This window comes from Agrobacterium sp. 16-2014-1-2a (assembly GCF_053522705.1).
Genome location: NZ_JBNWBX010000001.1, coordinates 1,623,277 through 1,679,047, shown reverse-complemented (window position 1 = coordinate 1,679,047; position 55,771 = coordinate 1,623,277). Strand labels below are relative to the sequence as shown.

56 protein-coding genes (2 of these 56 running past the window's edge) are annotated in these 55,771 nt (G+C 58.8%); 26 read left to right on the top strand and 30 right to left on the bottom strand.

From position 1 onward, the window contains the following. Window positions 1-245, bottom strand: the 5' end (the start) of a protein-coding gene (locus ACQZ45_RS08405; protein WP_019564535.1) for a YoaK family protein. It extends 466 nt beyond the left edge of the window; 245 of the gene's 711 nt are visible here — the first part of the coding sequence; the start codon lies at window positions 243-245; its stop codon lies beyond the left edge, outside the window. Between the two features lie 205 nt (window positions 246-450). On the opposite strand from ACQZ45_RS08405, the gene ACQZ45_RS08400 reads away from it, so the two are divergent. The 8 genes from ACQZ45_RS08400 (at window position 451) to ACQZ45_RS08365 (ending at window position 7,807) form a co-directional block, all read left to right on the top strand. Next, the gene (locus ACQZ45_RS08400) at window positions 451-1,392 is read left to right on the top strand and encodes an ABC transporter substrate-binding protein (protein WP_113291277.1); all 942 of its coding nucleotides are present in this window, start codon (window positions 451-453) and stop codon (window positions 1,390-1,392) included. A gap of 141 nt (window positions 1,393-1,533) precedes the next feature. Further along, a complete protein-coding gene (locus ACQZ45_RS08395; RefSeq protein WP_003514452.1) occupies window positions 1,534-2,307 on the top strand; it encodes an ABC transporter permease in 774 nt (257 codons plus the stop codon). Further along, window positions 2,307-3,092 carry an ABC transporter ATP-binding protein gene (locus ACQZ45_RS08390; protein ID WP_013635262.1) on the top strand — a complete coding sequence of 262 codons (786 nt, stop codon included), beginning with the start codon at window positions 2,307-2,309 and terminating at the stop codon, window positions 3,090-3,092. Before ACQZ45_RS08395 ends, ACQZ45_RS08390 begins: the two co-directional genes overlap by 1 nt. Before the next feature lie 35 nt (window positions 3,093-3,127). After that, window positions 3,128-3,865, top strand: a complete 738-nt coding sequence (gene hutC / locus ACQZ45_RS08385) for a histidine utilization repressor (protein ID WP_019564534.1) — start codon at window positions 3,128-3,130, stop codon at window positions 3,863-3,865. A gap of 193 nt (window positions 3,866-4,058) precedes the next feature. Further along, on the top strand, window positions 4,059-5,219 hold the full coding sequence (gene exbB, locus ACQZ45_RS08380) for a tonB-system energizer ExbB (RefSeq protein WP_065688435.1): 1,161 nt from the start codon (window positions 4,059-4,061) through the stop codon (window positions 5,217-5,219). A gap of 6 nt (window positions 5,220-5,225) precedes the next feature. Continuing rightward, window positions 5,226-5,711, top strand: coding sequence for a TonB system transport protein ExbD (gene exbD, locus ACQZ45_RS08375; RefSeq protein ID WP_113291276.1), 486 nt, complete (start codon window positions 5,226-5,228; stop codon window positions 5,709-5,711). Further along, the gene (locus ACQZ45_RS08370; protein WP_113291275.1) at window positions 5,708-6,631 is read left to right on the top strand and encodes a TonB family protein; all 924 of its coding nucleotides are present in this window, start codon (window positions 5,708-5,710) and stop codon (window positions 6,629-6,631) included. The genes exbD and ACQZ45_RS08370 overlap by 4 nt, the downstream gene beginning before the upstream one ends. A 186-nt stretch (window positions 6,632-6,817) precedes the next feature. After that, window positions 6,818-7,807, top strand: a complete 990-nt coding sequence (locus ACQZ45_RS08365) for an Ldh family oxidoreductase (RefSeq protein WP_113291274.1) — start codon at window positions 6,818-6,820, stop codon at window positions 7,805-7,807. A gap of 223 nt (window positions 7,808-8,030) precedes the next feature. Here ACQZ45_RS08365 and ACQZ45_RS08360 read toward each other — a convergent pair whose 3' ends face one another. The 16 genes from ACQZ45_RS08360 to phnG all read right to left on the bottom strand — a co-directional run bounded on the left by ACQZ45_RS08360 (window position 8,031) and on the right by phnG (window position 22,305). Continuing rightward, window positions 8,031-8,276, bottom strand: coding sequence for a helix-turn-helix domain-containing protein (locus tag ACQZ45_RS08360; protein ID WP_003514469.1), 246 nt, complete (start codon window positions 8,274-8,276; stop codon window positions 8,031-8,033). Between the two features lie 383 nt (window positions 8,277-8,659). Continuing rightward, window positions 8,660-9,700, bottom strand: coding sequence for an AraC family transcriptional regulator (locus tag ACQZ45_RS08355; protein WP_013635267.1), 1,041 nt, complete (start codon window positions 9,698-9,700; stop codon window positions 8,660-8,662). 87 nt (window positions 9,701-9,787) lie between these two features. Next, window positions 9,788-10,402, bottom strand: coding sequence for a phosphonate metabolism protein/1,5-bisphosphokinase (PRPP-forming) PhnN (gene phnN / locus ACQZ45_RS08350; RefSeq protein ID WP_162633658.1), 615 nt, complete (start codon window positions 10,400-10,402; stop codon window positions 9,788-9,790). Beyond that, window positions 10,399-11,535, bottom strand: a complete 1,137-nt coding sequence (locus ACQZ45_RS08345; RefSeq protein WP_003514474.1) for an alpha-D-ribose 1-methylphosphonate 5-triphosphate diphosphatase — start codon at window positions 11,533-11,535, stop codon at window positions 10,399-10,401. The genes phnN and ACQZ45_RS08345 overlap by 4 nt, the downstream gene beginning before the upstream one ends. Beyond that, on the bottom strand, window positions 11,532-12,230 hold the full coding sequence (locus ACQZ45_RS08340; protein ID WP_162719889.1) for a DUF1045 domain-containing protein: 699 nt from the start codon (window positions 12,228-12,230) through the stop codon (window positions 11,532-11,534). Before ACQZ45_RS08340 ends, ACQZ45_RS08345 begins: the two co-directional genes overlap by 4 nt. A gap of 266 nt (window positions 12,231-12,496) precedes the next feature. After that, window positions 12,497-13,846 (bottom strand): phosphonate ABC transporter, permease protein PhnE, encoded by a 1,350-nt coding sequence (gene phnE / locus ACQZ45_RS08335; protein WP_003514476.1) that lies wholly within the window; start codon window positions 13,844-13,846, stop codon window positions 12,497-12,499. Beyond that, complete coding sequence (gene phnE, locus ACQZ45_RS08330; protein WP_013635271.1) at window positions 13,846-14,832, bottom strand: phosphonate ABC transporter, permease protein PhnE; 987 nt, start codon at window positions 14,830-14,832, stop codon at window positions 13,846-13,848. The genes phnE (ACQZ45_RS08335) and phnE (ACQZ45_RS08330) overlap by 1 nt, the downstream gene beginning before the upstream one ends. A gap of 69 nt (window positions 14,833-14,901) precedes the next feature. Further along, window positions 14,902-15,807, bottom strand: a complete 906-nt coding sequence (gene phnD / locus ACQZ45_RS08325; RefSeq protein ID WP_003514479.1) for a phosphonate ABC transporter substrate-binding protein — start codon at window positions 15,805-15,807, stop codon at window positions 14,902-14,904. A gap of 85 nt (window positions 15,808-15,892) precedes the next feature. Further along, the gene (phnC, locus tag ACQZ45_RS08320; RefSeq protein ID WP_003514481.1) at window positions 15,893-16,753 is read right to left on the bottom strand and encodes a phosphonate ABC transporter ATP-binding protein; all 861 of its coding nucleotides are present in this window, start codon (window positions 16,751-16,753) and stop codon (window positions 15,893-15,895) included. A 236-nt stretch (window positions 16,754-16,989) separates the two neighbouring features. Next, complete coding sequence (locus ACQZ45_RS08315; RefSeq protein ID WP_003514484.1) at window positions 16,990-17,607, bottom strand: transferase hexapeptide repeat family protein; 618 nt, start codon at window positions 17,605-17,607, stop codon at window positions 16,990-16,992. After that, on the bottom strand, window positions 17,604-18,311 hold the full coding sequence (gene phnL, locus ACQZ45_RS08310; protein ID WP_003514486.1) for a phosphonate C-P lyase system protein PhnL: 708 nt from the start codon (window positions 18,309-18,311) through the stop codon (window positions 17,604-17,606). The genes ACQZ45_RS08315 and phnL overlap by 4 nt, the downstream gene beginning before the upstream one ends. 4 nt (window positions 18,312-18,315) lie before the next feature. Next, complete coding sequence (gene phnK, locus ACQZ45_RS08305) at window positions 18,316-19,092, bottom strand: phosphonate C-P lyase system protein PhnK (protein ID WP_003514488.1); 777 nt, start codon at window positions 19,090-19,092, stop codon at window positions 18,316-18,318. Further along, entirely contained in the window at window positions 19,089-19,991 is a 903-nt protein-coding gene (locus ACQZ45_RS08300; protein WP_003514490.1) for an alpha-D-ribose 1-methylphosphonate 5-phosphate C-P-lyase PhnJ, read from the bottom strand. The genes phnK and ACQZ45_RS08300 overlap by 4 nt, the downstream gene beginning before the upstream one ends. 133 nt (window positions 19,992-20,124) lie before the next feature. Further along, window positions 20,125-21,234, bottom strand: a complete 1,110-nt coding sequence (locus ACQZ45_RS08295; protein ID WP_065659762.1) for a carbon-phosphorus lyase complex subunit PhnI — start codon at window positions 21,232-21,234, stop codon at window positions 20,125-20,127. Between the two features lies 1 nt (window position 21,235). After that, complete coding sequence (gene phnH, locus ACQZ45_RS08290) at window positions 21,236-21,844, bottom strand: phosphonate C-P lyase system protein PhnH (RefSeq protein ID WP_065659763.1); 609 nt, start codon at window positions 21,842-21,844, stop codon at window positions 21,236-21,238. Continuing rightward, entirely contained in the window at window positions 21,844-22,305 is a 462-nt protein-coding gene (gene phnG, locus ACQZ45_RS08285; protein WP_003514497.1) for a phosphonate C-P lyase system protein PhnG, read from the bottom strand. The genes phnH and phnG overlap by 1 nt, the downstream gene beginning before the upstream one ends. Window positions 22,306-22,387: 82 nt before the next feature. Between phnG and phnF the strand changes: the two genes are divergently transcribed. Further along, window positions 22,388-23,125: a phosphonate metabolism transcriptional regulator PhnF gene (gene phnF / locus ACQZ45_RS08280; protein ID WP_003514498.1), complete on the top strand. Its 738-nt coding sequence runs from the start codon at window positions 22,388-22,390 to the stop codon at window positions 23,123-23,125. 22 nt (window positions 23,126-23,147) lie between these two features. Here the strand turns inward: phnF and dapB are convergent, their stop codons facing one another. The 4 genes from dapB to mepA form a co-directional block, all read right to left on the bottom strand. Then, a complete protein-coding gene (gene dapB, locus ACQZ45_RS08275) occupies window positions 23,148-23,975 on the bottom strand; it encodes a 4-hydroxy-tetrahydrodipicolinate reductase (RefSeq protein ID WP_113291273.1) in 828 nt (275 codons plus the stop codon). Window positions 23,976-24,090: 115 nt separating this feature from the next. After that, window positions 24,091-25,113, bottom strand: a complete 1,023-nt coding sequence (locus ACQZ45_RS08270; protein WP_019564516.1) for a glucokinase — start codon at window positions 25,111-25,113, stop codon at window positions 24,091-24,093. Between the two features lie 21 nt (window positions 25,114-25,134). Continuing rightward, a complete protein-coding gene (locus ACQZ45_RS08265) occupies window positions 25,135-25,518 on the bottom strand; it encodes a methylglyoxal synthase (protein WP_013635278.1) in 384 nt (127 codons plus the stop codon). Window positions 25,519-25,619: 101 nt separating this feature from the next. After that, a complete protein-coding gene (gene mepA, locus ACQZ45_RS08260; protein ID WP_013635279.1) occupies window positions 25,620-26,669 on the bottom strand; it encodes a penicillin-insensitive murein endopeptidase in 1,050 nt (349 codons plus the stop codon). A gap of 206 nt (window positions 26,670-26,875) precedes the next feature. Between mepA and ACQZ45_RS08255 the strand changes: the two genes are divergently transcribed. The 7 genes from ACQZ45_RS08255 (at window position 26,876) to ACQZ45_RS08225 (ending at window position 36,998) form a co-directional block, all read left to right on the top strand. Continuing rightward, window positions 26,876-28,720 carry an extracellular solute-binding protein gene (locus ACQZ45_RS08255; protein ID WP_113291272.1) on the top strand — a complete coding sequence of 615 codons (1,845 nt, stop codon included), beginning with the start codon at window positions 26,876-26,878 and terminating at the stop codon, window positions 28,718-28,720. Between the two features lie 142 nt (window positions 28,721-28,862). Further along, a complete protein-coding gene (locus tag ACQZ45_RS08250; RefSeq protein ID WP_003514512.1) occupies window positions 28,863-29,957 on the top strand; it encodes a microcin C ABC transporter permease YejB in 1,095 nt (364 codons plus the stop codon). Further along, window positions 29,957-31,102 (top strand): ABC transporter permease, encoded by a 1,146-nt coding sequence (locus ACQZ45_RS08245; RefSeq protein WP_003514514.1) that lies wholly within the window; start codon window positions 29,957-29,959, stop codon window positions 31,100-31,102. The genes ACQZ45_RS08250 and ACQZ45_RS08245 overlap by 1 nt, the downstream gene beginning before the upstream one ends. Window positions 31,103-31,107: 5 nt before the next feature. After that, window positions 31,108-32,748 (top strand): ABC transporter ATP-binding protein, encoded by a 1,641-nt coding sequence (locus ACQZ45_RS08240; protein ID WP_080580947.1) that lies wholly within the window; start codon window positions 31,108-31,110, stop codon window positions 32,746-32,748. Window positions 32,749-32,850: 102 nt separating this feature from the next. Beyond that, complete coding sequence (locus ACQZ45_RS08235) at window positions 32,851-34,098, top strand: NAD(P)/FAD-dependent oxidoreductase (RefSeq protein ID WP_025592115.1); 1,248 nt, start codon at window positions 32,851-32,853, stop codon at window positions 34,096-34,098. A gap of 235 nt (window positions 34,099-34,333) precedes the next feature. Further along, a complete protein-coding gene (locus ACQZ45_RS08230) occupies window positions 34,334-35,695 on the top strand; it encodes a glutamine synthetase family protein (RefSeq protein ID WP_025592116.1) in 1,362 nt (453 codons plus the stop codon). A gap of 1 nt (window position 35,696) precedes the next feature. After that, complete coding sequence (locus ACQZ45_RS08225; protein ID WP_035197691.1) at window positions 35,697-36,998, top strand: NAD(P)/FAD-dependent oxidoreductase; 1,302 nt, start codon at window positions 35,697-35,699, stop codon at window positions 36,996-36,998. On the opposite strand, the gene ACQZ45_RS08220 is transcribed toward ACQZ45_RS08225, so the two are convergent. The 7 genes from ACQZ45_RS08220 to rirA all read right to left on the bottom strand — a co-directional run bounded on the left by ACQZ45_RS08220 (window position 36,995) and on the right by rirA (window position 43,256). Beyond that, window positions 36,995-37,483, bottom strand: a complete 489-nt coding sequence (locus tag ACQZ45_RS08220) for a gluconokinase (RefSeq protein ID WP_003514519.1) — start codon at window positions 37,481-37,483, stop codon at window positions 36,995-36,997. The two genes, ACQZ45_RS08225 and ACQZ45_RS08220, sit on opposite strands and share 4 nt — an antisense overlap. A 108-nt stretch (window positions 37,484-37,591) precedes the next feature. Further along, window positions 37,592-38,332, bottom strand: coding sequence for an ABC transporter permease (locus ACQZ45_RS08215; RefSeq protein ID WP_035197694.1), 741 nt, complete (start codon window positions 38,330-38,332; stop codon window positions 37,592-37,594). Next, window positions 38,329-39,267, bottom strand: a complete 939-nt coding sequence (locus tag ACQZ45_RS08210; protein ID WP_025592120.1) for an ABC transporter ATP-binding protein — start codon at window positions 39,265-39,267, stop codon at window positions 38,329-38,331. The genes ACQZ45_RS08215 and ACQZ45_RS08210 overlap by 4 nt, the downstream gene beginning before the upstream one ends. Beyond that, the gene (locus ACQZ45_RS08205; protein WP_025592122.1) at window positions 39,264-40,430 is read right to left on the bottom strand and encodes an ABC transporter permease; all 1,167 of its coding nucleotides are present in this window, start codon (window positions 40,428-40,430) and stop codon (window positions 39,264-39,266) included. The genes ACQZ45_RS08210 and ACQZ45_RS08205 overlap by 4 nt, the downstream gene beginning before the upstream one ends. Before the next feature lie 85 nt (window positions 40,431-40,515). Then, complete coding sequence (osmF, locus tag ACQZ45_RS08200) at window positions 40,516-41,427, bottom strand: glycine betaine ABC transporter substrate-binding protein OsmF (RefSeq protein ID WP_013635286.1); 912 nt, start codon at window positions 41,425-41,427, stop codon at window positions 40,516-40,518. Window positions 41,428-41,568: 141 nt separating this feature from the next. Next, window positions 41,569-42,615 (bottom strand): AbrB family transcriptional regulator, encoded by a 1,047-nt coding sequence (locus ACQZ45_RS08195; protein ID WP_025592123.1) that lies wholly within the window; start codon window positions 42,613-42,615, stop codon window positions 41,569-41,571. 170 nt (window positions 42,616-42,785) lie between these two features. Beyond that, window positions 42,786-43,256 carry an iron-responsive transcriptional regulator RirA gene (rirA, locus tag ACQZ45_RS08190; RefSeq protein ID WP_003514531.1) on the bottom strand — a complete coding sequence of 157 codons (471 nt, stop codon included), beginning with the start codon at window positions 43,254-43,256 and terminating at the stop codon, window positions 42,786-42,788. A gap of 173 nt (window positions 43,257-43,429) precedes the next feature. Between rirA and ACQZ45_RS08185 the strand changes: the two genes are divergently transcribed. After that, a complete protein-coding gene (locus ACQZ45_RS08185) occupies window positions 43,430-44,479 on the top strand; it encodes a Fe(3+) ABC transporter substrate-binding protein (protein WP_019564505.1) in 1,050 nt (349 codons plus the stop codon). Between the two features lie 78 nt (window positions 44,480-44,557). Here ACQZ45_RS08185 and ACQZ45_RS08180 read toward each other — a convergent pair whose 3' ends face one another. Beyond that, window positions 44,558-46,054: a CoA-acylating methylmalonate-semialdehyde dehydrogenase gene (locus ACQZ45_RS08180; RefSeq protein WP_003514535.1), complete on the bottom strand. Its 1,497-nt coding sequence runs from the start codon at window positions 46,052-46,054 to the stop codon at window positions 44,558-44,560. A gap of 175 nt (window positions 46,055-46,229) precedes the next feature. Between ACQZ45_RS08180 and ACQZ45_RS08175 the strand changes: the two genes are divergently transcribed. The 8 genes from ACQZ45_RS08175 to pncB all read left to right on the top strand — a co-directional run bounded on the left by ACQZ45_RS08175 (window position 46,230) and on the right by pncB (window position 53,372). Further along, a complete protein-coding gene (locus tag ACQZ45_RS08175; protein WP_003514538.1) occupies window positions 46,230-46,544 on the top strand; it encodes a putative quinol monooxygenase in 315 nt (104 codons plus the stop codon). Beyond that, on the top strand, window positions 46,541-47,422 hold the full coding sequence (locus ACQZ45_RS08170; RefSeq protein ID WP_113291271.1) for a LysR family transcriptional regulator: 882 nt from the start codon (window positions 46,541-46,543) through the stop codon (window positions 47,420-47,422). Before ACQZ45_RS08175 ends, ACQZ45_RS08170 begins: the two co-directional genes overlap by 4 nt. Before the next feature lie 116 nt (window positions 47,423-47,538). Continuing rightward, window positions 47,539-48,459, top strand: a complete 921-nt coding sequence (locus ACQZ45_RS08165) for a DMT family transporter (protein ID WP_003514540.1) — start codon at window positions 47,539-47,541, stop codon at window positions 48,457-48,459. Window positions 48,460-48,766: 307 nt separating this feature from the next. Continuing rightward, the gene (locus tag ACQZ45_RS08160) at window positions 48,767-49,873 is read left to right on the top strand and encodes a DUF475 domain-containing protein (protein ID WP_003514542.1); all 1,107 of its coding nucleotides are present in this window, start codon (window positions 48,767-48,769) and stop codon (window positions 49,871-49,873) included. A 368-nt stretch (window positions 49,874-50,241) separates the two neighbouring features. Then, complete coding sequence (locus ACQZ45_RS08155; protein ID WP_003514544.1) at window positions 50,242-50,586, top strand: MarR family winged helix-turn-helix transcriptional regulator; 345 nt, start codon at window positions 50,242-50,244, stop codon at window positions 50,584-50,586. 17 nt (window positions 50,587-50,603) lie between these two features. Then, a complete protein-coding gene (locus ACQZ45_RS08150; protein ID WP_003514546.1) occupies window positions 50,604-51,455 on the top strand; it encodes a C40 family peptidase in 852 nt (283 codons plus the stop codon). Between the two features lie 94 nt (window positions 51,456-51,549). Next, entirely contained in the window at window positions 51,550-51,909 is a 360-nt protein-coding gene (locus ACQZ45_RS08145) for a hypothetical protein (protein ID WP_035251992.1), read from the top strand. Between the two features lie 158 nt (window positions 51,910-52,067). Then, entirely contained in the window at window positions 52,068-53,372 is a 1,305-nt protein-coding gene (pncB, locus tag ACQZ45_RS08140; RefSeq protein ID WP_003514549.1) for a nicotinate phosphoribosyltransferase, read from the top strand. Between the two features lie 64 nt (window positions 53,373-53,436). On the opposite strand, the gene ACQZ45_RS08135 is transcribed toward pncB, so the two are convergent. Next, the gene (locus ACQZ45_RS08135) at window positions 53,437-54,831 is read right to left on the bottom strand and encodes a leucyl aminopeptidase (RefSeq protein ID WP_003514553.1); all 1,395 of its coding nucleotides are present in this window, start codon (window positions 54,829-54,831) and stop codon (window positions 53,437-53,439) included. A gap of 142 nt (window positions 54,832-54,973) precedes the next feature. Here ACQZ45_RS08135 and ACQZ45_RS08130 point away from each other — a divergent pair, with 142 nt between their 5' ends. After that, on the top strand, window positions 54,974-55,771 hold the 5' portion of the coding sequence (locus ACQZ45_RS08130) for a tetratricopeptide repeat protein (protein WP_035251994.1). Its footprint extends 27 nt past the window's final position; the window shows 798 of its 825 coding nt (coding positions 1-798); it begins with the start codon at window positions 54,974-54,976; its stop codon lies beyond the right edge, outside the window.

Genomic DNA, 55,771 nt, shown 5'->3' with positions numbered 1-55,771 from the left:
CCAGCATTGCCCGCCACGAAAGCGATGATCGCGAAGAGTAGTTTCGCCGCATGGGAATAAACGCCAGCTTCCACCGAAATGGCCGCGCGGGTGGTGTTGCCGGTCATGAAGGAAACGAAATCGCCGGAAAGATGAAGACCCACCGCATCTGTCATTCCGGCGATGAATGAAATGGCGGCGACGAGCGCAATGCCGGTGCCGGTGCGCCTTGCCCTGATGATGTTACGGCGTCTCTGTCTGGTCATGGAAAAGCTCGATATGGAAAACAGCGGGCCGATGCGCCGGGCTGTGCTATCCTATGTCTAGAATGCCGGGCGGCTTGTTTGCAATCTTTCTGGAAGCGTTTGAGCGCCTCTATTTTGTCTAGACAAATGTAAAATCCCTGCCTAGCATGCCTCAAATAAAGCGAAAAAAATATCGCACAAAAATAAATCAAAAGGGGTTCCGATCATGAAAAAGACATGGGTTATCGCCGCAATCGCGACGCTTGTTTCATCTGCTTCCGCCTATGCCGAAACATCGGTTACAATAGGCATGTCCGGCTGGACCGGCTTTGCGCCACTGACGCTTGCCAAGCAGGCCGGCATTTTCGAAAAGAATGGCCTAAAGGTCGATATCAAGAAGATTCCGCAGGCAAGCCGGCATCTGGCGCTTGCTTCCGGTGACATCCAGTGCGCCGCCACCACGGTCGAAACATGGATCGCGTGGAATACCAACGGCGTGAAGTCCACCCAGATTTTCCAGATGGACAAATCGCACGGAGCCGACGGCATTGCGGTGCGCAGTGATGTTGCAAAGGTGTCGGACCTCAAAGGCAAGACGGTTGCCGCTTCTGCACCGGGCACATCCCCCTATTTCTTCCTTGCCTGGATACTGAAGGAAAACGGCCTGACCCTGAAGGACGTGAAGGTCGTCAACCTTGAGCCGGGACCGGCCGCGCAGGCATTCGTCGCCGGCCAGAATGAAGCCGCCATGACCTATGAGCCTTATCTGTCCACAGTGCGCGCCGCACCGGACAAGGGGAAAATCCTTGCGACGACGCTGGATTATCCCGCCGTCATGGACACGTTCGGCTGCACGCCGGATTTCTTGAAGGCCAATCCGCAGGCGGCAAAAGCCCTTGCGGACAGCTATTTCCAGGCGCTCGAGCTCATCAAGACGGACCCTGCAAAATCCTATGAGACCATGGGAGCGGACGTAAAACAGACGGGCGAGGCATTCGCAGCTTCGGCGAAATTCCTGGAATGGCAGGACAAGGCCGCCAACCAGAAGTTCTTCGACGGTGAATTCAAGACATTCTCCGAAAAATCGGCTGATCTGCTTCTGGAAATCGGCGTGATAAAATCGAAACCCGATCTTTCGACACTCGCGGACACGTCCTTCATCAAGTAACAGAAGCAAACTGCTGCTTTTCCTTCGGGGATTATTGCAGCCAGTGAGAAGCCTTACAGCGCCTGTGCGTCACGGATGACGTACGGCGCCTAGATGGTGCGGCGATAGAGTGCCGCGCCCGTTTTCCGGACAGGCGACAGAATGCAACCTCTTCAACCCATAAAGAACAGCACGCGGATTTTTCTCGGCATTCTGTTCTTCGTGCTTTTTTTCTCCGCCTGGGGCTTTGCCACGCTCGGCGGTTTCGTATCGCCGACCTTTCTGGCTGACCCGATCACCATGCTGAAGGACGGCATCTATCTGCTGACCGATCAGGGATTTGCCAGCGATATCGGCATGACGATCTGGCGTGTTGTCGGCGGCTTCGTGCTGGCCTCGCTCGTTGCCGTACCGGTCGGCATCGCCATGGGCGCTTACAAGCCGGTCGAGGCGCTGCTTGAACCCTTCGTCTCCTTCGCGCGCTATCTTCCGGCTTCCGCCTTCGTGCCGCTGCTTATTCTCTGGGCCGGCATCGGCGAGATGCAGAAACTGCTGGTGATCTTCATCGGCGCAGTTTTCCAGATCATTCTCATGGTTGCCGTGGCGGTTGCCGGCACAAGACGCGATCTGGTGGAGGCTGCCTATACACTTGGCGCAAAAGACCGGGGCGTGGTCCGCCGCGTTCTCATTCCCGCCAATGCGCCCGATATTGCGGAAATTCTCCGTCTCGTCCTCGGCTGGGCCTGGACCTATGTCATTGTTGCCGAGTTGATCGGCGCGTCGTCGGGCATCGGCTATATGATAATCAACAGCCAGGCGCTGATGGCGACCGGGCAGATCATCTTCGGCATCATCGTCATCGGTGTCATCGGACTTATTTCTGACTTCGCGTTCAAATCGCTGAACCGGAAGCTTTTCGCCTGGAGGCTTGCCTGATGAGCGAACTCGTTATCAAAGGCGTCAGCCGCACTTTCCCCGGCGTTCAGGGCGGCCAGCCAACGCTGGCCTTGCAGCCCACGGATCTGGAAATCTCCCGCAACGATTTCGTCACCATTCTCGGCCCGTCCGGATGCGGAAAGTCGACCTTGCTGCGCATCATCGCCGGTCTTGACCGTCCAACGACGGGTGAAGTCCTTTTGTCCGGCCGGGCAGTGACAGGGCCGGGGGCGGATCGCGGCATGGTGTTCCAGTCCTACACGCTGTTTCCGTGGCTAACGATCCGGGAAAATGTCGCCTTCGGTCTGCGCGAGCGTGGTGTGGCCGAGAAGGAAAAATGGGAGATCGTCGACAGCTATATCGACAAGGTTGGCCTGCGCGGCTTCGAGAACCATTGGCCGAAACAGCTGTCCGGCGGCATGCAGCAGAGAACAGCCATCGCTCGCGCTCTGGCAAACGGCCCGAAGATCCTGCTGCTCGACGAGCCTTTCGGCGCACTCGACAACCAGACGCGCGGGCTGATGCAGGAATTGCTGCTCGGCATATGGGAGCGCGAGCAGAAGACCGTCATTTTTGTGACGCATGACATCGAGGAGGCGGTGTTCATGGCGTCGCGGGTTGTGACGATGTCAGCGCGGCCGGGGCGCATCAAGTCGATCATGCCGGTCGACCTGCCGCATCCGCGTCACTACACCGTCAAGGCCAGCCCGGAGTTTTCGCAGCTACGCGCCAAGTTGACGGAGGAAATTCGCAGCGAGGCGATTGCCGCCGCTGCCCATGGATAGTTGATCCATAGAACCGGGAGGAAGGAAGCATCGGTATGAGGAGTACAGGCGCCGATCTTCAGGAAAAATCACTGCACGAGCGCATCCGCAACGATGTCGAGCGCCACATCATGTCGGGCGAGTGGCCGCCGGGGTACCGTATTCCCTACGAACACGAGATGACCCGGCAATATGCCTGCTCGCGCATGACGGTGAACAAGGCGCTCGGCGAACTGGTGCAGCGCGGCCTTATCGAGCGCCGCCGGCGTCTCGGCACTTTCGTTCGCCAGCCCCATGCGCAATCGGCCGTGCTGGAAATCCACGATATCGAGCGGGAGGTGCAGGCCCTCGGCCTCGTTTACGGTTACCGTCTCGACAGACGGCGACTGCGCCCTGCGGGGGAAGAAGACGGCGCGGCCATGGCGCTTGCCGCGGATGCCTCAGTTCTGGAACTCACCTGCACGCATTTTGCCGGCGGCGTTCCCTTTTGCCTCGAGGAACGCATCATCAATGTCACCGCCGTTCCGGAGGCTGAGGCAGCGGATTTTTCACAGATCGGGCCGGGCACTTGGCTGCTGAAAATGGTTCCCTGGAGTGCCGCGGAACATCGCATCAGCGCAGTTTCCGCTGATCGCAAAAATGCGACCGCGCTCGGCATTGCTTCCGGTGCGGCGTGTCTGGTCATCCACCGCCGCACCTGGCACGGAGCGGATTATGTCACCAGTGTTCGGGTCACCTATCCCGGCGACCGACACGCGCTGGTGGCGCAGTTTTCGCCTTCGCAAAACACCTGAAGACCGCAGGTCGGTCAATTTTTTGTAAAGAAGAGTTTACGGGTCGTCTTTTGGCAATATAATAGTTGTCAAAAGAACTCAGGTTTATTATCGGAACGTCAAGCTTTCACGACGGCATCCGTTCATGGCCCCGGTTTTAATGAACCGGTCAATCTGCGGATGAGTTCATCGACGGAAATCCGGGATAAAAATTATGTCAGCTGAGACCTCAACTTCTTCCGCGTGCTTCACCAGGGCAAACAAAACACGGCATATCTCACTTGCCATGACGGTCACTTTGCTGGCCGGCTTGAGTGCCGGAGCGGTTTTTGCTCAGTCGGCATCCGAGACCCCGATCCAACCAGCACCTGCACCGGCAACGGAAACGATGCAGCCCGCGCAGTCGCCGGCTGAGACGCCGAGCGCTCCGGCAGTCCAGCCTGTGCCGCCTTCCGCTGCCGCGCCCACACAGCCCGCGCCGGCCCAGCCTGCGCCCGCCGCAAGTAATCCCACGCCGGCAGCCGAAGGTGTTTCACCGCAGCCGACACAGACGGAGCAACCCGCTCCGACGAACGGTACGGCAGCGCCGAACGAGGTCTCCACCCCGGTTGAACCGGTAGTCGCCGAACCCGCAAGTGCCGGACATCGTGCGGACATTCCGCACAACCTGTCTCCCTGGGGCATGTTCATGGCGGCAGACTGGGTCGTGAAGGGCGTGATGATCGGTCTTGCCTTCGCATCGCTCGTCACCTGGACGGTCTGGGTGGCGAAGTCTATCGAGCTTGCCGGTGCACGGGTGCGCGCCGGTGCGACACTCAAGGTTATTCGCAGGGCGAAAACCCTGAACGAGGCGACTGAGGCCGTCGAAAAGAAGGGCGGGCCGGCAGCGCTGATGTTGCGCATGGCAACTCACGAAATGCAGCTTTCCGACGCGGTGGTCGAACACACCGACGGCGGCGGCATCAAGGAGCGTGTATCCTCGGCCCTGTCACGCATTGAAACCCACGCCGGTCGCCGCATGTCGCGCGGAACTGGCGCCTTGGCGACCATCGGCTCCACCGCTCCCTTTGTCGGTCTGTTCGGTACCGTCTGGGGCATCATGAATTCCTTCATCAGCATCTCGGAATCGCAGACCACCAATCTTGCCGTCGTGGCACCCGGCATTGCCGAGGCGCTGCTTGCCACGGCAATCGGCCTTGTTGCTGCTATTCCAGCGGTGGTGATCTACAACGTCTTCGCCCGCTCGATCACGGGATACCGGCATTTGCTGGCGGATGCCGCAGCCGGCGTGGAACGCCTCGTCAGCCGTGACCTCGATTTCCGCCGCATTCCGCCGGGCAGCAGCAAGCCCGCAGTGTCGTTGGTTGGGCGGTGATCGGTCATGGCTGGCGGTATTCGCGAAAATAGCGGAGACGATCTCTCCGAAAACCACGAAATCAACGTCACGCCTTTCATCGACGTGATGCTGGTTCTGCTCATCATCTTCATGGTGGCCGCACCGCTGGCGACCGTGGATGTGAATGTCGATCTGCCCGCATCCACCGCCAAGCCGGCGGAGCGCCCGGAAGAGCCGCTTTATCTGACCGTCAAGGACGATCTGTCGCTCAATCTCGGCAATGATGCGGTTGCCCGCGAAGCCCTGGCAGCGGCGATCGACCGGCAGACGGGCGGCAAGAAAGATACGCGAATTTTCCTGCGCGCCGACAAAGCCGTCGACTATGGCCACTTCATGGAAATCATGAACCTGCTTCGCGACGCCGGATATCTGAAAATCGCTCTGGTAGGGCTGGAAAATGCCGCTGCGGCAACGCAGCCAGCCAGTGCCGTTCCGCCCACCGCGCCTGCAGTGCCAGGAACCGCGCCATGACTGAAAACGGCTACCCGCAGTCCCGACATTCCCGCCTCGGGGAAGCGGCGTTGTGGTCCGCCGCAGCACTGCTCATGCTGGGCGTTCATGCGGGTTTTGCCTATTACCTGATGCAGGAACCAGAAGAACTGGATGCCGGCGGGCCGCCGCCTGCCGCGATCATGATCGAAATGGCAGCCATACCGGAAGCCGTCAATACCGAGGAAACGACGCCTGCGCAGGACGTTGAAGATGCCGAAGAGGTAAAGAGCGACAACAGCCAGCCGGTGGAGGAAGTCACCCCGGAGGAGCCGCCGCCTGAGCCGGTTGTGGAAACGCCGCCGCCGGAACCCGTGCAGCCGCCGGAACCGCCGGTCGAGGAGATCGTCGAGCCGCAGGAAATTCCCGAACCGGTGGAGCCGATCGATCCCGTGCAGGAACAGATGATGGCGGAACTCGAAAATGTCGAGGTTCCCTTGCCCGTCATCCGGCCACCGCCGCCGCCGGTCGAAAAGAAGGTGGAGAAGAAAGAACCGGACGACAAGAAGAAGGTAGAGCGCCAGCGCCCCAAACCGCAACAGGCATCGGAACTGCGCGAAACGGCCAAGGCCGAGACACAGCAATCCGACCGGACGGCGGCATCGCGCAACAATGCCGGTTTCTTCTCTTCATCCTCCGCCTCGCCGGCAAAATGGGGATCGAAGGTTCGCTCGCATATCCAGAGGCGTAAGCCCCGCTCGCTTCGCAGCGATGCGATGACAGCGACCGTGCGGTTCCGGGTTAACGATACAGGCGCCATCAGCGGTGTCAGTGTGGTGCAGTCCACTGGTGATTCCTCCATCGACCAGCAGATTGCGGCCTGGATCCAGAGCGCGTCACCCGTGCCCGCGCCGCCACCGGACGCAAACAAGACAATCACCTTGCCGATCAGCATCCGCTAGATCGATTTCAAGGCCACGTCGCGGTTCTGCTGGAATAAGCTCTTGCCTGGTATGACGCCCTCCCGAAGGGCGAATGCGTGCCCGACCGGTATTCTCGATAAGATATCCATTTGGGCCTGAATTGCATTTCGCGAATGTTTTCGATGGTGTAGGTCTTGTCGACTTAACACGCAGAGGCATTCCGGAATGAAATTCTCAATCGCAGAGGCGGAGGATCTCGTATCCTCTATCTTTGAGCGTAACGGCGTTCTGCCGCAAAACGCCCGCTCCGTGGCGAAGGCGCTCGTGGCATCCGAGGCTGCGGGCCAGGGCGGCCACGGTTTTCGGCGTATCCCCGTTTATGTCCGTCAGGCGCGGGTTGGCAAGGTCGATGGCAATGCGCGGCCGGTGGCAAGTCGTGTCAAACCGGGTGTGCTTTCAATCGACGCTAACAACGGTTACGCCTATCCCGCGATCGACTGCGCCGTAGACGAGTTGCCGGACATGGCCCGGCAGCAGGGCATCGCGCTCGCCGCGATCCATCGCTCCCATCATGCAGGCGTCATGGCACTTACAGTCGAGCGTTTCGCGGAAATGGGCCTCGTGGCGCTGATGTTCGCCAATGCGCCTGCATCCATGGCGCCTTGGGGTGGCACCAAACCGCTCTATGGCACCAATCCGATTGCGTTCGCCAGCCCTGTTGGCGAGGCAGATCCGCTGGTGATCGATCTGGCGCTTTCCAAGGTTGCGCGCGGAAAGATCATGGCAGCCCGCCAGAAGGGCGAAACCATTCCGGGCGACTGGGCGCTTGATACGAATGGCCGGCCCACGACCGATCCCGAAGAAGCCCTAGCCGGAACGATGGTGCCTGCGGGCGAGGCCAAGGGGGCTGCCCTGGCGCTGATGGTGGAGATCATGGCCGCCGCGCTCACCGGTGGAAGCTTCGCCTTCGAGGCCTCTTCCCTCCTGGACGACAAGGGTGCGCCACCCTCTCTCGGCCACACGATCATCGCCATAGACCCTGTATCGTCGGGCGGTGCGGCCTTTACCGAGCGACTGGCGCTTATCGCCGGAGAGATAGAGAAGCAGGACAACGTGCGTTTGCCCGGTCGGCGAAGCCAGGGCATTCGAAGGCAGGCGCTGGAAAGCGGTATCATCGTCGAAAGCGATATTCTTGCCGAGATTCAGTCGCTGTGAGGAACTGAAAATGAAAACCCGGCGGACCGGAAAGTCCGCCGGGTAAACCGTGTATGGCTTCCTTGCATTTGCGCCGATAGGCCGGAAATCATTTCCGACCCGCCTTTTGGTCCGCCGTCCCGCCATCGAAATGGTGGGTTTTTGGCGCAGAAAGCAACACATCCGGTTTTGGCTTACGGGAAGGGGACGATTTCGCGTAAGCTTTTGGAGCGAGAGGGAAGCTCTAAATATCCTGTTCGATCAGTCCACGCAGCAGGGCGATGCTGACGGCATTCAGCAGATTGGCCGCACCCAGCCTTAGGCGGACCCGTTCCAGAGTATCTTTAACATCCGCTTCGTCCGCTCCCGTTATCAAGGCAATGTGAGAAGGATGTCGGCCCCGCGCAACGAGCCCCAGATATTGCCGCTCACGATCCGAAAGGACGATTTCACGCGCCTGGTGACGTTCATGCTGCGTTTTTGACGACATAGTCTTTCAGCCTCAAAAGAGATTGACCTTCCCAAAGCCGGATGTGGCCTCAGGATCCAGGCAATAAGCGGCTGATCTCGCAGCCAGCCGGTCCCGGCATGGGCATATCCTCGGCGATGAAAGAATGACTGCACCGTCCTTCCCAAAAACCTGAAATCGGTTCTTGTCCAGAACAATGTAAAATTCAAAGCTTTGGAATATTTTCCGTCATGCCCGAAGGCATATTGCGGCGTTCTATTAGGCGGTCTGCCATCTCAAGAGAATAACATCTCACGCCAAGTTTTGCGTTTTTATTGTTATGTTTCGATACATAATCCAATGAACGCCGACATATTTCCCAATTTTATTTTGGATATATGGAATATTGATGCTGGGAATGCGCCCTATACGGCGGAATGATGCGCGTGTTTCTTGCGAATATCCGTGGGCGTTGCCCCGAACCAGCGGGAAACGGAACGCGAAAACGCACCCGGCGTGGAATAGCCGAGCCTGTAGCTGATATCGGAAACCGGAAGATCGCTTTCCACAAGGAGCTTGAAGCCGGCATTCTTGCGAATGGCGTCCTTTATCTCGTTGAGATTAGTCCCAAGCTCGGCAAGCCGTCTTTGAAAACTGCGTTCCGACAGGTTGAAATAGGGGGCGATCTCGCTCAGCGAAAGCTCGGCATCCGACAGCCGCACCTGCATGTAACGCTTCACCTGATCGATGAAATGCGTGGCGTCTGCCGATGTCTCCGGCCGCAGCATCCGGCATTGCAAGTTCATCAGCTCGAACAGCCGCTCATCTGCATTTGGGTTGACCACGTCCAGAAGTGATGTGGGAAGACGCATGGTATGGATGGGTTGCGAAAAGCTGACGCGCTTGGTCATTCTTTCTTTAAATAGCTGAATATTAACCGGTTTCGGCCTTTCCAGACCGATCTCGATCAGGTTGACGCGCTCCCCCAGAATATCGCGAAGGCGCTGGATCAGAGCTGTCAGCGACAAATCCACATATTGATCGCGTTTCGCGATGACAGGCGCAAAGGACCACGACAGGGTTACGTGCGCGGCATCCGTGACCATGGTGAAATTGCTGTTATTGGTCGCGTAATAAACGTGATCCTGAAGAAAACGCAGGAAAGCCCGCACTGTCGGCGCGCTCATCAGGCCATATCCGAACGCGCCGGATGCGCCGGCGGGAAAGGTGGACGCGCATTGCAGACCAAAGGCGTCGTCGCCGGAAATCAACGCACATGTCTCGAGCAGGCGGCAAAATCGGTCGAGGCTGATGCGCTCCGTCACGCTGCCAAAAGTGGCGGGATCGATATCGAGAGCCTTGCAGATGGGGGCGATATCGATGCCCCGCGACCGTGCATAATTGGCGACGCCGGCGGCCAGACCGGCCACCACTGTTATCTCGTCGCTGACCCTCTTTTCAGGCATCCCTCGCCTTGGCGTACCATGTTTGGAAATTGTCGCCTGATGGTAAGCGTTGGGAAGCCATTTGTCGAGCAGTTCGGCCTATGGAGTTTAAATGTGGCGACGGCAGGCGCTCTGCTCCAGCACCTGCATGATGGTTTTGCCCGCATCTTCCATGGCGCCGCTATTGTCCACGGTCGTCACGTCAAAATCCCCGACGACCGTGAGCGAACTGCGTTCCAGCCGCCGGAGAATATCCTCCCGGCTTTCCCGCCCGCGCTGCTCCAGCCGCTTCGCCAGCACGTCCGGCCGTGCAACGATGTTCACGACCTTGAGGCGCGCAAAGGCGGTGCCGAACTGGGGCAGGGCCGAGCGGGAGCCGTTGGCGATAACCACGTCTCCCGCATTAAGATGACGATAGACGGCGGCCGGAATGCCATATTTCAGCCCGTGCGCCTGCCAGGAAACGGCAAAAGCACCTTCGTCTTCCAGCCGGTTGAACTCGTGCATGGAAACCGCATCGTGATTTTCGCCGCCGGCATCGCCGCTGCGGGTAATGACCCGGCGGGTGAAATGGAAGCCCGGCCGCCCGGACAGCTGCGCTGCCGCATAATCCATCAGCGTATCCTTGCCGGCCCCACTCGGGCCGACAATTACGATCATCGTTCCGGGCACCGTACCCAGCGTCTGGCCGTCAAGCCGGCTATCCTGTCCGTTGCCGGTCATGCCACACGTTTGCCCTGACGCCAGACCGAGCGGGCGACGGGAACGCCGTCCTCGCGGTGAACTCGGACCAGATCGGCCCGCAATCCCGTTGCGATGCTGCCGCGATCGCGAAGGCCCACCGTTCGTGCCGGCGTGGAGGTAACCATGCGCAACGCTTCCGGCAGAGTGATGGCTTCCACCTGGTCGGCGAGCAGGAACGGCGCGTAAAGCAGGCTGAACGGCACATAGTCGGAAGAGAGAACATCCAGCACGCCAAGTTCGGCAAGATCACGGGCGGCGATGTTGCCGGAATGGGACTTGCCGCGAACGATGTTCGGTGCGCCCATCAGTACGCTCATGCCGGCGCTGTGCGAAGCCTTTGCCGCCTCGACGCTGGTGGGGAACTCCGCGAGTTTCACGCCGTGCCCGATCGCTTCGCCCACATGCGCTTCTGTAGCGTCGTCATGGCTTGCAACGGTTATGCCGCGCTCGGCGCAACGGGCCGCCAGGTAATCCCGGTGCTTGGCGGAAAACTCCGCCGATGCCGTCTGCCGGCGTCTGACGAACTCGGCGAAAGCCTCGTCGCTCAGTCCGCGCTTCTTCTGGTAATAGAAGATATATTGGTCCATCGACTGAAACTGGCGCTGCCCCGGGGAGTGGTCCATCATCGAAATCAGCCGCACACGCGGATCGGTCTCGAAATCTTCGAAATGCTCGAGCACATCGGCGGAGGCGACTTCACAGCGCAGGTGCAGCAGGTGATCTGCCCGCAGGCGGTTCTGATCGGCAGCGGTTTCAATGGCATCCGCCATTTCCCGCATCTCGCCCTTCTTGAACCCGCCATCTTCGTCGGAGCCCAGCCGCAGGCAGTCGAAAACAGTGGTAATGCCTGATGACGCGACCTGCGCATCGTGAGCCTGAATGGCGGCAATCTTATCCCAGATAACCCCGGGACGCGGCGAATAGTGCTGTTCCAGATGGTCGGTGTGCAGTTCCACCAGACCCGGGATGAGGAAATCGCCTTCGAGATCCTCGCCGGTCTTGGAGGCGCCTTCGCTGATATCGGCGATCTTGCCGTCACGGATCAGAACGGATCCCAGAATAATATCGTCTTCCAGAACGATACGGGCGTTGGAAAGGGCATGCTCGGTCATGGGTCAGCATCTTTCTTTGGCGGCTGGCCAAGCGGGTGCCAGCGATGAACGGTAAATGGTGCGCCGCGCGTTTCCTCAACGAACAAAGCGAGGCCGGAAATGGTGAGAGGCCGGTCGACGAACTCGGAAAACTTGGTCGAAAGCACATCCTGGATAGCGGGCGCGTCGCTTTCGTCGATGCGGCCCGTCAGCGTCATATGAAAGCGGAAGTCGTCCATGACATGCGGATAACCCCAGAGCGACAGATTTTGCCGCTGGCTTTCGGTCAGGTTTTGCGGGCGGCGGCGGGCAATGTCGGTCTCGGACAGGGGCGCGCGAAACCGGTCGAAATGGTCGACGATCTCAGCGGCAAAATCCTGCAGCCGCTGGTAGGTGCGATCCGGAACGAGCGCGAAAAACGGCCCGAGTGCGCCGATGACAACACGCGGAATATCGAAGACGGAGTGGCTGGCCGCAAACTGTTCGAGGGCGGCGACGAGATCCGCTTCGCTGTATTTTTCGGAAAGCTCGAAGGGGGCTTTCAGCGTCGCGTGGAAACCGTAACGGCGCGGCTCCTCGGTCATCTCCGCATAAGCGGCATGGTCATCATGTTGGGCGCCGGAAAAGGCATTGCGTCCCAGCCAGCGCGACGCCGCTTCAGTCAGCGGATGATCTTTAGCCGGAGAAAAATAGATGGCGTAGCGCACGGCAAGCACTCTTCGGTGTCATGGAAAACCTGGATGAAAAGCTATTTGGCGTGACTCGCCCGCTTCCCGCAAGGTCAGGAGTGCGAGGTAATCGCTTTCCGTGACAGAATGATGATGCCCCAGGAAAAAAAGCGCTTGAAACGCCGCGTGTCTCTCGAATGTCCGCAAGACGGATGCTGGCGCATTGAGGGGATGTATCTGACTTTGCAAAGAGGTTCCGGTTTTGCGCACGTCTCGGGAAGCGGGATAGCCAAACCCCGCTCCTGCTTTATGAATTAATGCTGGGTTTTCCCGATCAGGCGCGACCGCAGGGAATTCGAGATGTGGTCGAACAGGAAAACCACGAAGAGAATGAGCAGCACCATATAAGCGACCTTGTCCCAGTCGGCATTGGTACCCATTGCTTCCAGCAGTTTCAAACCGATGCCGCCAGCGCCAACCGCACCGATGATCGTGGCTGAACGGGTGTTGCTTTCCCAGAAATAAAGCGACTGGGAAATGAAGACCGGCAGGACCTGCGGAAGCACGCCGAAACGATTGACGGCAATGGGAGAAGCGCCAACCGATTTGACGCCCTCGCGCTGCTTGTCGTCAACATTCTCCAGCGCCTCGGCATAGACCTTGCCGAGCGCGCCGGTATCGGTGAAGAAGATCGCGGCAATGCCGGGGATCGGCCCCGGACCGAAGCTGCGGGTGAAAAACAGCGCCCAGATCAGCATGTCGATCGAGCGCAGGAAGTCGAATAGACGCTTCATGCCCCAGTTGGCGGCCCTGTTGGCGGTGATATTGCGTGCGGCGAGAAAAGCGAGCGGCAGGGCAACGAGCGTGCCGAACAACGTGCCCACAAAGGCCATCACCAGCGTCTGCATCAGCTTGGAAAGAATATCGGCGTGCTGCCAGACACCATTGTCGAGGAAATCATCGACCATGTGGCTGATATTGGAGCGCGTGGGATCGAGCCTTTCCCCCCACAGCGCCAGTGCGGCAAGGTCGCCATAGCTCTTGCCCCAGAATTCCGATTTGGTATCGAACAGGAAGTTCGCCCATCCGAGGAACCGCCGCTGCACGTAAACCTGGCTGGTGCGGATTTCCGCCTGTCCGGCAAAACCGTAATGCACGAGAACCTTGTTGCCGTCCTGCGTGATCTCTTGCGGCAGGACCTCAGGCGCCAGAGCCTTGTCGCCATTGATGATGACGGGATAGTTCTTGCCGTCCACATAGACGTCCACCCGGGTCGGCGTTACGTCGAGACGGTTTTGCGTGCCCGCGTAAACGACGCTGTAGCCGCCATCCGGCAAGGGTTGCAGCCAGTCGATCGGCGCATCGGCGGGATATTGCATCCGGCTTGACCACTGCGGGTTCACCTTGCCGTCTTCGAAACGAAGGCGTGGCTGGGCCCGCCAGGAATACCAGTCCTGAATGTAGCTCGAAGCGCGATCCCATCGGCCCTGCATGAAAGCGGGGCCGACATTGAAGAAGAAAAAGCAGGCGGTGAGATAGACGAGGACGGCGACAATACCGGTCAGCAAGCCGAATCGCTGCATGAAGCCGCGATTGAAAATTGCGGGATGTGCGGCCGTCAGCCTCTCGCGGTCTGCGGTATTGAGAATGAAGCTGGACGACATCAGGCCGCTCCCCGTCCGAATTCGAAGGATTGATGGCCGATCAGCCTGCGGCGCAACCAGCTTGAAAACTGGTCTACGGCGATGATGGTGATCAGCAGCAGGATGATGATGGCATAGGTCTTGGAGGCGTGATCGTTACCGATCGACAGCCGGAAGACCTCGCCAATGCCGCCACCACCAACGGCGCCGATGATGGTCGAGGCGCGTACGTTGATTTCGGCACGCAGCAATGCATAGGACACGAAATTGGGCAGGACCTGCGGCACGATGGCAAAGCGAACCCGCTCCAGCCAGTTGGCACCCGCGGCACGCAGGCCTTCATCCGCCTTCATGTCGGCATTTTCCACGACTTCGAAGAATAGCTTCCCCAGAGCCCCGATGGTGTGCACGGAAATCGCGATGATCGCCGCGATCGGCCCGATCGATAAGATGGCAGTCAGCAATCCCGCGACGACGATCTCCGGAAAGGCGCGCAGGATCTCCATTACCCGGCGTACCACCCAGCGCACGAGGCCGGCACCGATAAGGTTTGTGGAGGCAAAAAAGCACAGCACAAATGCGAAGGTCGTGCCTATTATCGTCGAGACCAGCGCGATGTTGAGCGTGATGATCAGCTGATAGATGAAATGCGGTATGTAGAAACCGTTGGTGATGTAAACGCGATCCGCGACATAGTTGTATTTCAGCGAACCGTTGTCATAGGGCGACGGCAGGTCGAACATCGCCCGGAAGACCTCGAGCGGGCTATCCGGCACGAATGTTTTCATGAAGTCGAAAAAATATGGCAGGCGCTCGAAGAACTTGCCCGAATTGGCCTCATTGGCGAAATTCAGTGAGGCGGCAAGGACGATGAGGAAGATAACGAGCGACATAACGGTATAAATCCGCCGTGTCCTAAGCTGCTGTTGATAATGACGCATCACCGTTCGGGACGATGCGCTCAATCCCTCGGGCGTGAGGGTACCATGTTGCAGTGTGGTCGCCATGCCGCTTTCCTTTATTGGCAAAAGCGGCGATGCCGCAAGGCACCGCCGCTTCCGGATATGATCTGAGGATCAGCCGCCGATAACGGACTTACGGGCGTCGATGATCGTCTGGTAGAAAGCCGGGTCGACCTTGATGTAGGCAGTGTTCTTGCCCTGGGTGTAACCCTGGAAGCAGGCGAGATCCTTCTTCGGAAGTTCCATGAAGAAGTCTTCGACCTTCTGCTTCATGCTGTCACCGATCTTGTTGGCAACGAGAAGCGGACCGTTCGGGATCAGCGGGGACTTCCAGACCTGAACGATATCGTCCATGTCGAGGTTGCCCTTCTTGACCATCTGGTGAAGGTTGCCGCCGGAGTAGCCTTCTTCCCACTTGCCGACGCCAGAACCGAATGTCGTGCCGACGTCGAACTTTTTGTCGAGAACGGCGAGAACGAGGTTCTCATGGCCGCCGCCGAAGCCGGTTTCGGAGAAATATTCCTTGACCGGAACGCCGGTTTCCTTCGGGATCGATACGTTCGGGACGAGGAAGCCGGAAGTGGAGTCAGGGTCGGCGAAGCCGATCTTCTTGCCCTTGGCGTCAGCCAGAGACTTGATGCCGCTGTCCTTGCGGGCAACCATGATCGTGTAGTAGCCGCTCGAACCGTCAGAGCCGGTATAGGTCAGGATCGGATCGACGGCCTTGGGATCGGCAATAGCGATCTTGGCGTAGGAAGAAGCGCCCATGGATGCAATGTCGATGGTGCCGCCGAGCAGGCCCTGGATAACGCCGTTATAGTCCGGCGACGGGAAAACCTGAACTTCGGAAACGCCGGTTGCAGCCTTGAGGCCATCCGCAACGCACTTCGTGTTGCGGATCTGGTCGGCTTCATTTTCCGAACCGTCGAGACCGATACGCAGGACCTTGACGTCCTGAGCCATGGCCGAACCGGCCAGAACGCCAAGGGCGACTGCCGAAAGAAGGATTTTCTTCAACATGGACTTTCTCCTGTTTTCCGGCGAGCCGGAGTTTGTTGTGAAGTATCGGCCCTTGACGCGGGCGCAAACGATGCTGAGCGGTTCCTCAGAGCCCGGCGAGAGCCAGCGGTTCGGGACCGGCAGATTGCTGAACCGGACGCGCGGCAAGCTGCGCGCCGGGAATATTGATGCTGGTCGAGGTCATGGTCTCGTCGATGCCGGCGCCGTGTGAATCCGTGCCGTAAATCTCGGTGACCGCCGCCGCCGTCAGTTCGGCGGGTGTTCCGTCGAAAACGACTCGACCCTGCGACATGCCGATAATGCGTTCGCAATAATTGCGCGCCGTATCCAGCGTATGCAGATTCGTTATGACGGTGATGCCTTCACGCTCGTTGATGTCGCGCAGGGCGTCCATGACGATCTTGGCGTTCAGGGGATCGAGAGAGGCGATCGGCTCGTCGGCGAGAACCATCTTCGGAGACTGCATTAGTGCCCGGGCGATAGCGACGCGCTGCTGCTGGCCGCCGGAAAGCGTGCCCGCCGCCTGCATGGCTACGTGCTCGATGCCGAGCCGCTCGAGGGCGGCAATCGCCATCAGGCGCTCTTCATCCGTGAAGATGTTGAACAGGCTGAGCACGGTCGAACGGTGGTTCAGGCGGCCGAGCATGACATTGGTGAGCACGTCGAGACGCGGCACCAGATTGAACTGCTGGAAGATCATCGCGCAGTCGCGCTGCCAGTTGCGCAGGGCGGCACCCTTCAGCGAAGAGACTTCCGTGTCGTTGAAGTGAATGGAACCCGAGGAGGGATCGACGAGGCGGTTGATCATGCGCAGCAGCGTTGACTTTCCTGCGCCAGAACGTCCAATCACGCCAACCATCTGGCCTTGCGGAATTTCCACATTCACGGAATCGACCGCAGTGTGGTTGCCGAAACGGCGCGTGACTTGCTTCAGGTGAAAGCTCATTTCCCCGTCCAATCTTCTTCTGATGGGGTTCGACCTAACAGCGGTGCGTGAAGCGTGAATGTCAGTTTGATGAAGAAAATATTACAGAATGCGCAGATAAGGCGTGCGCGTGGTCGCCTGCGAACCTTTTAGTAGTCGTGCCACCGGATTGAGGCCGGCGGGTGTCTCGCAGACATTGTTAGGGAGACCCCGGAGCATGACCCCGGAATCTGCAGTTTCTTCGGTGTGGGGCGATTTTACCCGGCGTATTTCGCCACGAAATCCTCGGCGGCGAGGGTGCGGAAATCGTCCAGTGCGCCGCGCAGCGTTGCGTGGTCCCAGTCCCACCATTTGAGATCGTCCATGCGCTGGCCAAGGTCCGCCGGGAAGCGGTTCCTGATCAGCCGGGCGGGTACGCCGCCGACGATGGTATAGGGCGCAACGTCTTTCGACACGACCGCACCGGCCCCGATTACCGCACCGTTTCCGATTGTGACGCCAGGCAGGATGGTCGCGCCATGGCCGATCCAGACATCGTGGCCGATCACCACGCGCTTGGCGCGGCGGGCGGCGAAGAAGTCATTTTCATCATCGGCGTCGTCCCAATAATTGCGGGCACGGTAGGTGAAATGGTGAAGTGTGGCGCGCGACATCGGATGATTGGTCGCGTTGATGCGGACGGATGCGGCGATGTTGACGAATTTGCCGATGGTGGCGCACCAGATCGCACCGTCCTGCATGACATAGGAATAGTCGCCCATCTCCACTTCCTCGATGCGGCAGCGTTCCGAAATTTCGGTATAGCGGCCGATCGATGAATTGGTGACACGGGCACTTTCGTGGACAACAGGTTCGAGACCGACCTTCACACTCATGCCGCTGCCTTCCGGGGGGAGAATTGCGAGACATCCAGAACGCGATCGGCCACGGCTTCCCGCACTTCCTCGTCATGGAAAATACCGAGCAAGGCGGTCCCCTTGCGTTTCTTTTCCGCGATCATCTCCACGACCACCCGTCGGTTGGCGGCATCCAGGGATGCGGTGGGTTCATCGAGAAGCAGGATCGCGTGATCGGTGATGAAACCGCGTGCGATGTTGACGCGCTGCTGCTCGCCGCCGGAAAAGGTTGCTGGCGGCAGCGACCACAGTTCCCGCGGCAGGTTGAGTTTCGAAAGCAGAACGGCTGCCTGCTCGCGGGCCTCTTCTGCGGCAACCTTGCGCGCAAAAAGCGGCTCGGCGACGACGTCGATCGCCGGAACGCGCGGCACGGTGCGCAGAAACTGGCTGACATACCCGATGGTGCGATGGCGAATCTCGAGGATGGTGCGCGGCGAGGCGCTGCCCATGTCAATGACCTGATCCTCGTGGCGGATGAGGATCTGGCCGCTGTCGATGGCATAATTGCCATAGAGCATTTTCAGGATCGAGCTTTTGCCGATGCCGGACGGGCCGCCGAGCACGACACATTCTCCGCCGGACACGGAGAAACTGACATCGCGGACAACAGGCAGTTCGATGCCATCGCGAAGATGCATGGTGAAGCTTTTGAAGACTTCCGAAACGATAAGGGGTGTCGGCATGGCGTCAAACCTGCAAAATGGAGGAAACAAGCAATTGCGTGTAGGGTTCGCGCGGATCATCCAGCACCCGATCTGTCAGACCGTGTTCGATGACGTCACCACCCTTCATCACCATCATGCGATGGGAAAGCAGCCGCGCGACCGCCAGATCATGGGTGACGACGATAACGGCGAGGCCGAGATCGTTGACGAGACCACGCACGAGATCGAGCAGGCGTGCCTGCACCGAGACATCGAGGCCGCCGGTCGGTTCGTCCATGAAGACGAGGCGCGGTGAGGTCACCAGGTTGCGGGCAATCTGCAGACGCTGACGCATGCCGCCGGAAAAGGCGCGAGGCTGGTCGTCAATGCGGTCTGTGCCGATTTCCACCCGTTCCAGCCACTCGCTGGCCGATTGCCGGATATTGCCGTAATGCCGGTTACCGACAGCCATAAGCCGCTCGCCGACATTGGCGCCCGCCGAAACCGCCATGCGCAGCCCATCCGCTGGGTTCTGGTGCACGAAACCCCAGTCTGTCCGCATCAGGAAACGCCGTTCGGCTTCGCCCATATGATAGAGGTCTCGCACCGAGCCATCGCGCATGCGATATTCCACGCTGCCAGCCGTCGGCACGAGCCGTGTGGAAATGCAGTTGAGAAGCGTGGTCTTGCCGGAGCCGGATTCACCGACGATTGCCAGAACCTCGCCCGGATAAAGCTCGAAGGAGACGTTGCGGCAACCGGCGCGGTCGCCGTAATATTTCGAAACGTCCCTGACTTTCAGAAGCGGTGCGTCGCTCATTCTGCGGCCTCCTTCACATCCGCCAGCAAATGGCCCTTGTGGCCATGGGCGCGGCGGTCTTCGCAATGGTCGGTATCGGAGCAGACGAACATCCGCCCGCCCTTGTCGTCCAGCACCACCTCGTCCAGATAGACATTCTCCCCGCCGCACAGCGCGCATGGCTTGTCGAAGCTCTGGATTTCAAACGGATGGTCCTCGAAATCCAGGCTGACGACATCCGTGTAGGGTGGCACGGCATAGATGCGCTTTTCGCGACCGGCCCCGAACAATTGCAGGGCGTCCGACAGGTGCATTTTCGGATTGTCGAACTTCGGGGTTGGCGAGGGGTCCATCACATAGCGCCCTGCAACCTTCACCGGATAGGCATAGGTGGTGGAGATACGGCCGTTGCGGGCGATGTCCTCATAAAGCTTGACGTGCATCAGGCCGTATTCCTCCAGCGCATGCATGACGCGGGTTTCGGTCTCACGCGGCTCGAGGAACCGCAAGGGTTCAGGAATGGGAACCTGATAGACAAGGACCTGCCCCGAATGCAGTTCTTCTTCGGGAATGCGGTGCCGCGTCTGGATGATGGTTGCATCCTTGGTGCGGGTGGTGACGGCGACATCAGCGACCTTCTGGAAGAAGGCGCGGATGGAAACGGCGTTGGTGGTGTCGTCGGCGCCCTGGTCGATAACCTTCAGGACATCGTCTGGACCGAGGATGGCGGCGGTCACCTGCACGCCGCCGGTGCCCCAGCCGTAAGGCATGGGCATTTCACGGGAAGCGAAGGGAACCTGATAACCGGGAATGGCAATTGCCTTCAGGATCGCCCGGCGGATCATCCGCTTGGTCTGTTCGTCCAGATAGGCGAAGTTGTAGGCAGCCAGCCCGTCGTCGAATGAAACTTCTTTAAGCATTGCGCGTTAACCTTGCGAAAAAAGGAGTACAAGCTCATGGAGATTGGAATTCTTGCAGCCGTGTTTTTTGCCGCTTTCGCAGCATTGACCGTCTTTTGCGCCTATTGGTTCGGCGAGCAGCACAGTCGCTGATTTATTCGGCGGCATCGCTCATCCATTCCCCGGCATCGGTGTCGGTCGCGTCGAAATCTGCGCGCATTTTGCGCACCAGGCCCAGTTCGGCCTGAAAATCCACGTAGTGCGGCAATTTCAGATGTTCGACAAAGCCCGTCGCCTGCACATTGTCGGCGTGCGAGATGACGAATTCCTCGTCCTGCGCCGGGGCAACCACATCCTCACCGAATTCAGCGGCGCGTAGCGCACGGTCCACAAGTGACATGGCCATCGCCTTGCGCTCGCTCTGGCCGAACACCAGACCGTAACCGCGGGTGAATTGCGGAGGTGCCTTGGCAGAACCCTTGAACTGGTTGACCATCTGGCATTCGGTGACCTTGATGTCGCCGACCGAGACAGCAAAACCGAGCTCCGGCACATCCAGTTCGACCTCCACCTCGCCGATGCGGATTTCACCGACGAACGGGTGTGTGCGTCCGTAACCGCGCTGCGTCGAATAGGCGAGCGCCAGAAGAAAGCCCTCGTCGCCGCGTGCAAGCGATTGAAGGCGCAGGTCACGCGCCATCGGAAACTCTATTGGTTCGCGTGTCAGATCGCCCGCAACGTGGTCGTCCGGCATGTCGCCGTCACTTTCGATCAAGCCTTCTTCGGCGAGAATGTCGGATACGCGCATGACGTATTCTGTCTCGCCTTCACGGATGGCAGGGATCTCGACAGCTCCGTCCTCCAGCAGCGAGGGATCGAGCAGGCGGTGGGTGTAATCGAAGGTCGGTCCCAGCAATTGCCCGCCCGGCAAATCCTTGTAGGTTGCCGAAACGCGCCGTTGGACCGTCATCTTCGCAGTATCCACGGGAACAGAATAGCCGAAACGGGGCAGGGTCGTGCGGTAGGCGCGCAGCAGGAAAATCGCTTCTATCATGTCGCCGCGAGACTGCTTGACGGCAAGGGCGGCCAGCGACTGGTCGTAAAGCGAAGCCTCCGCCATGACCCGGTCAACGGCGAGCGAAAGCTGCGAAACGATCTGCGCCACCGTCATGGCGGGCAGGTCGCGGTCTCCGCGCCGCTTGTCGGCCAGAAGCCGGTGGGCGTTGGCGATGGCGGTTTCCCCGCCTTTGACAGCAACATACATCTTATGCCTCCACGGGTTGAATGCGCGTCGTGCGTGGCAGGCAGACGAATTTGTCGCCAGCCGTCAGGATGATGTCGATGCCGCGCGGGAAGATGGCGTTGTTTTCCGCCCATAGCCTCGGGAATATGTCCGGCAGGCCGGATGGGCTAATGATGTTGATATGGCGGATGCCGGGGCCGGACAGCAGCAGTTCCCGTCCGCCGTCAAGATCGGGCAATTCGATGATGACCGTCGTGGAACGGTCGGGGTATTCCTGACTGCCCTGGGCAAAGAGACCGAAGGAGGCAATTGCGCTTCCCGCCTCAATGACGGCGAAATGCGCCGCGCTTTTTTCCTCTGTTGTAACCGCCCCGGTGTGAAATCCGATCCATCCCGGCACCGTGGTTTTGCGTAGCGTGCCGCTCAGCCAGACCGGCGTGTCATGGTCGCAAAGTGCAAGAAGAACGGCGCCGCTGGCCGCGCCAAGCGGCAGCGGCGGGGCAACTGTTGTTTCAATGGTTTGCGCTGTGCCTGGCCGGGCCATGCCGTCCATGAGCTTCTTGAAGATTCGCTGTGAATCGAAAACGGCGTCGGAAAAACCGCCCGTCAATGCTTCCGCTTTCACGCCCATCAATCCTCTCCTCGAACCATGGTGAAGAAATCCACACGAGTTGCGGCTGTTTCTTTCGTTTTCCGGTCTTTCTCCTCGGCCAGTCTTTTTTCGACCGGTGAAAGAAGCTCGGTCTCGATGAAGCCGCGTGTCGGGTTTTCCTGCCAGAGCGCATCGAAAACCGCAGCGTACCAGGCCTTCTTGCGACCGGTGCCGAGCACATGCGCATGGCCGACGGTGCCGGATGCAAGCTTCACGGTTGCCCGGGTCACGGTGGTTTCGCCCAGATTAAAGGGCGCACCGCCGCCGCCGATACGGCCTTTGACCATCACGAGGCCGGTTTCAGGCCCCCGCACGTTTTCCGTCTGCGGGCTGGCATCCTGCCGGCTCCAGACCGCCTCAAGTTCCTGAACGGTGGCGCGGGCAAGAAGTGCTGCCACCCGTTTCCTTTCCGCATGTGAATTCGCAGCTTCGTTATTCATCGCTTGACCTCTAATGTCTATTGATATAGACAACTATACAATATAAGTTACAATTAACGTCGATGAATGACAAGCGTGTGACATGAGCCCTTCGGCAGCGATGAAAAGAAAGAACGGCGTGGCGCTCTGGCGACAGATCGCAGACAGGATCAGGGGCGAGATCGCAGCGGGCGATCACGACGAAACCGGCATGTTGCCGCCAGAAATGACGCTGGCCGAAAAATTCGGCGTCAACCGCCATACCGTCAGGAGCGCCATTGCCGCGCTGGCAAGCGAAGGCATTCTCGAGGCGAGGCAGGGGCGCGGCACGATGATTGCGCGCAAGGAACGACTGAGCTTTCCGATTTCACTGCGCACACGGTTCACGGCCGGTATCAGCGATCAGGTGAAGGATATGCAGGCGCTGCTTCTTTCCCACACCACCGAACCGGCAAATGCCGACCTGGCGGCACGGCTGCAATTGCAGCCGGGTGCGCCGCTTGTGCGTCTGGAAACCCTGCGAAAGGCCGACAGCCGACCGGTTTCCCGCTCGACCACGTGGTTTCCGGCGGACCGTTTTTCAGGGATAGGGGAAGCCTATCAAAAAAGTGGGTCGATCACCGCCGCCTTCGAAATGCTGGGCGTCGCGGATTATGTGCGCATCTCTACCGTTATTTCCGCGAGCCACGCTGATACGCAGGATCTGGCCGATCTCGAATTGTCGCCGGGCGCAATACTGCTCGTCACTCAGGCGCTGAACGCGGATATGGACGGCATTCCCGTGCAATATGCCATCAGCCGGTTCTCGGCCGATACGGTTGAGTTTACCGTGGAAAATTAAGGCGCAGACATAGACTGAAGCGTTATTCTGCCTGCGAAAGGCCGAGAACATCCAGCATCGAATAGAAGCCCGGCTTCTTGTCGAAGGCCCAGACCGCCGCCGCAATCGCGCCGCGTGCGAAGATGGAGCGGTCGCCGGCGTAGTGGGAAAGCTCGACGCGCTCTCCCTCGCCAGCGAAGATCACCGAATGTTCGCCGATCACCGAGCCGCCGCGCAGGGTCGCAAAACCGATTGTGCCCGCTTCGCGCGCACCCGTATGCCCGTCACGCACGCGAACGGAGGAGTTGGCGAGATCGACCTTGCGGCCCGCTGCCGCCGCTTCGCCGAGCAGCAACGCTGTTCCGGAGGGCGCGTCCACCTTGTGTTTGTGGTGCATTTCCAGGATTTCGATATCCCAGTTCTGCGCATCCAGTGCCTTGGCGGCCTGCTGCGTCAAAACGCTGAGCAGATTGACGCCGAGGCTCATATTGCCTGATTTGACGATGCGGGCATGGCGTGACGCTGCCTTGAATTTTTCCTCGTCGCCCAGTGAGCAACCGGTGGTGCCAATGACGTGCACGATGCGGGCCTGCGCGGCGAGACCGGCGAAAGTGACGCTGGTTGCAGGCGAGGTGAAGTCGATCACCCCTTCCGCATGCAGGAATGCCTGCAAGGGATCGCTGGTGATCTCGATGCCGATTGGTCCGAGACCGGCAATCTCGCCGGCATCGCGGCCAACAAAAGCAGACCCTTCGCGTGCGACAGCGGCATGCAGCGTTACACCCGGTGTCTGGTGAATAAGGCGGATCAGCGCCTGTCCCATGCGGCCCGCCGCACCAACCACCACCAGTTTCATATCGCTGCCGCTCATGCCTTCACTCACTTTTCACGTCCTGCCGTTCAAGGTCGCCATTCAACAGACTGACCCATACCTCACCGACGTTAAAGACCGCCCGCCCGCTTCGCAAGCCTGTCCCAAGCGCAGATCAGGCTCTCCAGCGCCGCCCGTCGAGTGAAAGGCCGAAATCCGAAGGGGTGCGCGCGTAGGTGGCGAGACCGGAAAGGGCCGCCTGTGGATGGGTAACGACGAAGGTGGGAATGCTGCGCATCAGGGCACTGTGCGGCGCCTTGTCTTCGAACGCCGCCCGGAATTCAGGGCTTTTCAGCGCGGGAACGATTTTCTGCGAAATGCCACCTGCGAGATAGACACCGCCCTTGGCCATGAAGATCAGGGCAAGGTCACCCGCCACACGGCCGAGATAGGTGCTGAAAAGCGAAAGCGTCTCTTTCGCCTGCGGGTTCTGGCCCGAAAGCCCCTGCGAGGTTATGTCGGCCGGATCGGAAAAGATCGGCTCGATGCCATCGGCGGTGCAGATGGCCCGGTAAAGATTGACCAGCCCGCGCCCGCAAAGGATCTGTTCGCCGGCGATACGGCCCTCGATGGTCTCGATATGCGGAAAGACCGCATAGTCACGCGCGCTTCTGGGGCCGATATCGATGTGGCCGCCTTCGCCGGGTACGGGAAACCACATATGTCGGGCGTAAACCAGACCGGCAACGCCAAGGCCTGTGCCTGGTCCGAGAACGACGCGCGATGCCAGCATGTCTTTTTTGCCGGAGCCGATAGAATCGCGGTTGTCGTCGTCGAGCGCGGCAATAGCCAGTGCCTGCGCCTCGAAATCGTTTATGACGATGACGTCCTTCAGGCCGAGTTTGGCCAGCATATCCTTCGGCTTAACGACCCAATGGCAGTTGGTCAGCGGAATTTCGTCGCCTTCGATGGGGCCAGCAATCGCAAGGATGGTCGACACGGGCTGAAGCGAGGTCTTGTCCAGAACCGCCTGCTGGATGGCGTCGTCAATTGTCGGATATTCCGCTGTTTTCACGGTGGTGAGGTGCACCGGTTCCGCAAAGGAATCGATCAGAATGGAAAAGCGGGCATTGGTGCCGCCGATGTCGCCAAGAAGGATCGGAAAGGAAAGATATTCGGTATCGGACGTCTTCGGCATTACCTGTTCCATGTTGGCGCGTCATTCGGCGAGGTTGAAGTCGATCAGGTTTTCTGCGGTGGCGCGATTGAGCGCCATGGGAATGTCGTAAACCGTGGCAAGCCGCGTAAGCGCCTTCACATCCACATCATGCGGCATCGCCGTCAGCGGGTCGGTGAAGAAGATAAGCATATCGACCTCACCGGTGGCGATCATCGCACCGATCTGCTGGTCACCGCCAAGTGGGCCGCTTTTGAGGCGAATGACGCTGAGGCCGGGGCATGCTTCCTGAACGCGCCCGCCGGTGGTGCCGGTGGCGACGATCTTGAAGCCGGAAAGCGCCTTTTGGTGATGACGCGCAAAATCCGCCATATCGTCTTTTTTCTCGTCGTGAGCGATGAGTGCGATACAGCGTTGTCCTGCCATGTCCCCAGCCTGTTCCCATAAAGAATTAAATCGATTTGAAGCCTTCTATAACAGCTTGTCCCCATTTGAAAAGGGAAGCTGTTTAATGCCGCATTTCTGTTTCAGTTCAATGTCGGGCGCTGGGTCGGAAGCGGAATATCCGCAGGTGGCTGAATGGCCGGAGCGTTCTGGATGATCTGTTCCACGCCTTGCTGGCGCACGGCCTGCGCCGGGGAATATGCCTGGGCAGCAAAACCTTCCGTATTGGCGGATGGGGCGGCGGCCACGGCGGCACAGGCTGCGGGCAGATCGGAGACCATGACCTGACGGGGTTTCACCGGCTTGGCATTGGGGTCTTTCTTCGGCGGCGCCCATGGTTCCTTGGTGAACCACCAGGCCAGCGACTTGTCGCAACCATCACCTTTGCCAACTTCTGCCTGAGGTTTGCAGTTGGGCGCGCCGGGCGGGCATTCCAGCCGGATGTGGAAATGTTCGTCGTGACCGTAGATTGGCCTGATCTTGCCCATGAAGGTGCGGTCGCCGGTCCATGTCTGGCAGAGTTTCTGCTTGATTGCCGGGTTCACGAAGACCCGCTCCACCTGCGGATAGCTCGCTGCCATCATTACCAGCCGTGCATTGAGCGGCGACCATTTGCGGTCATCGACCGTGAGGAACTTGGACTTATCAAGCATGGAAATGAAAGGCAGCGTCTCGCGCTGCTGCACCGTCAGCCTCGGATTCGGCATGGGCCGCCACCACACATCGACATCGAGGCCGATCTGGTGCGAGGCATGGCCTGTCAGCATCGGTCCACCGCGCGGCTGTGAGATATCGCCAAGCAACAGGCCCGGCCAGCCGATTTTCTGTGCATCCTGCGAAAACCGTTCGAGGAAGGAAATGAGCTGCGGTTGGCCCCAGTTGCGATTGCGGGAAAGGCGCATGGCTTGCCACGTCGGGCCATCTGCGGGCATGGCGATGGCGCCGGACTGACATCCCTTTGCATAGGAGCCGATCGGCTGGGAGCTATTCGCAGATGGCAGGTCGATGTGGCCGAATACCTCTTTCGCGGGCCTGTCCTCGGCCGATGCGATTTGCGTCTGCAACTGGAGCGCCGAAACGACCGAAATCGCCAGCATGGCCGCTTTGAAAACTCTGGATGATCCCGCCGTCATATATTCGTGCCCGTTCCGACTAAATGATTCTCTCGCCCCTCAGGATAAACTGGATCGGGATTTTGTTGAAACCATGTTTCAAGCCGCCCGCACCAAGGCATGCGAATAAAGGCCTCAATAAAGAGCTTGTGAGCCGGAGCATCTGTTTTTTGCCAATGTTTGTTTTATGCTCTCTTCAACAAACACGAAAACAGGGAACGTCCCGAATGAAATTGGCACCGCTGAAATCCCGGCTCCTCGTCGCTCTTGCGGCCTCCGCCATGCTGATGCCGGCGGCCGCCTCCGCACAGTCTGCGGATGTGTGGCGAAAGGGAATCTCGACGGTCGGTGAATTGAAGCATCCCGATGGTTTTGATCATTTTGACTATGTGAACACCAAGGCGCCGAAAGGCGGCACGCTACGCCTGTCGACGTCGGGAACCTTCGACACGCTCAATCCGCTGCTCGCCAAGGGTGAGGCGGCCACAGGTCTTTCACTGGTTTTCGACACTCTGATGAAATCGACGGAAGAGGAACTCTCGGCCTCCTACGGTCTCCTGGCAGAGGGCGTGAGCTATCCCGACGATATCTCCAAAGCCACCTTCCGGCTGCGCGCGGAAGCGAAATGGGCCGACGGCAAGCCGGTGACGCCGGAAGATGTCGTCTTCAGCTTTGAAAAGGCCAAAGACCTCAGCCCGCAGCTTGCGACCTATTACACCCATGTCACCAAGGCAGAGGTGAGCGGCGAAAAGGACATCACCTTCACTTTCGATGAAAAGAACAATCGCGAATTGCCGCAGATCGTCGGCCAATTGCTGATCGTTCCCAAGCACTGGTGGGAAGCCGCCGGCCCAGACGCCAAGCCGCGCGACATCTCGCGCGGCACGCTGGAGCCGGTCATGGGCTCGGGCCCCTACAAGATTGCGTCAGTCTCTCCCGGCTCCACAATCACCTATGAACGCCGCGACGACTACTGGGGCAAGGACGTCAATGTGAATGTCGGCCAGCACAATTTCAAAACAATCACCTATACCTTCTTTGCCGATCAGGACGTCGAGTTCCAGGCTTTCAAATCAGGCACAGTCGATTTCCGGCAGGAAGCTTCTTCCAGCCGCTGGGTCACTGGTTATGATTTTCCGGCCGCCAAGGAAGGCCGCGTCACAAAGGAAGAATTGCCGAACATCTATCGCGCCGTCGGCATCATGCAGGCCTTCGTGCCGAACATGCGGCGGGAGAAGTTCCAGAACCCGAAACTGCGCAAGGCGCTTAACTATGCTTTCGACTTCGAAGAGCTGAACAGGACGCTGGCTTACGGTCAGTTTCAGCGCATCAACAGCTTTTTCATGGGCAGCGAGCTCGCCTCTTCCGGCCTGCCGACCGGTCGTGAACTCGAAATTCTTCAGGAGTTGAAGGATCAGGTGCCGCCGGAGGTCTTCACCACCGAATATAGCAATCCCGTCGCGGGTGAACCCGCCAAACAGCGTGACAATCTGCGCGAGGCGGTCAAGCTGATGAAGGAGGCCGGTTATGAGCTTCGCGGCAACCGCATGGTCAATGCGGCGAGCGGGCAGCCGCTGGATATGGAGTTTCTGATCGATTCCTCCGGCATGGAAAGAACCATCCTGCCCTATGTCCAGAACCTGAAGAAGATCGGCGTCAATGCGACCATCCGCACCGTCGATGCCTCGCAATATACCAACCGTACCCGCAGCTTCGATTTCGACGTTGCGGTCAAGCTCTGGGCGACGTCGGCAAATCCCGGAAACGAACAGGCGGATTTCTGGGGTTCGGCGGCGGCCGACCGGCAGGGCTCCAACAATCTCGCCGGCATCAAGAACCCTGCCGTCGACGCTTTGGTCAGGAAGGTCATATTTGCGCCCAACCGGGATGAGCAGGTGGCCGCCGCGCGGGCGCTTGACCGGGTGCTTCTGGCAAACAGCTACGTCATACCGCAATTTTATCGCGGTGAGATGTTCGTCGCTTACTGGAACACGCTCATCCGTCCGGAAAACCTGCCGCAATATGGCATCGGTTTTCCAGAAGCATGGTGGTCCAGCCAGGCCGCGAACTGACGACGCGCTTGCTTTCGCGCCGAAGGCTTGATTCACATAGGGCGAGACGAATCGCTTGGATCGCGCAAGGCAGCGCTTTCAGGAAAGGACCGGGTTTGACAGAAACGAAAACCGCTGACGTATCAGCCGGGAGCAAAGGCTGATGGGCGCCTATATTCTCAGACGTCTGGCGCTGATGATCCCGACCATTATCGGCATTATGGGCATTTCGTTTCTTGTCATCCAGTTCGCGCCGGGCGGGCCGGTGGAACAGGTCGTCGCGCAACTGACTGGGCAGGGCGACAGCGCCTCCGACCGCCTCTCCGGCGGCGGCGATCTTATGGGCCAGTCCGGCGGTTTCGATGAAAGCGGCTCGAAATATCGCGGTGCGCAGGGCCTTGATCCGGAGCTGATCGCCAAGCTTGAGAAACAGTTCGGTTTCGACAAGCCGCCGCTCACCCGTTTTCTCGAAATGATGTGGAATTACATACGCTTCGATTTCGGCGACAGCTTCTTCCGCAATTCCTCGGTCATCGATCTCATCATCGACAAGCTGCCGGTCTCGATGTCGCTCGGCTTCTGGATTCTGATCATCTCCTACATGATCTCCATTCCACTCGGCATCAAGAAAGCCGTTTCCGACGGCTCGACCTTTGATATTTGGACATCAGGCATCATCATCATCGGTTATGCCGTTCCAAGCTTCCTGTTCGGCATTCTTCTCATCGTGCTTTTCGCCGGCGGATCGTTCTTCGACTGGTTCCCGCTGCGCGGTCTGGTATCGGACAATTTTGACCAGCTGAACTGGTGGCAGAAGATCATCGACTATTTCTGGCACCTGACCCTGCCACTGATCGCGCTATCGCTTTCGGCTTTCGCGACGACGACGCTTCTGACGAAAAATTCCTTCATCGACGAGATCAAGAAGCAATATGTCGTGACCGCCCGCGCCAAGGGGCTCAGCGAACGCAAGGTTCTTTATGGCCACGTCTTCCGCAATGCGATGCTGATCGTGATCGCCGGTTTTCCGGGCGCCTTCATCTCGGCATTCTTCACCGGTTCGCTGCTGATCGAGAATATCTTCTCGCTGGATGGCCTAGGTCGCCTCGGTTATCTCTCGGTCGTCAATCGCGACTACCCGATCGTGTTCGGCACGCTCTTCATCTTTTCGCTGATGGGCCTCGTGGTCAGCCTCCTATCCGACCTTATCTACACATGGATCGATCCGCGAATCGATTTCGAGCGGAGGGACGTGTGATGACGCTTGCCCATACCGCCGCAACGGAAACATTGGTAAAGCCGAAGCGCCCGTGGTTTTCACCAACCACCAAGCGCCGCTGGCAGAATTTCAAGGCAAACCGGCGCGGTTACTGGTCCTTCTGGCTGTTCCTGATCCTGTTTTTCCTGAGCCTGATTGCGGAATTCATCGCCAATGACAAACCCATTTTCGCTTCCTACAAGGGCGAATTTCTGGTGCCGGTCATGGTCGATTATCCGGAGGAAAAGTTTGGCGGGTTCCTTGCCCAGACTGACTACAAATCCTCCTTCATTCAGGACGAGATCAACGCCAATGGCTGGATGATCTGGCCGCCGATCCGCTATTCCTATCAGACGGTCAATTCCAACATTCCGCATTCCGCCCCCACGGCACCATTCTGGCTGATGGATGAAAAGGACCGCTGCTCGGCCTATCCGCAGGGTAATGCCGATCCCGGCTGTACGCTCGGCAATCTCAATTGGCTCGGAACCGACAATCAAGCGCGCGACGTCACGGCGCGGATGATCTATGGCTTCCGTATTTCCGTGCTTTTCGGCCTGACGCTGACGATCGCATCCGCCCTAGTTGGGGTGACTGCCGGCGCCATCCAGGGTTACTTCGGCGGCTGGACGGACCTGCTGTTGCAGCGTTTCATTGAAATCTGGTCATCCATGCCAGTGCTTTACATCCTGCTGATCATCGCGGCTATTCTGCCGCCGGGTTTCTTCGTGCTGCTTGGCATCATGTTGCTGTTTTCATGGGTCGGCTTCGTTGGCATCGTGCGGGCGGAATTCCTGCGTGCCAGAAACTTCGAATATGTCCGCGCCGCCCGCGCCCTTGGCGTCGGCAACTGGACAATCATGTTCCGGCATCTTCTGCCAAACGCCATGGTGGCAACACTGACCTTCCTGCCGTTCATCCTCTCCGGCTCTATCACCACTTTGACCTCGCTCGATTTCCTCGGCTTCGGCATGCCGCCGGGATCGCCGTCGCTGGGCGAGATGATCGCGCAGGGCAAGAACAATCTTCAGGCGCCCTGGCTTGGCCTCACGGCCTTCTTCACCATGTCCATCATGCTGTCGCTGCTGATCTTCGTCGGCGAGGCGGTGCGAGACGCCTTCGACCCACGCAAGACGTTCCGGTGATTGCCATGATGGAAACAAAGACCCAGCCGCTTCTCTCCGTCCGTGATCTCTCCGTTGCCTTTCATCAGGGTGGAGCGACCAGCGTCGCCGTAGATCATGTCTCCTTCGACCTGATGCCGGGCGAAGTTGTCGCCCTAGTCGGGGAATCCGGCTCCGGAAAATCGGTCACGGCGAACTCCATTCTCAAATTGCTGCCCTATCCGGCGGCGAGCCATCCTTCGGGCAAAATCCTGTTCGACGGCAAGGAAATGCTGACCCTACCGGAACGCGCGTTGCGCGCTGTTCGCGGCAACGACATCACCATGATTTTCCAAGAGCCGATGACCTCGCTCAACCCGCTCCACACCATCGAGCGGCAGATCGGCGAAATTCTGGAACTGCATCAGGCAATCACCGGCGCTGAAGCGCGGGCGCGCACGCTGGAACTGTTATTGCAGGTGGGCATCCGCGAGCCGGAAAAGCGCCTGAAGGCCTATCCGCATGAATTGTCCGGCGGCCAGCGGCAGCGCGTGATGATCGCCATGGCGCTTGCCAACCGGCCGAAACTGCTGATCGCAGATGAACCCACGACCGCACTCGATGTAACCGTTCAGGCGCAGATCCTTGAACTGCTGAGCGACCTCAAAAACCGGCACGGCATGTCCATGCTGTTCATCACCCACGATCTCGGCATTGTCCGTAAGTTTGCCGATCGTGTCTGCGTGATGACCAAGGGAAAGATCGTCGAGACCGGCACGGTGGAGCAGGTGTTTACCGATCCGCAGCATGCCTATACCCGCCATCTTCTGGCTGCCGAACCCAAGGGCGAGCCGCCGCTTTCCGATGCCAGCAAACCTGTCGTCATGCAGGGCGACGACATAAAAGTGTGGTTCCCGATCAAGGCGGGGCTGATGCGCAAGGTGGTCGACCACGTGAAGGCGGTCGACGGTATCGATATTACCCTGCGCGCAGGACAGACGGTTGGCGTCGTGGGCGAATCTGGCTCCGGCAAAACGACACTCGGTCTCGCCCTATCGCGTCTTATAGCGTCTGAGGGGCGTATCAGTTTCATCGGTCAGTCGATCGACAGCTATTCCTATGAAATGATGAAGCCGCTCAGAAATCGGCTTCAGGTGGTGTTTCAGGATCCTTACGGTTCGCTTAGCCCACGCATGTCGGTGGGCGAAATCGTTGCCGAGGGTCTGAAGGTGCACGAGCGACAGCTTTCCGCCGATGAGCGGGATACCCGTGTCGCCCAGGCGCTGGAAGAAGTCGGGCTCGACCCGGCGACGCGCTGGCGCTATCCGCATGAATTTTCCGGTGGCCAGCGTCAGCGTATCGCCATTGCCCGCGCCATGGTGTTGAAACCCCGCTTCGTCATGTTGGACGAGCCCACATCGGCGCTCGACATGAGCGTGCAGGCACAGGTGGTCGATCTCTTGCGCGATCTTCAGGCCCGCCACGAACTCGCCTATCTCTTCATCAGTCATGACCTGAAGGTAGTTAAAGCGCTTGCCAACGACGTAATCGTCATGCGCAACGGCAAGGTGGTGGAGAGCGGCCCGGCAGCGGAGATATTCGCCGATCCGCAACAGGAATACACCAAGGCCCTGCTGGCTGCTGCTTTCAATATCGAGGCAGTCGAAACTAAAGCGGTGAGCCAGTAGCAGGCGCATTGCTGTTTCTATTAAGACGATGATTTTTCTGTTGCTTTGCGCAAAATGCCGACCCATGTTGCGGGGACGAGATACGCAAACGGATTGAATGCCATGGCAGCGGATGTGATCGTTTTGGGGGCGGGGATCATCGGGGTCTCCGTCGCTTTGCAACTGGCCCGCAGGGGCAAATCGGTGGTGCTGGTGGACCGGCGGGGACCGGGTGAGGAAACCTCCTTCGGCAATGCCGGACTGATCCAGAGAGAGGGTGTCGTTCCCTACGCCTTCCCGCAGGAAGTTAGCCGGCTTCTCCGCTATTCCCTGAACAACAGCATCGATGCCCGTTATCATCTCTCGGCCCTGCCGAAGATCGCGCCTTTTCTTGGCCGCTACTGGTATAATTCTGCGGCCACGCGCCACGCAGCAATTGCCCGCGCCTACGCGCCGCTGATCGAGCACTCGGTCTCCGAACACAGCATCCTGATCGATGAAGCCAAGGCCGGCGATCTAATCGTGAAAAACGGTTGGATGGAGGCCTACAGGACCGCCGAAAGGCGGGATGCAGACTTTGCTTTCGCCGAACGTCTGGCGCGCGACCACGGCATCTCCCACACGAAACTCGATGGGGCGGAACTCGCCGCGGCGGAGCCGCATCTCAGCCGCGATTTCGTCGGCGGTTTGAAATGGAACGATCCATGGTCGGTGCGCGATCCACATGCGCTGACGCTCGCCTATGTCAAACTGTTCGAGAGCCTTGGCGGAACCTTTGTCCGGGGTGATGCATCCACGCTCAGCCAGACGACAAGTGGTTGGACGGTACGCACCGAAACCGGGGCGGTGGAAGCTGAACATGCCGTTGTCGCACTAGGCCCCTGGGCGGATACGGTGACGGAACGGCTCGGTTACCGCTTTCCGCTCGGCGTGAAACGCGGCTATCACATGCACTATGCTCCGCAGGAGGGCACCAAGCTCAACAACTGGTTGATCGACGCCGAGCGCGGTTATTTCCTCGCGCCAATGCGCAAAGGCATCCGCCTGACGACCGGCGCGGAATTTGCCGAACGCGATGCGCCGAAATCTCCCGTGCAGATCGAGCGGGCGGAACGGGTCGCCCGCACCGTCTTTCCTCTGGGCGGCAGGCTGGATGCGGAACCCTGGATGGGCGCGCGTCCCTGCACACCGGATATGATGCCGATCATCGGCAAGGCGCCGCGCCACAGGACATTGTGGTTCTCGTTCGGTCACGCCCATCACGGCCTGACACTCGGGCCCATCACTGGCCGTGTGCTGGCGGAAACCATGCTGGGAGAAACGCCGGTCATCGCCATCGATGCCTATCGACCCGAAAGGTTCAATCCCTAGATCCTGATGAACTGAAGTCATCTCTGGCGAAAACCGTGTACACTTTTCGCCATCCCGCTCTGATGGCCGAATCCGCTGGCCTTCCCGCGGCGGGCCACGTAACATGGGCTTATAAAAAGGGAAAAGGGGCAAGCGTCATCATGACGGCGAGGTTTCTCATCTATCAACAGCAGGACGATTTTCGTTAGCGAAGCGCTTCTGCGCGCGAAACAGAAGAGAAACGGCCTGCTGGTGCATGATGGATGATATTGAAAAAGCAAAGAAATTTTTCGACGATAACCCCGATATCGAAATTCTCGAAGCCTTCGTCATAGATGCGAACGGCGTGCCGCGCGGCAAATGGATTCCGCGCGAAAGGGCGATCGATGTCCTTGAAAAGGGAATGGCGATCCCACGCTCGGTCTATGCGCTGGATATCTGGGGCCGCGATGTGCATGCCGCAGGCCTCGCCGAAGGGACGGGCGATCCGGACGGGTTCTGCTTTCCTGTTCCCGGCACGCTGTCTCGGGTGACATGGCTCGGCCGGCCGACCGCGCAAGTCCTGCTCGCGATGAAAAATCCTGATGGAGCCGGGTTTTATGGCGATCCGCGCAATGTTCTGGCAAGGGTGCTGGAAGCCTACAAAAAGGCTGGCCTCACGCCGGTCGTGGCGACCGAACTTGAATTTTACCTGATCGACCCGGTTCGCTCTGCGCTCGATCCGGTGCGTCCGCCGCACAGCCGCGAAGGCCGGTGGCACACGGGCCAGACACAGGTTCTGTCGATTTCCGAATTGCAGGATTTCGAGGATGTCTTCCATGATATCGCAACCGCATGCAGGGCGCAGGGTGTTCTTGCCGATACGACGCTGCGGGAGAACGGCCCCGGCCAATATGAAATCAACCTCAATCATGTGCCGGACGCGTTGCGGGCCGCCGATTTCGCTGTTTTCCTGAAACGTATCGTCAAGGGTGTGGCGCGGCGGCACGATCTCGACGCCACCTTCATGGCGAAGCCGTACGGGTTACAGGCCGGCAATGGCATGCATGTGCATTTTTCCGTTCTCGATAGTGACGGCAGGAATATCTACGCCGGGGAAAACGGCCCATCGGACGCGCTGATGCATTCGGTCGGCGGCCTTCTGGAAAACATGGGGGAGAGCATGGCGATCTTCGCTCCCCATGCTAATTCCTATCGCCGCCTGACGCCCAGCGAACATGCGCCCACCTATGCCTCTTGGGGCATAGACAACCGATCGGCGGCGGTGCGCGTTATCACTGCCAGCAAGGCAGCAACCCGCATCGAACATCGTGTCGCCGGCGCCGATACCAATCCCTATCTTGTTGTGGCGATGATCCTGAGTGCTGCCCTTGCCGGCATGAAGGAAAAACGCCAGCCGGGCGGCGCGATTTCCGGCGACAGCCACGCCATCAATCACGAACCTTTGCCCACCAACTGGGATTATGCATTGCAGCGTTTCACGCGTTCGAGTTTCGCCTATGCGACGCTTGGCCAGCGTTATCGTACGCTGTTTTCCGCCTGCAAACAGCAGGAACTTTCCGAATTTTCCCTGCGTGTAACCGACGTCGAATATGACGCCTATATCAGGACGGTGTGAGATGGCTGAGGTGACGACTATTCCCAATCCCGGCCACACATCCTCCTGGTATGCGGCCTCCGCCAATGTCAAATCCGTGCGGCCAACGCTTGAAGGCGCAATGGAAGCGGATGTCTGCGTCATCGGTGGCGGGTTTACCGGGATTTCCGCAGCACTCGAACTTTCCGAACGCGGCTATTCCGTTATCGTGCTGGAAGGCGTGCGGGTCGGCTTCGGCGCCTCGGGGCGCAATGGCGGCCAGATCGTCAATGGCTATAGCCGCGACCTCGAAACAATCGCCAGTCGTTACGGCCACGACAAGGCGGTGAAACTCGGCGAAATGTCGCTGGAAGGCGGGGAGATCATCCGCAGCCGCATTTCGAAATACGCTATCGATTGCGATCTCGTCGATGGCGGTTTCTTTGCGGCCTTCACGACGAAACAGATTCGCGAGATGGAGGCCCACAAGGCCCATTGGGAAAAACACGGCCATGGCGGGCTTGAGATGGTCTCCAAAGCCGATGTCGGAAAATACGTGCGGACCGATCGTTATGCCGGCGGCATGATCGACCGTTTCGGCGGCCACATCCATCCGCTCAATCTGGTGCAGGGGGAAGCAGCGGCGGCCGAAAGTCTCGGTGCGCGCATATTCGAAAATTCGAGGGTCATTTCGCTGGAGCAGGGCGTAAACCCCGTCGTGCGCACGGCGACGGGCAGCGTGAAGGCGAAATATGTTCTCGTCTGCGGCAATGCCTATCTCGGCAGGCTGCTGCCGGAAATCGGCGACCGGATGATGCCGGTCTCAAGCCAGGTCATGGCGACAGAGCCGCTTGATGCCGATCTGATCGAGCAACTCCTGCCAGCCAATTATTGCGTCGAGGATGCCAATTATATTCTCGATTATTATCGCCGCACCTCTGACAACCGCCTGCTTTATGGCGGTGGTATCGGTTATGGCGGCAGCGATCCGGCGGATCTGACCGGGGTGATCCGTCCGAATATGCTGAAGACTTTCCCGCAACTGGAAAAGACGAAGATCGATTTTGCCTGGAGCGGCAATTTCGCGCTGACGCTAACGCGCATCCCGCATATGGGCAAACTGTCGGACAATGTCTATTTTTCGCATGGCGACAGCGGTCACGGTGTCACTACCACGCACCTGCTCGGCAAGATATTGGGCGAGGCCGTTGCAGGCCACGCAGAGCGTTTCGATGTCTGGAGTTCCCTGCCGAATTATCCGTTCCCGGGCGGTAAGACGTTCCGCGTGCCGCTGACCGTGCTTGGTGCATGGTGGTACGGCCTGCGCGACAGGCTCGGATTTTAAAAAATCACCGCTTTCAGGCCCGAAAGTGCGTTTGCGGTAATTTCCTCCGGCGTGGCGTCGATGCTGACGGTTACGACGCCGGGTTCGCCGGTCGGCACTTCCAGCGTGGCAAGCTGGGTCTGGAGCAGCGAGAGCGGCATGAAGTGGCCCTTGCGTTCGCCCATACGCCTGCTGAGAAGTTCCAGGCTGCCGTCCAGATAGACGAAAGCGAGCGGGCCACCGGTAGCCTCGCGAAGGCGGTCGCGATAGATTTTCTTCAGCGCCGAGCAGGAAACGACGACACCGTTATTTTCGTTTCCCTTGCGCAGTTCTGCGCCAATCAGATCGAGCCAGGGCCAGCGATCTTCGTCGGTCAGGGGAATGCCTTCTGACATTTTGTCGACATTGGATTTCGGGTGAAGCTTGTCGCCCTCAATAAAGGCAATGCCCAGTTTTTCCGCCAGTTCCTCTGCGACCGTGGACTTGCCAGAGCCGCTCACTCCCATCACGACGATTGCCTTTGTCACCCGAACCTCGAATGTTTCTGTTTCGACGGTCAGCCCCTAACATGCGCGGCGGATGTCGGGAACATAAAAATGAGGAGCTTGCATTTGTCAGTGCCCGGTTTTGCGGGCCGCTGCCTTTTCCAGTGCAGAAAAGCTGGCGTGGATCAGGATTGCCAGCACAGCGACGATCAATCCGCCCTGAAGGATGAAGGCGAGATTGTTGGATTGCAGGCCGGCGATGATCACCTCTCCGAGCGTGCGGGCCGCGACCGTGGAACCGATGGTTGCTGTCGAAAGGCTGATCACTGCCGAAAGCCTGATGCCTGCGAGGATCGCCGGAAGGGCAAGTGGCATCTCCACTTTGACGAGCCGTTGCCAGCCGGTCATGCCGGCGCCCTTTGCGGCATCCATGACGGTTGGCGGCAGCGTGGTCAGCCCTGTCAGCGTATTTTCGAAAACCGGTAGAAGCGCATAGAGAAACAGCGCAATGAGCGTCGGTTTCTCGCCAAAACCGATCATCGGCACGGCAAGCGCCAGCACCGCCACCGGCGGAAAGGTCTGGCCGATATTGACGATGCTGCGCGACAGCGGCAGAAAATCCGCGCCGAAAGGGCGGGTGACGAGAACCGCAAGGGCTCCCGCCACCAGCGTGGCTAGCCCCGTTGCGATTGCGACAATGGTCAGATGCGACAGTGTCAGGGAAAGCAGATTGGCCTGCGTGTAGATCGCCGGCGCGTTGGTCTGCACAAGAGGGCGGAATATCGGTGCGAAAACCTGCGGCGCCGCGAGAAAGGCCATCAGCGCCAGCACCAGAACCCCGGGGGCGAAAAACGAAGCGGCATTTTTCATGGGGTTCCGGTAGCCCGCTGGAGCAGAACATCGCGCCGCACGATACCTGCGGGTTTGCCATCGTCTTTCAGCACCGGCAAGGTATCGCAGCCCGCCCACAACATTGCAGACAGGGCGTCGCGCTGGCTGGTATGTTCATTCAATGGTTCGCCTTCAGCGCTTCCCGGCTCCACGACGTCTGCAACCGACAGGACGGATAACAGTTTCAGGGCGCGCTCGTTTTCGCCGATCATGGTGCGGACGAAATTCGTTGCCGGTTTCAGCACCAGCTCGGCCGGCGGGCAGTCCTGAACAATACGGCCCTTGTCCATGACGGCAATACGATCCGCCAGGTGAAAGGCCTCGTCCATATCATGCGTGACAAGAACGATGGTGACACCGAGCTTCTTCTGGATATCGAGAAGATCGTTCTGGGCCTTTGCGCGGATAACCGGGTCCAGTGCACCGAAAGGTTCGTCCATCAAGAGAATGTTCGGTTCTGCTGCAAGCGCGCGCGCCACGCCGACACGCTGTTGCTGGCCGCCTGAAAGCTCATGCGGAAAGCGGTTGGCATAAAGCGCCGGATCCAGCTGGAAGAGCTGCATCAGCGCGTCGATTTTCGCATCGATGCGCTTGCGGTCCCAGCCGATGAGCTGCGGAACCGTCGCGATATTCTCCGCCACGGTGCGGTGCGGGAACAACCCATGGCCCTGAATGGCATAGCCGATCTGACGGCGCAGCTTGTAGCCCGGCATGGTGCTCACATCGTCTCCGTCGATGCGGATAGTGCCGGAGGTCGGCTCCACCAGCCGGTTTATCATGCGCAGCAGCGTGGTTTTTCCCGACCCGGAAGTGCCGACGATGACTGTGACGGTGCGCGGCGCCACAGTCAGGGAGACCTGGTCGACCACGACCGTATCGCCATATCGTTTCGTGATGGTGTCGATCTCGATCATGCCTTTTGCCTTCCGCCTGCGCTGAAGAGATTGCTGTCGATAAGGGCGTCGAGCGTAATCGCGGCGGCGAAGCCGAGCAGAACGGTCGGCACGGTGCCGAGCAGTACGAGGTCCATCGCGGTCTGCCCTATGCCCTGAAACACGAAAACGCCAAATCCACCGCCGCCGATCAGTGCTGCGATGGTCGCAAGTCCGATATTCTGCACCAGCACGATACGGATGCCGGTGAGGATGACGGGCATGGCGAGTGGAAACTCCACCCGCAGCAGCCTTTGCAGAGGCGTCATGCCAAGCCCGCGCGCGGCTTCCCGCACTGCCTGCGAAACGCCGGACAGGCCGACCACCGTATTGGAGACAACGGGCAGCAGCGAATAGAGAAATAGCGCCACGAAGGCCGGCGCCATGCCGATGCCGGCGATGCCGATCTTCGCCGCACCCGGCACATTGGCTGCCATCCATCCGAGTGGCGCGATCAAAAGGCCGAAAAGCGCGATGGAGGGAATGGTCTGGACGATATTGAGAGCGTTCAGTAGACCGGAGCGCAAACGCTCGACCTTGTAACAGAGAATGCCGAGCGGGATACCGGCGAGGGTGGCTGCAACCAGCGACCCGATGGCAAGTTCCACATGCCGCAGTGCTTCGGTCCAGAAGATATCTGCCCGGCCGGTATATTCCTTGATGATGGAGAGATCGTCCCAGAGGCCGCTTGTCAGGACCGCCGCAAGCGTCCCGGTTGCCACCAGCAACAGCAAAATCCGCAAAGTGGGTTTCGGCTGGAGACGTGCAATGCAATCGGCGGCAAGCAATGCAAGCCCTGCAAACATCAACCAGAAACCGCTGGCGGGCGAAACGCGGGCAAAACTGTTGCCCTCAGGTGTCAGCGCAGACGCCGCCTGCCCGACAAAGATCGCCAGTGCCGCGAGACCGACCAGCGCAGCGGCGAGTTTCAGGTGCGCCGGAAACCGGAAAAAGGCGATGAAGGCGGCGACAATAATGATGGCGACGAGGAGGGTAGCAGCAGCAACCGGAAGCGCTTCGAAGATCGTTCGCGTTTCACCCTGAATGATCCGGTTAGCTCGGAATGTCATGAAGGGGGACGCTGCAAGCGCGTAGAGAAGCAGGCACGAAATCAGCACGCCTACCTTGTCAGGCCATTTCGTCAAATTCCGCTCCCCCGGATCATAGGTTCGGACGGGATGGTGAACCTCACATGGTTTCCGATATCCCGCCCCAACGGTTCTCTGGCAATTACTTGAGGAAACCGTTCTTCGTCAGGAAATCGGTCGCAACTGCCTTGGCCTGTTCGCCCCCCACCTGCACGCGGGCGTTCAGCTCCTGCAAGGTTGCCAGATCCAGTTTTTCGAAAACAGGTTTCAGCAATGTCTCGATATTGGGGTTCTTTTTCAGAACTTCCTCGCGAATGATCGGCGCGGGCTGGTAGACGGGTTGCACATGCTTGTCGTCCTCAAGCACGACAAGACCGGACGGCGCTATGCCACCATCGGTGCCATAGACCATGGCCGCATTGGCATTGTTCGTCTGATTTGCGGCGGCAGCGATAGTGGCAGCCGTGTCGCCACCGGAAAGCGTGATCAACTGATCCGGCTTCATGGTAAAGCCGTAGGTGGTCTGAAATGCCGGCAGGGCGGCTGCGGAATTGACGAATTCCGAGGAGGCGGCAAGAACCACCTCACCGCCACCGGCAATGTATTTGCCGAAATCCGAAAGCGTCTTCAGATTGTTCTTGTCGGCAACATCCTTGCGCAGCGCAATCGCCCAGGTGTTGTTTGCGGGCGATGGTGTCAGCCAGACGATCTTGTTGGCGTCGTAGTCGAGTGTCTTGGCTTCCTGATAAGCCTTGGCGGCATCTTTCCAGAGCGGGTCGTCCGCCTTGGAGAAGAAGAAGGCGGCGTTGCCTGTGTATTCCGGATAAATGTCGATCTCGCCAGCCGTGATCGCTTTTCTGACGACCGGGGTAGCGCCGAGCTGGATGCGATCCGTCGTCTCAATATTGTTCTTGTTCAGCACGGCAAGGATGATGTTGCCGAGAACGCCGCCCTCCGTGTCGATCTTAGACGACACCACCACCTGCGCCTGAGCGAAGGAAACAGAAAGGGCAAGCGCAAATCCGGCGCCTGTCAACATCATCAAGCGGTTCATGAATAGTCCTCCGGTGGGTCAGCCTGTCGAACACGCGAAAAATCGCCGCCGCAATTGCGGAGAAACATGAACGGCCAGAGGAACAAATGGTTGCAACGCCATTGGCGTTTTTTACCTGAATGGCGAGGGCGCTGGCCCGGCTTAGATTTCGCCGTCCCGCTTGCGTGCATCCTTGCCCATGACGAGCGGCATGAGAACCGACAGGAACAGAAGTCTGAGAACGTGATGTGAGCCGACATAGGCGGTATCGGCATGCATCATCACGGCCATCGCCGCCATGGTTTCAAGACCGCCCGGCGAATAGGCGATCATCACCGCATTGAGCGGAACGCCTGTAATGTTGGAAATCATCCAGGCGATACTTCCGGCGATCACCATCACGGCGATGGTGACGACGAAACCCGCCACAAAGCCTTTTCGCACATCCATCAGCGACACATTCGAAAAGCGCGTGCCGATGAGACAGCCGATCAGCACATAGACCGGCAGGCTGAGCCAGCTCGGAACGCCGCCCTCGGTAAGGCCGGTAATATGGGTGCCGATGGAAACCGCGACGCCGCCCAGCAGCAGGGCTGCGGGAAATCTCCAGCGAAGGAACAGCCATCCCATCGCAAGCGACGCGCCAATGGTCAGGGCCAGTGTGAACAGACCCATCGGTGGATTGGCGATGAGCGGTTCCGTGCTGACGAGATCGAAATATTCAACAATCAGCGGCACGGAAAGCGTCAGCGCCAGCACCCGCACGCTTTGCACGATGCTGACGGTCGCAAGGTCGCTTTTCGTCTCGGCGCCGAGGCTGATGATATAGCTGAGGTGCCCGGGCGAAGCGCCCAGCATCGCCGTCGTCCTGTCGTATCCGAAGCCGTAATGCAGGATCCAATAGGCGACATACAGCATGATGACGACTGCAACGAGCACGATGACGAAGCTCAGTGGCCATGTCTTCGCGGCATCGATTACCGACGGCGTTACGCTCGTTCCCATCGAAATGCCGACCACAACGAAACAGGCATTGCGGATGAAGGCGGGAATCCCAAGCTTCACGCCCGCCAGTCCCGTAATCGTCACGGCGAGCGCCGGACCGGACAGAAACGGCGCTGGAACGTTAAGTAGACTGGCAAGCAGCGCACCCATGCTGCCGACGAGCGCGGTAAGTGCAAATGTATGGAATTCAGGCTTGATGATCATTGCGACGCTGGCTGATTGCTTCAAAAAAGCTCGCGACCAAATGCGCCGCTTCGTCTCCTGGCGTCAACACGCTCGACCAAAAATATTGCATTTCCGAAGTGTTCTATAAAAGAAAAGCCCGTGACCTGCGGACACGGGCTAGCGCAATTGTTGCTTGGGCAATGGGATGATCAGGCGGCCGGCAAGGCGGCGATCTTCGGCATTTCCGTGTCGATGCCGAGCAGGAAGTTGATCTGCGGCCGCGCCTTGACGAGATCGTCGATGGAATATTCCGCCAGCACATCGAAGAAGGCATTGAGCGCCTTGCGAAGCGCCGAGTTGAGGCCGCAGCTATCCACAAGCGGACATTCGACAGCACCGTCCTCGAAGCATTCCGCCATGGCAAAACTGTCTTCGGTCACCTTCACCACGTCAAACAGGCTGATTTTCTCAGCGGGTTTACCAAGACGCACGCCGCCGTTACGGCCGCGCACGGTTTCCACCAGACCGGCCTTGTTGAGCGGCTGCAGAATTTTGAAAAGGAACAGCTCAGATACGCCATAAGCCCTGGCGATCTCCGGAATGCGGCTCAACTTGCCTTCATTTGCGGCGCAATACATCAACATGCGAACGGCATAGTTGGTCTGTTTGGTCAAACGCATGCTGGTCTCCTAACTCTCAATGTGGAGTTATATAGTCTCTTTTTCAGTTTAGAACAATTCCAGAAACTGAAAAAACTGGCAGCGATCCGATATTTCTCGGACAGCCTTGTTGACCGCTTTGATGATTCATGAACAAACAAGTCAAGAATCTGAATGTAATGGAGGCATTCTTAATGGCAAGCTTGAAATCGTGTTTTTCCGCTGCCGTTTTTTCGGGTCTGACGATCCTCTGGGCCGCGCCCGCTGCTTTTGCGGACGGCGAGGTTAACGTCTATTCCTACCGGCAGCCCGAGTTGATCCAGCCACTGCTCGATGCCTTCACGAAAGAAACGGGCATAGAGGCCAACGTTCTCTTCCTCGACAAGGGTCTGGTGGAGCGCATTCAGGCAGAAGGCGTCAATTCGCCGGCCGACGTGCTGTTGACGGTCGATATCGCCCGGCTTGTCGAGGCGAAAGAAGGCGGCGTTACACAGCCAGTGCTGAACGATCCCGTCATTGAAAAGGATATCCCGGCCAATCTGCGCGATCCGCAAGGCGAATGGTTCGGCCTGACGACGCGTGGCCGCGTGGTATATGCCTCAAAGGAGCGGGTCACCCAGAAAGACATCACCTATGAGGAGCTTGCCGATCCGAAATGGAAGGGCAAGATCTGCATTCGCGACGGCCAGCATTCCTACAATATCGCGCTGATCGCCTCGATGATCGCCCATCATGGCGTCGATTATACCCGGACATGGCTGACCGGCCTTAAGAACAATCTTGCCCGCAAGCCTGATGGAACAGACCGCAGCCAGGCCAAATCGATCTTTTCCGGCGAATGCGATATCGCGCTCGGCAATACCTATTATGTCGGCCTGATGCTGACCAACGACCGCGAGCCGGAGGAAAAGGTTTGGGCGGGATCGGTGCGGGTGATCTTTCCCAATGCGGGAGATCGCGGAACGCATGTGAATATTTCCGGCATGGCGCTGACCAAATACGCACCCAACAAGGACAATGCGCTGAAGCTGATGGAATTCCTGGCATCGCGCGAGGCGCAGGAAATCTATGCCAAGCAGGTCTTCGAATACCCGGTGCTACCCGGCGCGGAGCCTTCCGATGTCGTGAAGGGCTTCGGCCCCATCAATCCGGACAAGCTGCCACTGACGGATATTGCCGCCCACCGCAAACAGGCATCCGAGCTTGTGGACGAAGTGGGTTTCAACGACGGCCCGACCAATTGATGCCGTTTACACACCTGTGACCGGTTAGGATACCGGCGGGTCAATCGCCCGCCGGTTCATTGTTTAGAGACGCATTGCTTACTTCATCGTCGGCATGACGAATTCGGCACCCGATTTGATGCCGGACGGCCAACGCGAGGTGATCGTCTTGGTCTTCGTCCAGAACTTGATCGAATCCGTTCCATGCTGGTTGAGATCGCCGAAGCTCGAGGCCTTCCAGCCGCCGAAGGAGTGGTAGGCGAGCGGAACAGGGATCGGAACGTTGATGCCGATCATGCCGATATTGATGCGGCTGGCGAAGTCACGCGCAGCATCGCCGTCACGGGTGTAGATCGCAACACCGTTGCCATATTCATGCTTCATCGGCAGTTCCAGCGCGTCTTCGTAGTTCTTGGCGCGAACGACGGAGAGAACAGGTCCGAAGATTTCCGTCTTGTAGATGTCCATGTCAGGGGTGACGTGGTCGAACAGGCAGCCACCGACGAAATAGCCGTCTTCATAACCCTGGAGCTTGAAGTCGCGGCCATCGACCAGCAGTTTCGCGCCCTGCTCGACACCGCTGTCGATCAGACCCTTGACGCGCGTTTGCGCTTCCTTGGTAACGAGCGGGCCCATATCGGCCTTGTCGTCGGTGTAGGGGCCGATCTTCAGTGCTTCGATCTGCGGGATGAGCTTTTCAACGAGACGGTTGGCCGTTTCTTCGCCAACCGGAACCGCAACCGACACAGCCATGCAGCGTTCGCCGGCCGAACCGTAACCGGCGCCCATCAAGGCGTTCACGGCCTGATCGAGATCGGCATCAGGCATGATGATCATGTGGTTCTTCGCGCCGCCGAAGCACTGTGCGCGCTTGCCGTTCATGGCGGCAGTACCGTAGACGTAGCGGGCAATCGGCGTCGAGCCGACGAAGGAAACCGCGCCGATATCCGGATCGGTCAGGATGGCGTCGACAGCGCCCTTGTCACCATTGACGACGTTGAGGATGCCAGCCGGAAGACCTGCCTCGATCATCAGTTCGGCAAGGCGGATCGGCAGGGACGGATCGCGCTCGGAAGGCTTGAGGATAAAGGCGTTGCCGCAGGCGATTGCCGGCGCAAACATCCACATTGGGATCATCCCCGGAAAGTTGAACGGCGTGATGCCCGCACCGATGCCGACCGGCTGGCGGATCGAATACATGTCGATGGCGGGACCTGCGCCCTCGGTGAACTCACCCTTCTGCAGATGCGGAATGCCGCAGACGAATTCGCAGACTTCGAGGCCGCGCACGATATCGCCCTTGGAATCTTCGACGGTCTTTCCGTGCTCGCTGGAGAGCAGCACCGCCAGTTCATTCATGTCGCGGTTCAGAAGTTCGACGAACTTGAAGAAAACGCGGGCGCGGCGCTGCGGGTTGGTGGCGGCCCACTTCGGCTGTGCCGCTTTTGCGCTTTCCACGGCAGCGCGCAGCTCGGCGTCGCTGGCAAGCGCGACAGTCGCCTGCACTTCGCCGGTTGCCGGGTTGTAGACGTTAGATGTGCGGCCACTGGTGCCGGACACATGCTTGCCGTTGATGAAATGACCGATTTCCCTCATGGGGCTTTCCTCCGCGATTTTTTGATGGGTGCAGCATTGCACTTGAATTTGTACAAATCAATGAACTCAGATAAGAAACCGTTGTGCGTAAATTAAAGCAAGGCGAGTATTTTGAGGGTGGCGGCGGATTTCCGACACCCACACGTTCGCCGGTCAACAGAAGGTCAGAAGCTTGATGAGCGATGAACCAGTCGTGCGGATGGCTGAAATCCAAATCGATCCAACCCAGCTGGATGCCTATCGCAGACTGCTTGCAGAAGAGATCGAAGCTTCGGTCAGCCTGGAAATTGGTGTGCTTGCATTAAATGCGGTGGCAATTAAAGGCAGCCCGGAAAAGATTCGCATCCTCGAAGTCTACGCGGACCGGGCGGCATATGAAGCGCATCTGCAAACGCCGCATTTTCTGAAATACAAAGAGAGTGTGGCAGGAATGGTGACGTCGCTGACCTTGCTTGATGTCGAACCCATAATGCTGCGCAGCAAACCATGAATTGGGATGACGTCCGCATCTTCCTCGCCGTTGCCCGCTCCGGGCAGATCCTTGCCGCATCGAAACGGCTCGGCCTCAACCACGCAACGCTTTCGCGACGATTGACGTCGCTGGAGCAGGCACTGAAGACCCAATTATTCATCCGCCGGACGAACGGTTGCGAACTGACCGAAGAAGGTCAGCTGTTTTTGGGCGCCGCCGAGCGCATGGAAACCGAAATGCTGAATGCGCAGGCAAATCTCGGTCGTGTCGATACGGCAGTGGCGGGAACGGTGCGCATCGGCGCGCCCGATGGTCTCGGGGTTTCTTTTCTTGCGCCACGGCTTGGCCGGCTGACCGCGCGTTATCCCGACCTAAAAATCCAGCTCGTGCCGGTTCCGCGCTCCTTTTCCCTGTCGCAGCGAGAGGCCGATATCGCCATCACCATCGAGCGGCCGGAACAGGGTAGGCTGATGTTTTCCAAGCTCACCGACTATTCGCTGGGGCTTTACGCATCGAAGTCCTATCTCTCCGAATATGGAACGCCGGCGGATGTGGAAACACTCAAGCGCCATCGGCGCATCGGCTACGTCGAGGATCTGATCTTCTCGCCTTCTCTGAACTATACCGGCGAGATCATGCGCGACTGGGACGCCGCCTTTGAAATATCCAGCGCCACCGGTCAGACCGAGGCGGTGCGCTCGGGCGCCGGTATCGGCATCCTGCACAATTACATTGCCGGACAATATCCCGAACTTCTGCGGATCATGCCGCATATGAGCATAAGTCGGTCCTATTGGACGGCCTATCACGAATCCGCCCGTCAGTTGGTCCGCGTGCGCACGGTGGTCGATTTTCTCCAGGAACTCGTTCACGAAGAGAAGCGCATGTTCGCGTGACATCGAAATTGCCGATTTATTAGTACTATTAATACGCGACTCCTCCCGCTTCGGGCTTGACAAACGAGGGCTGGCTGAACGACCAATGCAGCCATTGGGAGAGAACGGAACCTGACATGCCGAATATATTACGAAAGCTTTCGCCGACTGGCCTCGGCGTGGCCGTCATGCTGCTTGGAATGCTGCTTTTCGCGTTGAACGACGCTATGGGAAAATGGCTGGTTTCGACCTACAGCCAGGGGCAGGTGATCCTCATCCGCAGCGTCGCTGCCCTTGTCATTCTGGTTCCGATCGTGTGGAAAGGCGGTCTTTCCGGCCTCATGAAAATCGAGCGACCGTCTCTTCAGGTGGCGCGAGTATTCTTCTCCACCGCCGAGCTTTTCTGTTTCTATTTCGCAGTCGCTGCCCTGCCGCTGGCAGACGTGATGACCTACTGGCTCGCCGCCCCCATTTATGTGGCGGCTCTATCGCCGTTTCTCCTGGGAGAAAAGGTCGGCTGGCGTCGCTGGACGGCCATCGCCATTGGTTTCGTCGGTGTTCTCATTGCCTTGCAGCCAAGCTCGGCAAGCCTCACCTCGGCCGCACTGTTTTCCATTCTCGGCAGCGCCGCCTTCGCCTTCATGATGTTGTCCGGACGCCAGCTACGCAACACGCCTGATACGGTGCTCGCTTTCTGGCAGATCATCGGTGCGGGGCTTGCGGGCCTCGTTGCGGTGTTCGTCACGCCGTCGGGCTGGTTGCCGGTCCAGTCCGGTTTCGATCTCGCTTTCCTCGGCCTGCTCGGCGTGGTCGCCATGGCGGCGCATGTGCTGGTCAACCGCGCTCTGAAGCTCGCGGACGCCGCGACCGTCGCGCCGCTGCAATACACATTGCTGCTCTGGGCGGTGGTCTTTGGCTGGCTGTTCTTTGGTGATGTGCCGCAGACCAGTATCGTCGTCGGTGCGGGCCTGATCGTTCTTTCCGGCCTTTATATTTTCTTCCGTGAAAATACGCTCAAACGCGGTCGCGAAAAGGTGGATATACTGGCTGCGGACTAGGCATTTCCTCTGTTTACCCGTGATGTTGCCGCCGAAATCATCACGGGACTTGACGAAGAGGTGATCTTCGAGGAGTAAGAGAGGGTCCTGCGATCATATGTCTCGCAAGGGCAGAGGAAACAAAGGTGCCGGGCCCCTCTGGCGAGAGTTTTACGGCGCTCTCGTGATGTCGGTACCGCCTGCAAAAATTGGCCGGCGGATTAAAAACTATGAAAAACCTGAATGTGCTTCGCGCGCGTGCTTTCTGCGTGCGGCCCGACGTCCTGCGTCGTTCCACAATCGCTCTCGTTACCGGAGGTAACCGGACATGAGCGCCGCCCAGAAAACCACACTTTCCTACTTCAAGTGGGCTTTTATCGTCACCATCGTCGGTCTGATCCTTGGCGGCTATCTCGGCTGGGAAATGACCGGAACTGTCAGTGGAACAGCGACGATCTTCTTCATTTGTGCGGTGCTTGCCGTGCTGGAAATTTCGCTTTCCTTCGACAACGCCATCGTCAACGCCAACAAGCTGAAAGAGATGACGCCAGTCTGGCAGCATCGCTTCCTGACCTGGGGTATTCTGATTGCCGTTTTCGGCATGCGTATCGTCTTCCCGCTGCTGATCGTGGTCGTTGCCGCCAATGTCGGCCCCTGGACGGCGCTCGTCATGGCGGCCACGCAGCCGGAACGTTATGCAGAAATCATGCGTGACGCCCATCTGCCGATCGCTGCTTTTGGCGGTACCTTCCTGATGATGGTCGGTCTCAACTTCTTCTTCGACCATGAAAAGGACGTGCACTGGGTGCGCTGGATCGAGGAAAAGGCTGCGGTCTATTCCTCCGTCAAGGGTATCGAGATCGCCTTCGTGCTGGTCGTCATGCTGGCCTTCTCTCGTATCATCGGCGCCAGCGACAATCCGGAGCTTGGTCCGGTTGCGGCCAACACCTTTTTCCATGCGGCAATCTGGGGTCTTTTGACCTTCCTGCTGGTGGAAGTCGTCGGCGGTATTCTCGATCGTAGCCAGGAAGTGCTCGAAGGCGCTGCAAAAGGCGGCTTCGGTGCGTTTCTCTATCTCGAAGTGCTCGATGCAAGCTTCTCCTTCGATGGCGTCATCGGTGCTTTTGCGCTGACGCAGAACCTGTTCATCATCGCCATCGGCCTCGGTATCGGCGCCATGTACGTGCGCTCGATGACGATCATGCTGGTGGAAAAGGGAACGCTCGCCGAATACCGCTATCTGGAACACGGCGCTTTCTACGCGATCCTCATCCTGTCCGTCATCATGTACGTGCAGACGATGTTCCACATTCCAGAGGTCATCACCGGCCTTGGTGGCGCGACCCTGATCGGCATTTCGCTCTGGTCGTCCATCCGACATAACCGGCGGCACAATGCAGATGCGACCGATGCCGCTCGCGGTGCGGAAATCTGACCCATCCCGATCCCAGCCTTCCGCTGTTACGGCGGAAGGCAGTTTTTAAGCACTGAATTGCTGATTGCCTGTTTTTGTTGCTATTTTCGCCTTGCGGAAAATTTGAACATAACATCGGAATTATACCCCAAGCATCTGTTTTTGCTCGTATTTGTGCACTGCGGTAAAACTGGCACGCTTCCTGCATCTCATCTTGCAAGTCCAGAGGGGACATTAAAGGCCCGACAAACGGGTTTAAACAACACCGCCGCGCCGCGCGATCTTTTATGATCTGCGAAGGCGCGGCGGTTCTGTTTGTGCGGTATGCTTCTTGAGTTTTCCGCTCCGTTGAATGAAAACGGTGGGATAACGACTGGAAGGTTACCGGTTTGCCTGCAGAACTTTCGCCTACGGAGGCCTTGGGGCTTTGGCATCGCGTATCTGCTGCGCAGGTCACGGCCGATGCGCCGGATTTGACCTTGCGCCAGACTACAATCCTGCTGCAGATATACCTCGTGCCGCCGCCACATACAGTCCGGGGCCTCGCCGCCTTGCTGGGCGTGACCAAACCGGTCATCACCCGCGCACTCGACAGTCTGGGAGCGCTCGGGCTGGTTGACAGGGTGCGGGACGAACGGGACAAGCGCAATGTCGTGATAAAACGCACCGTGGCAGGTGCGCTCTATCTGGAAAAATTCGGCGATCTGATTATTGATCAGGCACGCAAGATCTAACCTCTGGATGTGAAACCATGATGCTCGACCGCCGCCTGAATGTCTTCCGCTCCGATCTGGCCGATGAGAAACTGCAAGGCGTGGTTCAGGCCGAGCGTTTCGTCAGCGGTTCGCCAGCCCAGATCGCGGTGCCGGTTATTGGCCTGCGGCCAACGCCTGACCTTGCCGCCGGCATCGATACGGAGCTGCTGTTTGGTGAAACCGTGCGCATTTTCGACCGGGCGAATGGCTGGGCCTGGGTGCAGGCGGATGCTGATGGTTATGCCGGTTACGTGCCGGAGACGGCAATCGGCGATGTCGTTGCCGTTACCCACCAGGTGGTTGCGCCACGCACCTTCCTCTATCCTTCCGCCGAATTGCGCAAACCACCGGTCGCAGCCATTTCCATGGGCAGCATGGTCCGGATCGTTGGTGAGGCCGAGACACGCGGCACCCGCTATCTGCTGACCGAAAGAGGCGAGGGCATAATCGCCGCCCATTGCCGACCAGTCGATGCCGCTCTCGAAGAGGACTATGTTGCGGTGGCCTTGCGCTTTATCGAGACACCTTATCTCTGGGGCGGCCGCTCCGGCTTTGGCATCGATTGCTCGGGCCTCGTGCAATTGTCCATGGCGATGACGGGCCGACGGGTTCTGCGCGATACCGACATGCAGGTTAAATCGCTCGGCGTGGAAATAGAACGCGATGAATTGCGCCGCGGCGATCTGGTTTTCTGGAAGGGCCATGTCGGGCTAATGGAAAACGAAGAGACGCTGCTGCATGCCAATGGCCACACGATGAATGTTGCACGCGAAAATCTCAATGAGGCCATCGAGCGCATCGGCTGGCTTTACGAAAAGCCGACGGCTTTCCGGCGTCTGGAAGGCTGAGGCGGCGGCTTCACGAAATTGTGCCTGCCTCGCCCTTTGTGCGACCACAGCCGAAAGCCTACATCGGTTGAATGATGGTACGGGACCGGCATCGATGAACACAAAAATGGCAACACGATTGGCAGCGATCCTGGCAGCGGTGTTAATGAGCGCTTCCGCGCAGGCGCAGACCGTTTTTCAGAATGGTTTTGCTCCGGCTCCAGATGCCTATGCGAACCTGCCGGGTGTCAAAGACCCGCGAACGCTACAGCCCAAGGTGCGTTACAATTGCCATAGCGAACTTGGTGTAACTGGATATGCCCGCGGCCCATACCGGGATGTTTTCGGTAGTCGCGGTCTGCCGGTTCAAGGCTATCGCTGCACCGATGAGAACGGCATCTCCAGCTTCGGTGGCAGAAATCCCATCTCCAAGGACTGGTATCCCGGCATCAATCCTGTCGACCCGACCTTCTGAAGTAATATGACTTAAAGCGGCGTTTGCGCCGCCCGCACTCTGGACTTGTTGTTGCTTTTTCAGATAAATCTTTGACATGACAGGTTGATAATACCTGTCGAGGTGCGGGGTGACGTCGGCCCTGCCGATGTTCTGGGCCGATGCTGGGGAATGCAAGCATGACGAAGACCGATATAGCAACCCGTGTCCACAATCACACCTGGAAACTCGATCCGATCGTCCGCAGCCTGATCGATACGGATTTCTACAAGCTGCTGATGTTGCAGATGATCTGGAAACTCTATCCGGAAGTCGACGCGACGTTTTCGCTCATCAACCGCACGAAGACGGTGCGGTTGGCGGAAGAGATCGACGAGATGGAACTGCGCGAGCAGCTCGATCACGCGCGTACCCTGCGCCTCTCCAAGAAGGAGAACATCTGGCTTGCGGGTAACACCTTCTACGGCCGCTCGCAAATCTTCGAGCCGGAATTCCTCTCCTGGCTTTCGAGCTACCAGCTGCCGGAATACGAGCTTTTCAAGCGAGACGGGCAATATGAGCTGAATTTCCACGGCCGCTGGATGGATACGACACTCTGGGAAATCCCGGCGCTGGCGATCATCAATGAGCTACGCTCGCGCAGCGCAATGCGCTCGCTTGGTTATTTCACGCTGGATGTTCTCTACGCCCGCGCAAAGGCCAAGATGTGGGAAAAGGTCGAACGGTTGCGGGAACTGCCGGGCCTGCGTATTTCCGATTTCGGCACCCGCCGCCGCCACAGTTTTCTGTGGCAGCGCTGGTGCGTCGAGGCGCTGAAGGAAGGCATTGGCCCTGCCTTCACCGGCACGAGCAACGTCCTTCTCGCCATGGATTCCGACCTTGAGGCGGTCGGCACCAATGCGCATGAATTGCCGATGGTGGTTGCGGCGCTGGCGCAAACCAACGAGGAACTGGCCGCAGCACCCTATCAGGTTCTGAAGGACTGGAACCGGCTTTACGGCGGCAACCTGCTGATCGTGCTGCCCGATGCTTTTGGCACGGCGGCCTTTCTGCGCAATGCGCCGGAATGGGTGGCGGACTGGACGGGCTTTCGTCCCGACAGCGCGCCGCCGATCGAAGGCGGGGAAAAGATCATCGAGTGGTGGCAGAAGATGGGCCGTGACCCCCGCAAGAAGATGCTGATTTTCTCAGATGGGCTCGATGTCGATGCCATCGTCGATACATACAGGCATTTCGAAGGCCGGGTGCGCATGAGCTTCGGCTGGGGCACCAATCTGACCAATGATTTCGCCGGTTGCGCGCCGAAGACCATCGCCAGCTTGAAGCCGATTTCCATTGTCTGCAAGGTCAGCGACGCCAATGGTCGGCCAGCCGTGAAACTCTCCGATAATCCGCAAAAAGCGACAGGCGAACGATCCGAGGTGGAGCGTTATCTGAAGTTCTTTGGTGAGGAAGATCTCAAGGAACAGAAGGTTCTGGTTTGAGTAAGGCCGGGCGCTCCGCTTAACGAAGCGCCCGTGGGCCGGTCAGATCAACCGTGGTACCGATTTACTTCGCAAACTGGTGTGAGATGTAATGGAAGAGTGCTCTGATCCCTTGAGCCTCGCCGCCGATCGATGAATGGTGCCTTTCGCTCAAGGACCAGCCGTAAATATCGAAATGTGCCCATTTTTTCGTATTGGTGACGAAACGCTTCAGGAACAGGGCGGCGGTGATCGATCCTGCCATGCCGCCTGATGGCGCGTTGGTGATATCGGCCGCGCGTGAGCGGATATCCTTGTCGTACCCCATGTAGAGCGGCATGCGCCAAAGGGGATCGTCGGTATCGATGCTCGCTTCCGCGATATCGTGGGCCAGATCGTCGTCATTGGTATAGAAGGGCGGCAGATCCGGGCCGAGAGCAACGCGGGCGGCACCCGTGAGCGTTGCCATGTCAATCATCAGGTCCGGCGCATCCTCGTCTGCATAGGCCAGCGCATCGGCCAGAACGAGACGGCCTTCCGCATCCGTATTGTCGATCTGTACCGTCAGGCCCTTGCGGCTCCTGTAGATATCACCGGGACGGAAGGCGTTGGCGGAAATGGAGTTTTCGACGGCGGGCACGAGGACGCGAAGATTGACCGGCAGTTTCGCGTCCATGATCATCAGCGCAAGACCGAGAACATTGGCCGCACCACCCATGTCCTTCTTCATCAGCGCCATGGAGGCGGCTGGCTTGATATCGAGACCACCAGTATCGAAGCAGACACCCTTGCCAACGAGGGTCAGGCAGGGATTTCCCTTCTTGCCCCAGTTCATTTCCAGAAGGCGCGGTGCGCTTTCGCTGGCGCGGCCGACGGCATGGATGAGCGGGAAGTTTTCCTTCAGCAGATCGTCGCCGGTAATGACGGCCACCTTTGCCTTGTAGTGTGCGGCAAGGCTGCGGAAGGCGATCTCAAGCTCGTCCGGTCCCATATCGTTGGCCGGAACATTGATGAGATCGCGGGCGAGGAAGACGCCGGCCAGAACGCGCTTGATCTCGCCATCTTCGGCATCCTGCGGAATGAGAAGCTTTGCCCCGCTGGTTTTGGTTGTCTTGTATTTGTCGAAGCGGTAGCTGCCGAGGCCGAAACCGAGAGCCAGCCGATTGGCCGTCAATGGCGCGGTTTCAATATGCCACTCGCCTTCGGGAAGCTCGCGGGCCAGTTTTCCGGTTATGAACGGGATTTCGGAGGGATTGCCCCCAAGGCCGAGAAGAACGCCACCTAGCGAACCATCGGAAGAGGGAACAAGCAATACGGCGCCTGCTTCGGCCTTGAAACCCGCTTTCTTCGCCCAGTCCAGAGCAACAGGATCGATGGCACCCTGTTCGATATGGGCTGGCGTCACGGCGAAAACCGGCAGGGTGCTGCCAGCCTTGGAGCTGAAAGGTGTCGGGCGTTCGATGAACTGATAGGGCGCCATGGTCTGCTTTCGTAACTGTCGAGAATCGGTGCGATTAACGCTCTGTTAGGGTTAACAGATTATTGCTTAAGCGAAAGTTGCGTCATGTGAGTCTGTCGTATGTCGGGCGCAAGATCGATAATTCTTGGGCGGGGGCACTGCCATGACTGCTTTTTCTTTGAGCGAGACAGGTCGGACAGGCTTACTGCGGGGAGCATGTCTCGCAGCGCTGGTTTTCGCCGTTTCCGGATGCGCGAGCACCAACAAGCCGGATCGCATGTCCACCGGCTCCATTCCTGCGGCCACACGCTCCTATGACCACATGAACATGGACCAGCTCCGGCAGGCGGAAGAGACGGCCGGCAAGGCCTATGAACGCAGCCCCAAGGACAGGTCAGTCGGCATGAATTATGCTAACGTGCTGATGATGACCGGCAAGAACACGCAGGCGCTCGCGGTCATGCAGCAGATCGCCATCGCCAATCCGTCCGACCGCGAGGTGCTTGCCGCCTATGGCAAGGCGCAGGCAGCATCAGGCCAGCTCGAACAGGCCCTTTCAACCATTCAGAGAGCACAGACGCCTGATCGTCCAGACTGGCGGCTGTATTCTGCCGAAGGTGCCGTGCTCGACCAGCTTGGCAGGTCGAACGAGGCCCGCACCAAATACAGGCAGGCACTCGATCTCAAACCGAACGATCCAAGCGTGCTCTCGAACCTTGGCATGTCCTATGTCCTGTCGAGCGATCCCCGTACCGCCGAGACATATCTGCAATCGGCCATCACCCAGCCGGGCGCCGACAGCCGCGTTCGCCAGAACCTCGCGCTCGTGGTGGGTCTTCAGGGACGGTTTGCCGAGGCTGAGCGCATCGCGGTTCAGGAACTTTCGCCACAGCAGGCGCAGGCAAATCTCGGTTATCTGCGTGCAATGCTGTCGCAGCAGAATTCCTGGCAGCAACTGGCG

What these genes read in the sequence shown, in the direction of transcription:
- ACQZ45_RS08400 (WP_113291277.1), top strand. Translation starts at nt 451, where the DNA reads ATGAAAAAGACATGGGTTATCGCCGCAATCGCGACGCTTGTTTCATCT.
- ACQZ45_RS08395 (WP_003514452.1), top strand. Translation starts at nt 1,534, where the DNA reads ATGCAACCTCTTCAACCCATAAAGAACAGCACGCGGATTTTTCTCGGC.
- ACQZ45_RS08390 (WP_013635262.1), top strand. Translation starts at nt 2,307, where the DNA reads ATGAGCGAACTCGTTATCAAAGGCGTCAGCCGCACTTTCCCCGGCGTT.
- hutC (WP_019564534.1), top strand. Translation starts at nt 3,128, where the DNA reads ATGAGGAGTACAGGCGCCGATCTTCAGGAAAAATCACTGCACGAGCGC.
- exbB (WP_065688435.1), top strand. Translation starts at nt 4,059, where the DNA reads ATGTCAGCTGAGACCTCAACTTCTTCCGCGTGCTTCACCAGGGCAAAC.
- exbD (WP_113291276.1), top strand. Translation starts at nt 5,226, where the DNA reads ATGGCTGGCGGTATTCGCGAAAATAGCGGAGACGATCTCTCCGAAAAC.
- ACQZ45_RS08370 (WP_113291275.1), top strand. Translation starts at nt 5,708, where the DNA reads ATGACTGAAAACGGCTACCCGCAGTCCCGACATTCCCGCCTCGGGGAA.
- ACQZ45_RS08365 (WP_113291274.1), top strand. Translation starts at nt 6,818, where the DNA reads ATGAAATTCTCAATCGCAGAGGCGGAGGATCTCGTATCCTCTATCTTT.
- ACQZ45_RS08360 (WP_003514469.1), bottom strand. Translation starts at nt 8,276, where the DNA reads ATGTCGTCAAAAACGCAGCATGAACGTCACCAGGCGCGTGAAATCGTC.
- ACQZ45_RS08355 (WP_013635267.1), bottom strand. Translation starts at nt 9,700, where the DNA reads ATGCCTGAAAAGAGGGTCAGCGACGAGATAACAGTGGTGGCCGGTCTG.
- phnN (WP_162633658.1), bottom strand. Translation starts at nt 10,402, where the DNA reads ATGACCGGCAACGGACAGGATAGCCGGCTTGACGGCCAGACGCTGGGT.
- ACQZ45_RS08345 (WP_003514474.1), bottom strand. Translation starts at nt 11,535, where the DNA reads ATGACCGAGCATGCCCTTTCCAACGCCCGTATCGTTCTGGAAGACGAT.
- phnE (WP_003514476.1), bottom strand. Translation starts at nt 13,846, where the DNA reads ATGTCGTCCAGCTTCATTCTCAATACCGCAGACCGCGAGAGGCTGACG.
- phnE (WP_013635271.1), bottom strand. Translation starts at nt 14,832, where the DNA reads ATGGCGACCACACTGCAACATGGTACCCTCACGCCCGAGGGATTGAGC.
- phnD (WP_003514479.1), bottom strand. Translation starts at nt 15,807, where the DNA reads ATGTTGAAGAAAATCCTTCTTTCGGCAGTCGCCCTTGGCGTTCTGGCC.
- phnC (WP_003514481.1), bottom strand. Translation starts at nt 16,753, where the DNA reads ATGAGCTTTCACCTGAAGCAAGTCACGCGCCGTTTCGGCAACCACACT.
- ACQZ45_RS08315 (WP_003514484.1), bottom strand. Translation starts at nt 17,607, where the DNA reads ATGAGTGTGAAGGTCGGTCTCGAACCTGTTGTCCACGAAAGTGCCCGT.
- phnL (WP_003514486.1), bottom strand. Translation starts at nt 18,311, where the DNA reads ATGCCGACACCCCTTATCGTTTCGGAAGTCTTCAAAAGCTTCACCATG.
- phnK (WP_003514488.1), bottom strand. Translation starts at nt 19,092, where the DNA reads ATGAGCGACGCACCGCTTCTGAAAGTCAGGGACGTTTCGAAATATTAC.
- ACQZ45_RS08300 (WP_003514490.1), bottom strand. Translation starts at nt 19,991, where the DNA reads ATGCTTAAAGAAGTTTCATTCGACGACGGGCTGGCTGCCTACAACTTC.
- ACQZ45_RS08295 (WP_065659762.1), bottom strand. Translation starts at nt 21,234, where the DNA reads ATGTATGTTGCTGTCAAAGGCGGGGAAACCGCCATCGCCAACGCCCAC.
- phnH (WP_065659763.1), bottom strand. Translation starts at nt 21,844, where the DNA reads ATGGGCGTGAAAGCGGAAGCATTGACGGGCGGTTTTTCCGACGCCGTT.
- phnG (WP_003514497.1), bottom strand. Translation starts at nt 22,305, where the DNA reads ATGAATAACGAAGCTGCGAATTCACATGCGGAAAGGAAACGGGTGGCA.
- phnF (WP_003514498.1), top strand. Translation starts at nt 22,388, where the DNA reads ATGAGCCCTTCGGCAGCGATGAAAAGAAAGAACGGCGTGGCGCTCTGG.
- dapB (WP_113291273.1), bottom strand. Translation starts at nt 23,975, where the DNA reads ATGAGCGGCAGCGATATGAAACTGGTGGTGGTTGGTGCGGCGGGCCGC.
- ACQZ45_RS08270 (WP_019564516.1), bottom strand. Translation starts at nt 25,113, where the DNA reads ATGCCGAAGACGTCCGATACCGAATATCTTTCCTTTCCGATCCTTCTT.
- ACQZ45_RS08265 (WP_013635278.1), bottom strand. Translation starts at nt 25,518, where the DNA reads ATGGCAGGACAACGCTGTATCGCACTCATCGCTCACGACGAGAAAAAA.
- mepA (WP_013635279.1), bottom strand. Translation starts at nt 26,669, where the DNA reads ATGACGGCGGGATCATCCAGAGTTTTCAAAGCGGCCATGCTGGCGATT.
- ACQZ45_RS08255 (WP_113291272.1), top strand. Translation starts at nt 26,876, where the DNA reads ATGAAATTGGCACCGCTGAAATCCCGGCTCCTCGTCGCTCTTGCGGCC.
- ACQZ45_RS08250 (WP_003514512.1), top strand. Translation starts at nt 28,863, where the DNA reads ATGGGCGCCTATATTCTCAGACGTCTGGCGCTGATGATCCCGACCATT.
- ACQZ45_RS08245 (WP_003514514.1), top strand. Translation starts at nt 29,957, where the DNA reads ATGACGCTTGCCCATACCGCCGCAACGGAAACATTGGTAAAGCCGAAG.
- ACQZ45_RS08240 (WP_080580947.1), top strand. Translation starts at nt 31,108, where the DNA reads ATGATGGAAACAAAGACCCAGCCGCTTCTCTCCGTCCGTGATCTCTCC.
- ACQZ45_RS08235 (WP_025592115.1), top strand. Translation starts at nt 32,851, where the DNA reads ATGGCAGCGGATGTGATCGTTTTGGGGGCGGGGATCATCGGGGTCTCC.
- ACQZ45_RS08230 (WP_025592116.1), top strand. Translation starts at nt 34,334, where the DNA reads ATGATGGATGATATTGAAAAAGCAAAGAAATTTTTCGACGATAACCCC.
- ACQZ45_RS08225 (WP_035197691.1), top strand. Translation starts at nt 35,697, where the DNA reads ATGGCTGAGGTGACGACTATTCCCAATCCCGGCCACACATCCTCCTGG.
- ACQZ45_RS08220 (WP_003514519.1), bottom strand. Translation starts at nt 37,483, where the DNA reads ATGGGAGTGAGCGGCTCTGGCAAGTCCACGGTCGCAGAGGAACTGGCG.
- ACQZ45_RS08215 (WP_035197694.1), bottom strand. Translation starts at nt 38,332, where the DNA reads ATGAAAAATGCCGCTTCGTTTTTCGCCCCCGGGGTTCTGGTGCTGGCG.
- ACQZ45_RS08210 (WP_025592120.1), bottom strand. Translation starts at nt 39,267, where the DNA reads ATGATCGAGATCGACACCATCACGAAACGATATGGCGATACGGTCGTG.
- osmF (WP_013635286.1), bottom strand. Translation starts at nt 41,427, where the DNA reads ATGAACCGCTTGATGATGTTGACAGGCGCCGGATTTGCGCTTGCCCTT.
- ACQZ45_RS08195 (WP_025592123.1), bottom strand. Translation starts at nt 42,615, where the DNA reads ATGATCATCAAGCCTGAATTCCATACATTTGCACTTACCGCGCTCGTC.
- rirA (WP_003514531.1), bottom strand. Translation starts at nt 43,256, where the DNA reads ATGCGTTTGACCAAACAGACCAACTATGCCGTTCGCATGTTGATGTAT.
- ACQZ45_RS08185 (WP_019564505.1), top strand. Translation starts at nt 43,430, where the DNA reads ATGGCAAGCTTGAAATCGTGTTTTTCCGCTGCCGTTTTTTCGGGTCTG.
- ACQZ45_RS08180 (WP_003514535.1), bottom strand. Translation starts at nt 46,054, where the DNA reads ATGAGGGAAATCGGTCATTTCATCAACGGCAAGCATGTGTCCGGCACC.
- ACQZ45_RS08175 (WP_003514538.1), top strand. Translation starts at nt 46,230, where the DNA reads ATGAGCGATGAACCAGTCGTGCGGATGGCTGAAATCCAAATCGATCCA.
- ACQZ45_RS08170 (WP_113291271.1), top strand. Translation starts at nt 46,541, where the DNA reads ATGAATTGGGATGACGTCCGCATCTTCCTCGCCGTTGCCCGCTCCGGG.
- ACQZ45_RS08165 (WP_003514540.1), top strand. Translation starts at nt 47,539, where the DNA reads ATGCCGAATATATTACGAAAGCTTTCGCCGACTGGCCTCGGCGTGGCC.
- ACQZ45_RS08160 (WP_003514542.1), top strand. Translation starts at nt 48,767, where the DNA reads ATGAGCGCCGCCCAGAAAACCACACTTTCCTACTTCAAGTGGGCTTTT.
- ACQZ45_RS08150 (WP_003514546.1), top strand. Translation starts at nt 50,604, where the DNA reads ATGATGCTCGACCGCCGCCTGAATGTCTTCCGCTCCGATCTGGCCGAT.
- ACQZ45_RS08145 (WP_035251992.1), top strand. Translation starts at nt 51,550, where the DNA reads ATGAACACAAAAATGGCAACACGATTGGCAGCGATCCTGGCAGCGGTG.
- pncB (WP_003514549.1), top strand. Translation starts at nt 52,068, where the DNA reads ATGACGAAGACCGATATAGCAACCCGTGTCCACAATCACACCTGGAAA.
- ACQZ45_RS08135 (WP_003514553.1), bottom strand. Translation starts at nt 54,831, where the DNA reads ATGGCGCCCTATCAGTTCATCGAACGCCCGACACCTTTCAGCTCCAAG.